Genomic DNA, 56,141 nt, shown 5'->3' on the forward strand with positions numbered 1-56,141 from the left:
AACTCCCTACTCCCCCTGCCACACCACCGGACAGGCGGATCCGCATCCGGCGGTTCGGTTGGTTGAGGTTATCTCTCCCGACGTCCGTTTTCGTTCGCCGCCCTCGGCGCTTCGCCGCTTCGCTGGTCCTTCGGGGCTTCAGGATCGAGTGTCGCCGAGGGGCGGCCCTGCCGAGAGAGCATCGAACATGGTCGGTCATATGATCTGACCGGAACACTCAACTGACTTCCGTAATGACAGCGCTCAGGAACCGGTGGGCTCGGTCTGCCCGCCCTCGCCCGCCGCGACGGGCTGGGCCTCGGCGCTCGGAGACTGAGACAGCAGCGCACGGGCGGCGATCTCCGTGAGCGTGTAGAGGATGAAGGCGTCCTGGTCGTCGATGGGGCGCTCGTCCTGCAGGGCGTGGATCTTCTTCCGCCGCTCGTTGAGGGCCGAGAAGATGTTGTCCTCGAAACGGCCGATGAGCCGGTACTGGCGGCAGGCGCCCACCAGCTCGCCCAGTGTCGCGCGGTCCACGTCCTTGTTGCCCACGCTCGTCACCGGTGGCTCATGGGCAGCCAGCAGCCCCCGCAGCAACCGCTCGCAGCAGCGCGCGCACGCCACCACCACCTTCTGCGCCTGCCGTTCCTCGAGTGCCAGACGCGCCAGGGCCAGTTCCTGCAACAACTCCAGATCATTCGTCTGCCAGGTGAAGAGCGACACGGGCAGGGCGAGCGTATCGGTCCCCAACGAGGTGAGGGTGAGCTGTGGGCCGTGCTGCTCGTCCACCACGTCCAGGTAGCCGAGCGCCACCAGCTTGCGCAGCCGCAGGTTGAGATCCCTCGTCCCGATTGCCATGTCGTTGATCATCACCGCGGCCACATCGCTGCCACTCTGGGCCACCAGCTGCAGCACCCGGTAGTCGAGCGTGTCGAGCGGCGTGCGGGTGGACGGCAACGGCCGGGCCTCGCCGAGCGCGCTCCGCGCCGAGAGCACCTTCTGGGGGTCGAACCCCGCCAACCAGCTCTGGTGGTGCAGTACCGCTGGCAGCAGGCCCACGCTCGCCACCGAGAGCAGCAGATCGGCCCAGAAGCTCGGCAGGGAGAAGCGCTCGGGCCAGACGACGAGCAGGAAGCCGTCGAGCGCCACCAGGACCTGGAAGAAGTTGCAGAAGACGGGGTAGAGCCGCAGCAGTGCGCGGTGCTGGTACACGGACACGTCGGTGATGCCCAACCGCACCAGCACCAGCACGGCCGGGTAGGCGCCCGCGAGTACGAACAGCCCGCCCAGCCTCACCAGCAGCCGCACCTGCACCAGCGCCGAGGCCCCCACCCAGCCCGGGAAGGTGAGCCGCGCCACCAGCGGTGTCGCCACGCCCAGCGCCACCACCGCCAGGATGATCGCGGCCCGCTTGTCACGCAGGGCCCCCAGCTCCAAATGCTTGCGTCCGGCGTTCGCCATGGCCGTACAGCATAGCCCGCATCAGAACGGCGCACGGCACTCCAGCTCGACACGTGCACCCGTGTGCGGATGAACGAAGGTCACGGCCTCGGCGTGGAGCAGCAGGCGCGTGTCATCAACACCGTACAGCCGGTCGCCGGTGATGGGTGCGCCAAGACCGAGCGGATGCGCGGCATGAACGCGGAGCTGGTGCGGGAGCCAGGTGTGGGGCCAGAGCGACACCCGGGTGCGAGTGCCACTCCGTTGCGTCACAAACCATCCGGTGGTGGCGCGCTTGCCGTGGCGTGGATCGACGAGGTGGCGGCGACGGTCCTCCCGGTCGGGCCGGATGGGCAGCTCGATGATGCCCTGGTCGCCAGAGACCTGACCGTCGAGCCATGCGACGAAGCGCCTGTCGGCCTCGCGCCGCGCGAACTGCCGCTGGAGCGCCGCGTGGGTCGCGGTGTCCCTGGCCACGAGCAACAACCCGGAGGCCTCGGGTTCGAGGGCATGCACCACGAGCCATCCGGATGCGTCCGGGTCTCGACGCCGGAGACGGACGAGTACCGAATCGCGTGACGGCTCGTGACGGCCGGGAATCGACAGGAGGCCCCGCGGCTTGTCCACGACCAGCAACCACGCGTCCTCGTACAGGATCCGAAGCTCCTCCACCGGACCCGGTGCCACACCGGAGAGTGGACCCAATTCGACATGCAACCCCTCGAGCATGTACGGCAGCACGCCGCCGCACTTGCTCCGGCACGCCGGGTAGTACGCGCCCGCGTGCCGGCCGCCCGTGAGCGGCGATGCCCCCCACCAGAACTCGGCGAGCGCCAGCGGCCGCAAGCCATGACGGTAGGCCTGAGCGAGCAGCTTCGGTGCGGCGCAGTCCCCCGCCCCTCCCGGCGGCGGCTCGGGCGCGAAGAGCGCTCCCACGGTCCGGCTCTCGCCGCGCGCATTCGGGATGACGTAGCTCTCGGAGATCCGCCGCCAGAGTTGCCTCGAGCGCTCGGCGCGCACGTGCTCGAGCCCGGCACGTTCCGTATCGAGCGCTCGGAGGGCCGACACCAGGGCCGCACGCTCCTGGCCGTGCTCCACCTCCAACCGCTGGCGTTCCGCGGCATCGGCCCGGCTCTCCTGCCCGAGCGCGTGAAGCGCCACCTGCCGCTCCTCCTCGCTGACATCCCCGCTGGCCAGACGCTGGCGTGCGTCGTGCCGCAGGCCCCGGTTCGCGTCGTGGCGCTCGCGCAGGCCCTCCCTGGCGGCATCGTGGCGCGCGGTCAGCTCGGCGAGGCTCGCACGGAGAGCGGTGGGTTGCGCACCCTCGAGCAGCTCGGCGTGGCGCTCACCGAGCACGCGCAACTCCGCCTCACCCGCGGGCAGGAACGCGTCGCGCGCGATGGGGTCGAAGAGTGGCGGCGCGAACCCATCGACCTGCCAGCGGCCATCGAGCATGCCCGAGAACCCGCGAAGGTAACCGATGCGGCCATCCGGAGCCGCGACGACCAGCACCCCGAACATCTTGCCCTGGCCAGGTGCATTGAGGGCACCGAGGCCGGGTCCTCCGTGGCGCAGGAACCCCATCAGCTCCTCGGCGGCCCGGCGAGCCAGGGGATGCGGAGGGCCCTCGGCGAACGGATCCGTGAGCCGCACCGGCACCTCGGCCGGAGCCGACTGCGGCTCGAAGTACATCACGACATCTCGCGAAGGCACCCCTGTCATTACCTCGCCCGCACGCGGTTGTATTCCTGGAGGGCCGGAGGGTACTCGTCCCAGAAATCGAGCGAGCCTTTGTTCCCTCATTTGAAAGGCCCCCCGTGTGGAACCCGGGTTCCACACAGGGCGGTAGAGCCACAAAATTGGGGCGGGCGCCCCCGCAGCACATCATCCGCCGGACGGGTACCCCGATTCCACCTCATCCCTGGTTGTTGCAACTGAGGCCAAGCGCGAGAACAGAAATAGCCGCTGTTACTTGCCTCGCAGGAATAGCAGCCCCCATGTTGCCAGTGTAATGAGAGGGACCCCCCAAAGAGTGGCATTGCCCCAGAAGATCGTGCTTGCAAGCCCCATATCGCGGTTGGCCGAATCTCCAAGCAGGGGCATGGGCAAGCCAGTCTTATCCCTCACGACTCGCTCCACCTCCGCGCGCACAATCTGTAGCTTTGTGAGCACTCTCTTCGCCGCCAGAATGCTGGGCCCCATTACGAACGTGATTGCCAACCCCAACAGCATGAGCACACCTCGCAGGTGTGCTGCTGAATCGGGTGCCGCCACATAAGCATAAGCCCCAAAGAGGAATGCCTGCGATGTCATGAACGCCCCGAACCGCTGACCGATCAAATTGATCTCATGGGCAATTTTCGTTTCGTTGAGTTCACCCACGAGGATGAGTTGCTCCAACGAGAGGGCTTCATGAAGTTTTGAAGGAGCCTTGGGACGCCCCTCATCGTTCAGTGGTTCGGAAGAGACAGGCTGTAGTGAGGGACGCCCCTCATCGTTCAGTGGTTCGGAAGACACAGGCTGTAGTGAGGGACGCCCCTCATCGTTCAGTGGTTCGGAAGACACAGGCTGGAGTGGGGGTGAGCCCTGGGACATGGCGCCTCCGTGACAAACAGCGGAACCAAGGCTCATTTAACTTCCAGTGCGAGTCCATGCTCAACTTCCAGTCAAAGGAGCATCGCCCTTTCGATAAGCCTCAAGTGGCTGTGGTCCCGATGTGTGGAACGCGCCCCTGTGTAGGATGAACTGGTGCGAATCGTCGCTCCGGGCGCGCGCCGAGGAGGATAGAGCCTGCTCCGGTTTTGAGGCTCTCCCGTACTTCCTGTGGTTCCGGGGCGGCGAGTGGGCGAGCCTCGTTCGAAAGACCATCCGTGTGGAACCCGGGCTCCACACTGGGCGGTAGAGCCACAAAACCGGGGCAGGCTCACTGCTGGATTGATTGGGGCTGCCGTGGGGGGAGCATGGCAGTCGTGTAACACTTGCCCTGGTGCTCGTAGAGTTCCTCCGGGCACGGCGCCTTCAGTTCGTGAGGCACCCAGCAAGCGCCCATAATCTCCACCTCGATACGAGGAGTGCAGGGAGGCCGCTTCTGCCCTTTATAGGGTTTGCGCGGGAAGGGTGGGAGATGGCCGACGGCCCTCCGTCCACGCTGTCCATGAGCGAATGGCCCGTGAGGGGTATCTCGATGTCCGTCGGAACCTCCTGGCTCATGGGCGCTGGCGCGACTCCCGCCAGGGGAGCCGGACCTCCTGGCGCTTGGGACAAAGGCGCCTGACGGAACAGAGCGAAAACCAGGGCGAGCATGGCGACAACGCCAGCCAGTGCCAGCCCAAGACGCCATCGGAGGCGAGGTTCATCGTAGACGGGGAAGGCGCGGGCCATGCGCTTTACGCCCTCGTGCACATCCTCGAACCCGCACATCAACTCCTCCACGGAGTGCCTGTCGGGAGCAGCGGACCCTGGAGCAGGCTCCATCTCCAGCGCGAGGTAGCTGGGAGAGGCCGAGGAGATGCACCGCACCCGCCAGTCCGTCAGCGGCGCCGAGCCGTCCTCGGCGGGCCTGAGCACCAGGGCCGACGCCCCACTCGTCTCGTGCGTGGCCCGGTAGAGTTCGCCCCGGCTGTGCTCGTCCTGCGGCACCTGCTCGTGGAGCTGGTACGGCCCCACCTGCTCCACGCCCTCGCTGCACACCTCGGACTTCTTCTCCTCGTCCACGCGTGCTCCTTCCTAGCCTCACACCCCTGCGCGAGACCCATGACGCTTGTTTGCACCGGGCCCAACGCCCGCTCCAGGACGTGCATGGTGACTCCGAAAAGCCCTACTCCTCAGTACTTCAAAGATTGCGTTTCCGTCCATGACCCATCGAGTAGGCTCATCTCGCGAGGATTTCGTCATTTGGATGACCGGTGCATCCCGCCAAGCTTCTCCTGGCGTACCCCGAGGGGTATGGAGCGTTCCCACCCTCATGCGCCCCCTGCACATCACCACGCCCCTGCTCCCGCACGACGCACTCTCGGCCGCGCTCGGCAAGGACGTGCTCCTCAAGGTGGAGAGCCTCCAGCCCTCCGGCTCCTTCAAGCTGCGCGGCATCGAAAGGATGTGCCAGCGCGCGGTGGAAGCCGGTGCACGGCAGCTCATCTGCCCCTCCGGTGGCAATGCCGGCTTCGCCGCGGCGGTGGCCGGGCGGGCCCTGGGCGTGCCCACCACCATCCTGGTCCCCCATTCGACACCGGAGTCGGTGCGGCGGCAGATCGCCGCACTCGGCGCGACGGTGGTGGTGCACGGCACCGTCTGGGACGAGGCCAACGAGGAGGCCCTGCGCCGCTGCGGCTCCGGCGAAGCGGCGTACGTGCCGCCGTTCGACCACCCGGACATCTGGGACGGCAACGCCACGCTCATCGACGAGGCGGTGGCCCAGGCCGAGCAGGGCTTCTACGCGGTCGTCTGCGCGGTGGGAGGCGGCGGGCTCCTGTGCGGAGTACTGGAGGGGCTGTACCGCAACAAGCTGGAGCACGTGCCGGTCATCGCCGTGGAGACCGAGGGCGCCGCGTCGCTGCACGCCGCGGTGAAGGCCGGCAAGCTCGTCACCCTGCCGGCCATCACCACCATCGCCACCACGCTCGGGGCCAAGCGCGTGGCGCAGGCGGCCTTCGAGTGGACGCGCCGCCACCCGGTCCACAGCGTGACGGTGAGCGATACGCAGGCGCTCGATGCGTGCCTGCAGTTCGCCGATGACCTGCGCATCCTCGTCGAGCCGGCGTGCGGCGCCGCGCTCGCGGTGGCGTACCAGGGGCTCGAGGTGCTGGCGCCCTACCGCCGGCCCCTCCTCGTGGTGTGCGGCGGAATCGCCGTGGACCTGGAGAAGCTCGGGGTGTGGCGGCAGGAGCAGGCCTCCCGCCGCGCACTCGCCAGGGACGTGCCCTCGGGCCCCTGAGTGGAGGCGCTCACCGCGCTTCGATCAACATCGGCAGGCCGTTGGCCGAGCCGAGGGTGCCGAACATGTCGAACTTCGGCACGTGGCCGGGCTTCATCCGCAGCTTGAAGCGGCGTGCGAGCATCGCCGTCATCACGTGCGTCTCCAGCAGGGAGAAGTTGTTGCCCAGGCAGATGCGCGGCCCGATGGCGAACGGGTGGTAGGCGTGCGCATGACGTGCCGCCTCGTGCTCGGGCAACCAGCGGTCGGGATCGAAGCGCTCCGGCTCGTCCCAGAACTCGGGGTGCCGGTGGGTGGCGTAGGAGAAGACGATCGTCCTCGTGCCGGCCGGGATGCGGATCCCATCGAGCTCGTCATCAGCGACGGCGTCACGGGCGTACATCGGCGCAGCCGGATAGAGCCGGAGGACCTCCTTCACGACCTGGAGGGTGTACGGAAGCTTCCTCAAGTCGTTGAGTGTCGGAGGAGCCTCGCCCAGCACCGAGTCCAGCTCGGCATGCAGCCGCCGCTCCACCTCGGGGTTCTGGGACAGCGCGTACCACAAGAACGAGAGCGTCCGTGCCGTGGTCTCATGCCCGGCGGCGAACAGGGTCAGGCCGTTGTCGACGAGGAGCTGCTCCGCCATGAACGTTCCCGACTCCTCGTCCCGGGTCGTCATCATCTTCGTCAGCAGGTCGTCCGGCCACTGCTCGGTGGGGATGGCCCGGCGCCGCGCGATGAGCTCCTGGATGTAGGCCGTCACGAGCTTCTTGGCCCGATTGAACCGCAGGTTCCCGGGGGTGGGTACCCACATGGGCACCTGGATGGGGCGCATCTGCGAGTTCGAGATGTGGGAGACCAGCGTCTCGATCGAGTTCTTGACGCGCAGCAGGGTCTCGCCCGAGTCGGTGCTGAAGACCGAGTGGAGGATGACGGCGGCGGTGACCTGCATCATCTCGTCGAGCATCTCGACAGGGCGGCCAGAGCCCTGGTGGTGGGACTGCCAGTGCTCGATGAGCTTCTGCGTGTCGGAGAGGAAGATGGGGAAGAACTTCTCCACGCCGCGAGGAGTGAAGAACGGCGCCATGAGCCTGCGCTGCCGGCGCCAGTCCTCCCCGGTGGCGGTGACGATGCCATGGCCGAGCAGCAGCTCGCGGAGGGAGTCGTAGCTCTCCCCCTTGTCGTAGCGCTCGCGGCCCGTGACGTTGACGTGGCGCACGTGGTCCGGGTGGGTCACCATCAGGAGCGACTTCGAGCCCATCCGGATGCGGATCAGATCCCCGTGCTTGCGCCAGGTGCTCATCAGCCAGCCGAGGAACCCCTCTCGCCGGGTCGCCGTGAGCAGCTCGAGGGTGGAGGGGGCGTACTCGGTGAGGGTCCGGGGCCTATCGAGGGAAGGTGCCGTATTCATGGTCGTGGAGTCCTGGGTCAGGCCGGCGTCAGCGGGGGAATCCGGAGCTGCTGGCGCACGGCCTCGACCGTCGCCTCCCAGGAGCGCTCGTAGCGCATGCGGACGAGCCGCTCGGTCCGCTGGCCCCGCCGGTATGCCGCGCGCAGCTTCCGCGCGTACTTCCAGATGGGAGGGAGGCCATGCGGCCGGAGCAGCGCGGCGAACAGGAGGATGAGGACGCTCGTGCGGAGTCCCATGTTGCCGGCCACGAAGGCCTGGAGCTCCATCTCGCCGAGCGGGTCCGTCCCGTAGCCGGTCACCACGTGGTGGAGGTCGTGCGTCTCCCGGTACCACTTGACGAGGTAGTCCACGTCGTTGCGGACCTCGTAGGGGCTCTCGAACGGGCTGATGCCGTTGTCCTTGAAGTAGCGGGCGAACGCGTTCCCGAGCGTCCCTTCCGGGAGCCGGCCGAGCGCCGCGAGGTCGATGTTGCTGCCCTGGAGGCTGGGGCGCGCGGTGAGCAGCTCCCGGCCGTCCTCGCTCTTCGCCAGCTCCGTGCAGAGCCGCTGGAAGACGTCGCCGTCGAGGCTCGCGTTGAACAACGGCGCGGCGATGCCGTCATCGGGCTTCTTCTCGAGGACCTTCAGGGCGCGGACCGCCACACGCAGACGTGTGAACAGGGATGCGCCTTCGGGCAGGAAGAGGCCGTCTTCGATGCGTGCGGTGGGTGAGCTGAAGCTCATCTCGGTTCTCCGTGGGGGGTGGGCAGCTGGAGTGTGGCAGTTCATGCCACGGAACTGGCAGAAACCGCCACCTGCGCCCGGGTGTGACAGTTCCTGCCATGGCTTGTTAGGCTCCGCGCCATGCCCCAGCGAGTGCGCCTCCCCTCCCAGGAACGGCCGGCCACGGGTGCGGACCGCGAGGCTCCGCACCTCACCCTTGCCCCACGCGAGGGGCGAGACCAGGCGATGCTCGAGGCCTCGCATGCCGTCATCAGCCTGTTCCTGCGGGAGCGCACGAGCGACTTCTCCGTCAAGGAGCTCGCGGCCCACGCGGGCCTCTCGGAGCGGACCTTCTACCGGTACTTCCCCCGGAAGGAGGACGCCATCCGCCCGGCCGTCGACGCGTCGCTCGCGCGCATCGTCTCCGAGCTGCGCGCCGCCCCCCGTGGCAAGAGCCTGCGCGAGGCGCTGGTGGAGGCGCTCCGCCGGAGCCTCGCGCAGGAGAGCGCCATGAACTGGGAGAACCTCCTCTCCGTGCTGAACGAGACGGAGAGCCTGCGCGCGGTGTGGCTGCAGATCCTCACGGACGCGGAGGTCGCGCTCGCGCACGCCGCCGCCGAGTGGCTGGGGCTCTCCCCGGACTCGCAGCGGGCGCGCCTGGCCGGTGCCGTCCTGGCCACCGCGGGACGCCTCGCGCTGGAGCAGCCATTCACCGCGGGGAGGAAACGCGACGCGAGCAAGGTGCTCGCCGAGTGCCTCGAGTTGCTCGGCCCGGCCCTGTTCGAGGAGCCCGCGGGTGAGCGCGGGCCCGTGAGACGCTCACCGCCCCGGCGCTCCCGGAAGGGACGCGGGTAGGCGCGCAACAGCACCACACGCGGGATGAGAAGTCCTCCTACTCACCACGGAAATGGTGCCTTCGGATGCGCTGACACTCGGGGCACACGCATGCTTCTCCGTGGAGTAGGAACACCACCAATGGGTTCGTCGCCTTGGTTCCGCGGCCTCGTTTTCCTTCTTCAAGCCTGCCTCCTGCTTTCCTGCGGAAGCAGTATCCGTTCCGTTCATCCGCCCGCGCCCGAGGAACTCCCCAAAATGGCTCTGGTCATCCAGGAAGGAGCCGATGACCAGGTCGTGCATTCCTGGCGGCCGGCAGCGGAGTTCCAGAAGGAGTTACAGAGCCTGCCGTCCTCCATCATCAGCAGCACTACCTCGGGGGACATTGTCCTCGTCGGTGGCCGTCGTCGCGACTGTGATCAGGAGCAGATTGACTGTCACCGCAACTGCATGCGGCGCAAGCTGCCTGCGCCTCTCAACTACATTCCGCGAGGCCACCCCAGGCATGACAAAATCTGCCGTGAGAATTGCTTGAGCGCCTACAATGACTGCCTGGCTGCCGAGAAGGCCAGAGCCTTGAGGTTCTCCGCCGTAGACCATGCAACCGAGTGGCTGAAGGAGCATCGGACGCAACTCCTCCTAGGCACCGTGGTCGTCATCGCAGGTGTGAGCTTTGTCGTTGTCTTCTCAGGAGGGGGGCTGTTCGCTCTCGCTCCTCTCGTCCTGATGGCTTCGGCGGACAGTGCGGACGCACCGCTGTGTAGCGGAGGTGCGCAATGAATCGCGATGAAATGGACAGGATGGTGGGAGCCCTCCGGAGGGCGCAGGAGCTTCTCAACGGCTCGCCCGGAGCCTCCGATGCCCTGCGGCCTGCCCTGAATGTCTCGTACTTCATCATGGAGTCAGGACACGCACACAACTTCGAGGACTACCTCGCGACCTTTCGCGGTGCGCCTGTTCCAGTTGTCGGTGCGTTCTCCAGCCGGGAAGAGTTGGACACCTGGTTGAGAGCGCACCCGGTGCCTCCTCCGAGAGGTGCGGTCGAGCTCGGGGGAGAGCGCTACACCCTCGGCTACTCCCGGAAGAGCGGGCAGCATTTGCTGTTGCGGCTCCCATCGGCCGCGGACGTGAGAAGACCGGGGAGTGTCCAGGAACAGGAGCGGCTCTGGCTCGCGCTCGATCAAGCCCAAGCAGTACTCCATTCCTCACCGGAGGACCTGAAAGGACTGCAGTGCGCCGCACTGGCGCTTCACTTCGTACAGGAGTCAGGCTGTGCGCAGGAGTTCGAGCACTTCGTGGCGCATTTCGACGAACCCAGTCCCCCGCTCTGCTCCTTCACCACATGGGAAGAAGCAGACGCGTGGTTGAAGGAGCACCCAAGTCCTCCGCATGGCGCCACCGTGCGGGTAGGGGAGGACGAGTTCTCTGTCGGGTACTGGCCCCAAAGTGACCACCGGGTTCTATTGCGCGCTCCCACATACGAACCACTCGATGACGTGGAAGAGGAGGACGAAGACCCCGCTTCATGAGCGAGGTCCCCTGCCTCGTCCCGCGTCCTAGGAGAGCTTGACCGGCAGCTGCCTCGGCCCGCGCATGAGGATGCCCGTGCGCCACTTCAGCGACTCGGCCGGCCTGGCCAGGCGCAGGTTCGGGAACCGGTTCACCAGCGTCTGGATGGCGATCTGCCCCTCCAGCCGCGCGAGCGGCGCCCCCAGGCAATAGTGGATGCCCATGCCGAAGGACACGTGCTTGTTCGGCTCCCGGCCCAGGTCCAGCGTGTTGGGGTCCTTGAAGTAGCGCTCGTCCCGGTTCGCCGAGGCCAGCACCGCGAAGACCAGGTCCCCACGCGGAATCGCCACCCCGCTCACGGTGATGTCCTCTCGCGCGACGCGCTCCGTGGAGACCTCCACCGGGCTCGCGTAGCGCAGCAGCTCCTCGACCGCCGGCTCGATGAGGGCCGGGTCCTTCCTCAGCCGCTCCAACTGCTCCGGGTGCTGGAGCAGGGCGAGCGTGCCGCCGGAGATCAGGTTCACCGTGGTCTCGTGTCCGGCCACGAGCAGCAGGAACGCCATGCTGACCAGCTCGTCCGGGGTCAGCTTGTCGCCCGCCTCCTCCGCCTGGATGAGCGCCGAGAGCAGATCGTCCCCCAGGGACGTGCGCCGCTGCGCGATGAGCTTGCGCAGGTAGCGCGTGAACATCACCACGCTCGGGACGGAGAGCAGCACGTCCGACATGTCCGTGTTCGAGACGAGCCGGTTGGACCAGCGCTGGAACTTCCGGTAGTCGCCCGGAGGCACGCCCAGCATCTCGGCGATGATGGTCACGGGCAGCAGGAACGCGAACTCCTCCACGAGGTCCATGGAGCCCTTGCGCGCGGCCGCGTCCAGCAGGCTGTCCGACAGCGTCTGGACACGTGAGCGCAACCGCTCGATGTACTTCGGCGTGAAGGCCTTGTGCACGAGCGCGCGCAGCCGGGTGTGGTCCGGCGGATCCCGGCTCAGCATGTTCTGCACGAGCGGCGTGAAGAACTTGAAGAACCAGGGCAGCTTCGCCCGCTGCGCCTCGGTCATGCTGCCGATGCGATCCTTGCTGATGCCACCGTGTTTCAACACCTGGTTGACGTCTTCGTAGCGCGTCACCAGCCAGCCCGCCTCGGCGCCGGGGACCTTGATGCGGAAGACGGGTGCCTCCTCGCGCAAGCGCGCGTAGAGGGGGTATGGGTTGGCCTTGAAGCGCTGAGACTTGAAATCGGGCTGCGTCAGGGTCTGCATGACGATCCTCCCAGGGGAGGATCTAACACGGCCCGGACAGCGGCGCGGCGGCGCATCCGGACTCCGTCCCCGCGAAAGCGCCTCCGTACAGCTGGCGCCGCACGCGCTCGGCCTCGGTCCGCAGTCCCGCCTCGTCGAGGTGCCACGCCGCCCAGGCCCTCGCCGAGTCCATGCGGGTCACCAGGGTGTAGGGCACCGGCGGCGGCCGGAAGTGGAAGATGACACTCATCGTCAGCACCACCGTGGGCGAGGTGACGACGTACGCGAGCCCCAGCAGCGTCTGGCGCATCAACGCCGCGTTCTTCTCGAGCCACAACGCGTGCCGCTGCCGCTGCTCGCTCGACAGCAGCCACAGGGCGCTCAAGTCGAAGATGCAGACGTGGGGCCCTCCCCGCTGCAAATATCGAGTGGAGCTGTCGAGGAAGGCCTCGAACTCCTGGCGCGAGGGCTCGCCCGTGAGACGCACGCCCAACAGGGGCCAGAGGGAGTCGTCGAAGGTGAAGGGGGCCGCGCGATTCATTATGGGTTTCCGGGACTACTGGCTCAGCTTGGCCTGCAACGAAGCCTGGGACGCGTAGTCCGGCGCCGAGGCGGCCAGCTTCGTCCAGAGCGCCTTCGCGCCCTTCATGTCGCCCTTGGCCTTCAGGGTCTCGCCCAGCTGGTCCACCGCCGCCGGATCCGAGCCCACCGCCACGCCCCACACCCGGTCCGCCGTGGGCTTGCCCAGCCCCACCAGCGTCCACGCCAGGCCCGCCTTCACCCGCCCATCCGGCCGCAGCGGCATCACCTGCCGGTACGCCGCCAGCGCCTCGTCGTAGCGACCCTTCGCCAGCAGGTCCTCGCCCTGCTCCACCGTCTGCGTCAGCTGGGCCTCGAGCTCCGGCGTGCGCTCCACGTTCTGCATCGCCTGCACCGTCTCTTGCGAGATGTTCGGCGCCGCCGTGTTGTCACCGCCACCCGCCATCGGTCCGGCCGCGCCGCCGCCTCGCAGGCCACCGCCCGCCATCGGGCCCTGCGCCATCATCGGCCCGCCACGCGACAGGTCCAGCTTCGAGGCCCGGATGCGCCGGTCCTCGGCGCGCGAGACCTGCCACTTCGCCATGCCGCCGGCCTTCACCGCCTCGTCCGTCATGCGGCCCAGCTTGCGCGCCAGCGCCGCCCGCGGCGAGTCCGGGTGCGCCGCCAGGAAGGCCTCGAAGCCCTCGTGCGCGGACTGCAGGGACTTCAGGTCCTCGCCCTTCGTCTCGTACAGCAGCGCCGAGCGCCCGAAGAGCGCGTCCGCCGACGTGGGCTCCACCTCCAGCACCCGCTCGTACGTCTTCAGCGCTCCCGCCACGTCGCCGGAGAGGAAGTGCGCGTTGGCGCGCATCGACTCCACCTCCAGCACCGGCTCCAGCGCCGCGCGCGCGCAGGCCGCCGCGCCCGCCGTGTCCCCCTTCTTCGCGCGCTCGGCCGCCACCGACGCCATCTCCTCCACCGGCGTCGCCGGAGAGAAGCCGCACTTCGCCTCCGTGGGGTTCTGCACCGCCGCCTTGCCCAGCTTCTCGCGCTGCGCCAGGAAGAGCTCGCGCGCCGCCTTCCCCTTCTCCTCGGCCTGCAGGAAGTAGGGGATGGCGTCCGCCGCCCGGCCATTCGTGTAGTAGAGCTTGCCCAGCGACGAGGCGATCTCGAACGTCTTCTCCCGCTCGCGCAGGCCCTGCATGCCGTCCAGCTGCTGGAGCAGCTCCGCCGCCGTGGGCGGGGCCCGGCCCGTCATCGGCGGGTGGCCCTCCGGCATGGCACCCGGGTCCGCGGCGCCCGAGGGGCTCGAGCCGAAGGTGGGATGGCCCTCGGGCAGGCCCTGGGAGGCGGCGGCCGGACGCTGGGCCTCCGAGCCGAGGGGCGGGTGTCCGGCGGGCAGGTTGGGGGGCTCGGCCGCGAGCAGGGCCGCGGCGGTCAAGGCGAGGGAGAGGGTCATCACTCGGTTACCGGGAGAAGGGTTTCGGGCCACTGGGTGGCCTCGCACCGGCGCACGTCCTGGGGAGCCAGCTGGGAGAGCAGCTCCGCCACCGTCATGCCGAGCACCGGGTGCTCCGCTTCGGGAGCGAGCTCGAAGAGCGGCTCCAGGGCGAAGCGGCGTTTGTGAAGTTCCAGGTGCGGCACCTGGAGGTTGGGGTCCGCCACCACCTCACCCTCCCACAGGAGGATGTCCAGGTCGATGGGCCGGGGCCCCCAGCGCGGTCCGCCGGGTTGGCGGCCCAGGTCGCGCTCGATCTGCTTGAGGATGCACAGCAACCGCTGCGGTGGCAGGCCGCACTCCAGGGCCACCACGGCGTTGAGGTAGTGCGGCTGGGGCGGGCCCACGGGCGCACTCTCGAAGAGAGACGAGCAGTGGAGGACCGCCACGGCATCGATCCGGGACATCGCCTCCAGGGCGGAGACGAGTTGGGCTTCGCGGTCTCCCTCGTTGGAGCCCAGCCCTACATAGACGGTGGCGCTCAAGGCCCCATCTCAACAGGGTTGGCCAGGGTCCCGATTCCCTCCAGCTCCACTTCCACCACGTCCCCGGCCACCAGCCGGCCCACGCCCGAGGGCGTCCCCGTGCTCACCAGGTCGCCCGGCAGGAGGGTCATGATGTGGGAGATGAAGGACACCAGCCTGGCGGGGCTGAAGACCATGTCGGACGTGCGGCTGTCCTGTCGCACCTGTCCATTCACCCGGCAGAGAATCTGGAGGTCCGCCGGGGACAGGCCGGCGACGCTCCAGGGCCCCACGCACGCGAAGGTGTCGTAGCTCTTGGCGCGGGTGTGCTGGATTTCGCGGCGCTGGATGTCGCGGGCCGTCACGTCGTTGATGCAGGTGAGGCCCCAGATGGCGCGCGCGGCGGTGGCCTCGTCGGCGTTCTTCAGCCGCTCGCCGATGACGAGCCCCAGCTCCGCCTCGTGGTGCACCTCCTGGCTCGCCTTGGGAATCTGGATGGGCGAGCGGTGCGCGTTGAGCGCGGTGGAGGGCTTGATGAAGAGGAGCGGCTCGGCCGGGACGGGCTTGCCCATCTCCTCGGCGTGCTTGCGGTAGTTCTGCCCGATGCACACCACCTTGGAGGCCTCGGAGGGCACCAGGAGTTGCACGGCGCTGAGGGCCACGCGCCGGCCGGTGTCCGCTCCGCCGGCCCACGGCGCGCCGGAGAGCACCACCACCTGGTCACCCTCGATGCGGCCGTGGTGCGCACCGCCCTCGTGTTGGAAACGGCAATAACGCGTCGTCATGACGTCCTCTGGAAGCCGAGCACGTCGGCCATGTCGTAGAGCCCCGGCGAGCGCCCCGTCACCCACCGCGCCGCCCGCAGCGCCCCGAGGCCGAACTGGTCCCGGTTCGTGGCCCGGTGGGTGAGCTCGATGCGCTCGCCCTCGCCAAAGTAATACACGGTGTGCTCCCCCACGACGTCTCCGCCGCGCAGCGTCTGCACGCCGATCTCCTGCTTCGGACGCGCGCCGATCTGCCCATGCCGGGCGAAGGTCAGGTCCTCCTGGCTCCGGCCCAGCGCCGAGGCGAGCACCTCGGCCAGCTTGAGCGCCGTGCCCGAGGGCGCGTCCTTCTTCATGCGGTGGTGCGCCTCGAGCACCTCCACGTCGTAGCCCTCGCCCAGCACGCGGGCCAACTCGGCGGCCATGCGGATGACCACGTTCACGCCCACCGAGGTGTTGGGCGCCAGCACCACGGGGATGGACTTCGCGCTCGCGGCGACCTCGGCACGGGACTCGGAGGTGAAGCCCGTGGAGCCGATGACCATGGCCACCCCACGCTCGGCGCACTGGCGCGCGTGGGCCACGCTCGCCTCCGCGCTGGTGAAGTCGATGACCACCTGGGCCTTCGCCGTGTCGAGCACCCGGCCGAGAGCATCGCCTCCGGGCACACCGAGTGAGTCGAGGCGCGCGGTCTGGCGCGTCGTGGCTCCGGCGAGCTCCAGGTCCTTGGACTCACGGACGAGCCGCAGCAGGGTGCCGCCCATGCGGCCAGTGACTCCAGTGATGACGGTGCGGATCATGGTGTCCTCGATACCCTCACCCCGTCCCTCTCCCGGAGGGAGAGGGGATGTGTTGGCCCTCTGTCCACAGTGCGTGGTTCACAGTGCGTGGTTCACAGTGCGCGGTCCACAGTGCGTTGCTCCCTCGCGCCATTCCCCTCTCCCCTCGGGAGAGGGACGGGGTGAGGGTGCCACGCATCCCAGGTTCAGCCCTGGACGAGGCCCAGCTTGCGCAGCTCGGCCTCCAGCTTCTTCGCGTTGGGCTCGGACATGGGGACCAGCGGCAGGCGCAGCTCCGGTCCGAACAGTCCCAGCTTGTGCAGGGCCCACTTCACGGGAATCGGATTGGACTCGATGAACAGCAGCCGGTGCAGCTCGTTCATCCGCACCTGGATGTCCCGCGCCTTCGCCAGCTCACCGGCGCGGGCGGCGGCCACCAGGTCCGCCATCATCCGCGGGGCCACGTTGGAGGACACCGAGATGACGCCTTTGCCGCCGCAGGCGATGAAGGGCAGCACCGTGAAGTCATCCCCGGACAGGAGCGTCAACCGCTCGCCGCACTTCTCCACCAGGTCCACCGCGCGGGCCATGTTGCCCGTGGCCTCCTTGATGGCCACGACCTCGGGGAAGTCGCACAGGCGCAGCGCCGTCTCGGGCAGCAGGTCCACGCCCGTCCGGCCCGGCACGTTGTAGGCGATGATGGGGAAGCCCGGGTGCGCCTTCGCCACCGCGCGGAAGTGCTCCACCAGGCCCGCCTGCATGGGCTTGTTGTAGTAGGGCGTGACGATGAGCGTGCCATCCGCGCCGGCCTCGCGGGCGCGCTTCACGTTCTCCACCGTCTCCGCGGTGCTGTTGGAGCCCGCGCCGGCCACCACCGGCACCCGGCCCGCGGCCTCCTCCACCGCCACGCGGATGGCGCGGAAGCGCTCCTCGGCGGACATCGTCACCGCCTCGCCCGTGGTGCCCATGGGGATGAGCACGTTCGTCCCTCCGGCGATCTGCTGCCGGACGAGCGCACGGAAGGAAGCCTCATCGAACGCTCCCTCCCGGAACGGGGTGGCGAGCGCGGTCATCGAGCCTTCGAAGGTCCTCATGCTGCGGCTTATATGTTCAGGGCCGCTCGCCGCGCCAGAGGTCCTCGACGCTCTCCCGTTCCCGGACCACCCGCCAGGCATCCCCGTCCACCAGCACCTCGGCCGGCCGGGGCCGCGAGTTGTAGGTGGACGCCATGCTCATGCCGTAGGCCCCGGCCGTCATCAGCGCGTACAGCTCGCCCTGGTTGGGCAGCACCACCTTGCGTTGACGGGCCAACACGTCGGTGGACTCGCACACCGGCCCAACCACGTCCACCTCCACCTCCTTGCCGCGCCGCTGCACCAGCGGCTGCAGCCCGTGGTGGGCGTCGTAGAGGGCGGGGCGCATCAAGTCGTTCATGCCCGCGTCCACCACCACGAACTGACGGGCCGGCGTCTTCTTGCGGAAGAGCACCCGGGTGACGAGCACGCCGGCGTTGCCCACCAGCAGGCGGCCCGGCTCGAAGATGAGGGTGGCGCCCGTATTGCCCGCAGCGGCGATCGCGGTGCGCGCGTACTCGGCGGGCGTGGGGGGCGTCTCCTCGGTGTAGGTGATGCCCAGGCCACCCCCAATATCCAGGTACTGCAGCGCGTGCCCCTGGGCCTTCAGCTCCTGGTAGAGCCCGGCCATCTTCGTGAGCGCGGCCTTGAAGGGCGCGGTGCGCGTAATCTGCGAGCCGATGTGGCAGTCCACCCCCACCGCCTGAAGGCCCTTCATCTTCTTGGCCCTGGCGTAGAGCGCCACCGTGTCCTCGAAGGGGACGCCGAACTTGGACGTCTTCAGGCCGGTGGAGATGTGACGGTGGGTGCGTGCGTCCACGTTGGGATTCACGCGCAGGGCGAAGGGCGCGCGCTTGCCCTGGGCGCGGCCCACGGCGTCGAGCAACTCCAGCTCCTCGGCGCTCTCCACGTTGAAGAAGAGGATGCCGGCGGAGAGGGCCTGGGCCATCTCGTCCGCCGTCTTGCCCACGCCGGCGAACACCGTCTTGCCCGGCTGGCCGCCCGCGGCCTTCACGCGGGCCAGCTCACCGCCGGAGACGATGTCGAAACCACTGCCCTCCTCGGCCAGCAGCCGCAGCACCGCGAGCGTGGAGTTGGCCTTCATCGCGTAGCACACCAGGTGCGGGTGCGAGCCGAAGGCCTCCGTCACCACCCGGAAGTGCCGGCGCAGCGTGGCGGTGGAGTAGACGTACACGGGGGTGCCCACGGCGTCGGCGATGGCCGGCAAGGGCACGTCCTCGGCGTGCAGGACACGCTTGCGGTAGCTGAAGTGATTCACGGCGTCCCAGCGTCAGGGGAGAGAGTCGCGGCGGGAGGCGGCGGCTGCGCCTCCGGAGCGCGGGCGGGCGGGCGAGGCGGCCCCTTGATACCGCAGGCCGCCCCGGCCAGCACCACGAACAACAGGATGAAACGGCGCGGCCCGGGCATTCCGCGCGCCTAGAAGCGGATGCCCAGCGTGCCGCGAATGGCGTGGGCCGTGGCCAGCTCCACCCGCGTGGCCGCGGTCGACTCGTTCAGGCCGCCGAGCGGGAACAGCACGGACCAGTCCACGCGCGCCACGAAGCCGTCCTCCGTCTCGTAGCGGGCGCCCAGGTTCGTCTCGATGCCCAGCATCCGCTCCGTGCTGGAGGGCGTGGACTCGGCGTAGATGGCCTGCGAGTAGATGGCGCTGCCGAAGAGATCGAACCCCTGCGTCAGCGTGTAGCGGATGGTGGGCTTCACGTAGACGGCGTCGGTGACACTGCCCACCAGCTCGCGCCACAGGATGCTGTCCACGCGGTAGGCGCGGTTGAAGCGGAAGTTGCGGATGGCGCTGTCGCGGCAGCCGCCGGTGCCGCAGGCGAACTGCGGACCCTCCACGTTGCCCGGCTCGGTGGCCCCGTTGGTCCCCGTGCCCAGCGGCTCGCCCGGGTAGGCGCCGAAGCCCGGCGCCCGGTCACCCGAGGCGAAGCCCACCTCCAGCTGGAGGTTGAGCTGCCCGTTGAGCAGCCGGTACTCGCCCACCGCCGCGCCGCCGAAGGACAGCACGTCCAGCGTCTGGTTGAAGCCCGCCGTGCCCACCTGCCCCGCCGTCTGCGCCAGGCCGGTGATCTGCCCCAGGTACGCCGCCAGCTCGAACTCCAAGCGGAAGTTGCGCTCCTCGTAGCGCAGCCACACGTCCGGGATGTAGAGGTTGGCGCCCCGCGGCACGAACCCGCCCTCGGGATCCAGCTCCCCCTCACTGGTGCGCGCCACGCTGTAGCGCTGGGTGCGCCAGCTGAAGTGCAGGCCGTAGTTGAGGATGCCCTGGTTGTTGTCCAGCTTGGCCTTCACCTGCTGCGGGGTGTCCCGGCGCGCCACGGCCAGCACCCAGCTGTGGCTGTCGTCCGCGTTGGAGATGTCCACCGGCTGGCCCTGCTCGCCGTTGGGGTAGGTGGTGAGGCCCTCGCTGTTGAACTCGAACATGGGCGTCACGTAGAAGCCGTCGAAGGGCTCCGTGACGAACATGACGCGATCCACCACGTCACCGAAGTCGCACTCCAGGCAGTTGCCGTCGTTGCGCAGCAGGCCCAGGCCCCAGTGCGCCGTCATGCGGCCGAAGCGCAGCAGACCCACCGGCGTGGACACCTCGCCGTAGGCCTCGCGCAGCATCAACGAGTCCTTGAAGCTGTTGATGGCCGAGCGGGGAGACACCTGCCCGTCATTGAAGACGTCGAAGAGGTAGAAGTACCGGTCCACGTCGCTCACCGGATTGGAGCCCAGGATGACGTTGTCCAGGGCGTCCAGCTGGAGCTTCACCCGCACCTCCTCGGAGATGTTGAAGGTGGGCTCCAGGCGCAGGCGCATGTCGGCGAAGGACTGCGTCTTCTCCGTGGGCCGGGGCGACGGGAAGAGACGGCCCGGCCCCGCGGGCTTGCCCAGGCTGAACTGGTAGTAGAGGTTGGGGCGCATCCGGTAGTAGCCGTCGAGGGTGAAGACCTCGAGCTTGCGCTTCTCCTCGACCCACTCCTCCTGCCAGTCGGTGGCGAGCGACTGGGTGGCGAGCTGCGCGCGAATCTCCTCGCGCATCTCCTGCTTGGCGGCCTCCACGCGCTTCTCCACCTCCTGGCGGATGCGCTCCTCGGCGGAGTCGGCACCCTCGGGGGTGGCGGGAGCGGCGTTCTCCTGGGCGGGAGCCGGCGACCCGGACGGGGGCGCGGGAGTCTGGGCGGAGGCCGTGGCGGAGGCGACGAGCAGTGCCGCCAGCAGGGCGTTGGACGACATAGGGGATTCTTCTCCGAGGCCGCGCGAGTGCGGCGGGTGCAAAGGGCGGGCGAGTCAAGCGGACCCGGCCAGGGGTGTCAACGACGGCGAGCGCTTGTCTTCCTTCGTCCGTCCGGGGGTTTACGGCCAGGGTGTTTCGGTTGGCACTGCGGACAGCAATGGGTGGTGCGGCCTCCCTGGGGGAAGGATTGCACGGTCGTCCCGCACCGGGCACACGCCGTCCCGGCGCGCCCGTAGACCAGGAAACGGTTCTCCGCGCCGTCCTCCAGGTACGCGGGCTCCTCGCCCTGCTGCTCCTCGAGGCCGAAGGTGATGGAGGCGTGGATGGCCTCCGCCAACCGCAGCCACTCCTCGGGCGTGAGCGAGCCGGGCTTGCGCGAGGGGTGCAGGCCGGCCCGGTAGAGGGCCTCGGCGGCATGGATGTTGCCCAGCCCCGTCACCCGGCCCTGGTCCATCAGCGCCACCTTGAGCTCCTGCTTCGAGGGGCCCACGGCCTCCTGGAGCTGCGCGGCGGTGAGGCCATCGGCGAGCGGGTCCCGCCCCAGCTCCTTTACCGCGTCCAGCGCGTACAGGCGCGAGGCGGCGCACGGCTCCATGCGGCCGAAGAGGCGCGAGTCGGCGAAGTGGATGACGTCGCCGGAGTCCAGGTGGAAGCGGGCGCGGCTGTACGGGACGGAGGCACCCTCGGGGCGGCGGACGAAACGGCCCGTCATGCCCAGGTGGGCCATGAGGCCCCGGCCTCCCTCGAAGGTGAAGAGGAGGTATTTGCCGCGCCGCTCCAGGGACACGAGGCGGCCCTTCAGGGACGCGAAGTCCTCGCGGCGGGCCCCGCGGAAGACGCGGGAGTCATCCGCCTCGGCCCGCACCACGCGGCGGCCGTCCAGCCAATGGACGAGGTTGCGCCGGGCGATTTCGACTTCCGGAAGCTCGGGCATGCGGGTGTGCGGCATAACACCCCGCGCACGTCCCACGCAGTGCTTAGTTGTTGCCGCGCTCACATCTGCGCGAAAGAACCCCCCGCGCCCCGGCGCGCCCCGAGTACAAGGGACGCCCTCTTCGCAACGCTCCTTCTCCCCATCCGGAGGCCCTCACATGGCCGACATCCAGAAGAAGTACACGCCCATGCAGTTCACCCACCTCAAGGGACTCAAGGGCATCAGCGACGCGGTGCTCGAGTCGCACTTCAAGCTGTACGAGGGCTACGTCAACCGCACCAACAAGCTCACCGAGCTGCTCTCGGGCCTGCAGGCCAAGGGCGAGGCCCTCGGCTCCAACCCGGCCTACGCCGAGATGACCCGCCGCATGGGCTTCGAGTACAACGGCATGGTCCTGCACGAGTACTACTTCGGCAACATGAAGCCGGGCGGCTCCAGCACGCCGGGCGGCAAGCTGAAGCAGGCCATGGAGCAGAGCTTCGGCTCCTATGAGAACTGGCTGACGGACTTCAAGGCCGTGGGCACCTCGCCTGGCATCGGCTGGGCCGTCACCTTCCAGGATCCGCGCACCGGCTGGCTCTCCAACCACTGGATCACCCTGCACGAGAACGGCAACATCGCCGGCTACACGCCCATCATCGTCATGGACGCGTGGGAGCACGCCTTCGTGCCGGACTACAAGCCGTTCGAGCGCGCCAGGTACGTGGACGCCTACTTCCAGAACATCGACTTCGACGCGTGCGAGGCGCGTCTGAAGAAGTAGTCCCTCACGGGTCAGGACTTCTTCTTCCCACCCCGGGGCCGCGGCGTCCGTTCGCGGCTCTCCCGCGCGGCCTGTGGACGCACCCGGAGCGAGCCCCGGGTGGCGGGCTCGCGCACCTCGCGGCGTCCGGCCGCCCTGCCCTCCCGGGCGACGCGCGGCACCTGCACCTCCTCCACCCGCGCCTCCGGGGCCGGAGCCTCGGGAGGCACCTCGCGGACGCCGTGCTTCTGGGCCCGCCGCTCGAGGAAGCCGAGCAGCCGCTCGCGGTGCGTGTCCTGGTAGCGCTGGGGCTCGAAGTCCACGGCGCGGGCCTCGACGGCGCGCAGCACGGCCTCCACCTCCGTCTCCACGGGACGGGGCGTGGGCAGGGACAGCTCGGGGAAGCTGTCCTGGGAGATGACCTCGTCCGCGTAGTGCAGCGTGGAGAGCACGAGGCCCCGTCCATGCGGCCACACCACGCACAGGTGCCCCTTGAGGTGCATCACCAGCCGCCCGATGCCGGCCCGGCCCGAGGCCCGCAGCGCCATGGCCAGCGTGGCGTAGGGCCGCAGCGCCTTCTCCCCCGGCATCACGTGGTAGGTGGTGTCGAAGAGGATGGGATCGATCTCCGACAGCTCGATGAAGTCCTCCAGGTCCACGGTGCGGCTGGCCAGCGGGTCGAAGGCCTCGAGCTCACCCCGCGTCACCTCCACGTAGCGGCCGGGGCGGATTTCATAACCCTTCACCACGTGCTCGAAGGGCACCTCCTCCCCATCGGCGGAGCACACGCGCTTCTGCTGGATGCGGGCACCCTCCGCGTCGTGCAGGAGATGGAACTGCACCTGCCGGGGCGACACGGCGCCGTAGAGCCGCACCGGGACGTGCATGTGCCCGAAGCCGATGGCGCCAGTCCAGACGGGACGAGACATGTGGGGCCTCCCTGGCACCCGCAGGGGCGCCGTCTCCTAAAATCCGCAGTGCCCGGAAGAGCGGCAAGGCACTCCGCGCTCACGGCCAGGGGCCCGCAGGGACGGCTGCCTCGGCACATTGCATCTCCGTTCACAGGCGGCCGTCTGGCGATGAAGACACCCGGCAACGGACGCTTGCCCAGTCCCGGGACGCTGAGTACGACCCCCGGGTCATTCCGGCAGCACCCAGAACAAGGAAGGCAACGCATGAAGCGGATTCTCTCGGTGGTCATGACCCTCTCGCTGGCCATGGGGTTCACGACCGGTTGCGCGGCGGGCAAGAAGGTCAACGTGGGGCGCACGGCGGCGGCCCTGCTCATCTCCGACCAGCAGGAGGCGCAGCTGGGCATGCAGGTGAAGCAGGAGCTCGAGACGAAGGAGAAGATCAAGTACGTCGAGGACCCGGCGGTGGTGGAGTACGTGAACAACCTGGCGAAGCCCATCCTCCAGGCGGCGAACCGGGACCGGGCGAACGTGAAGTGGAAGGTGAGCGTCATCGATGACCCGAAGACGGTGAACGCGTTCGCCACGCCGGGCGGCTACCTGTACGTGTACACGGGCCTGCTGCTGGCGGCGGACAACGAGGCGGAGCTGGCCGGAGTGCTCGGGCACGAGGCCGCGCACGTGACGGGCCGGCACTCGGCGCAGGCGCTGATCCTCCAGTACGGCCAGCAGGCCATCATCGAGGCGGCGCTCGGGAAGAACCCGGGCACGGCGGCGCAGATCGCCTCGAGCCTGGCGGGCACGGGCACGGGGCTGGCCTTCAGCCGGAGCAACGAGACGGAGGCGGACGAGCTGGGCGCGAAGTACACCTCGGCGGCGGGCTATGACCCGCACGGGCTGGTGACGTTCTTCCAGAAGCTGGCGTCGGCCGAGGGCAAGACGCCGGGCTTCATGAAGTGGCTGAGCACGCACCCGCCCAGCGCGGACCGCGTGCAGCACCTCAACAGCTACATCGCGAAGAACCACCTGACGGGCTCGAACCAGGGAACGGGCGGTCTGGCCGCCATCAAGGCGCGCCTGAAGCAGTAGGCCGCCGGGCCCACGCCGGGGCCCTCAATGCAGGGGGGGGTGCTGTCCCGGCTCCTCCCGCGGCGGCGAGCCCTCGCCGGAGTCCTCCTGGACCTCGGCGGGGGGAAGGACCTCGGGGGAGGCGCGCTCGGCCATGCGCCGGCGCCAGCGCCAGAAGGCGAGCCGCTCCCGGCCCGAGCGCGGCCCCCGGGGAGCGCCCTGGAGGTGGGGCGCCTCGATGGGCGGAGGCTTGCCTTCCGCCTGGGCGGCCTCGGCCTCGGCGTGCTCGAGGACGGCATTCACCTCGCCGCCGAGGATGAAGATGAGGCCGGTGAGGTAGAGCCACAGCAGCAGCACGACGACACCGCCGATGGAGCCATAGGTGACGTTGTAGCGGCCGAAGTGCTCGACGTACTGCGTGAAGCCCCAGGTGGTGAGCAGCCACAGCAGGGTGGCGAGCACCGCGCCGGGCGAGAGGAACTGGTAGCGGTGCCGGACGGCGGGCAGGCGCCAGTAGCACAGGGCCAGCGCCAGCATGACGAGGCATGCGGTGAAGGGCCAGCGCAGCCAGTACCAGACGGCGTGGTAGACGTTGAGGAAGTGGAGACGCCCGGCGATCCACTCGCCCACCCGGCCGCCCAGCAGGAAGAGCGCGAAGGCGAGCGGGAGGAGCAGCGAGCCCGCCACGGTCATGAGGATGGCGAGCCCCTGGGTCTTCCAGTAGGGCCGGTACTCGGGGACGTCGTAGGCGAGGTTGAGCGCGCGGCGGAACGCATCCACGCCCCGCGAGGCGGTCCAGAGCGCCACGAGGAAGCCGAGCGTGATGAGGCGCGGCTGGCTGTCCTGGACGAGCGACTGGAGGTGGGCCTGGACGACCTGCAGGGCCTCGGCGGGCATGAGGGGGCCGAGCCGCTCCATCATGGCGTCCACGGCGCCCGGGGCGAACGGCAGATAGGCCGCGAGCGTCACGAGGAAGAAGAGGAAGGGGAAGAGGGCGAAGAGGAAGTAGAAGGCGAGCTGGGCGGCGCACTCGGTGACGGCGTCCTCCTCGAGCTCGACCCAGAGACGCCGGGCGAACTCCCGCCAGGTCAGGTGTCCGGGCTTTCGGAACGGCATGGCCTCCCCGCACTGTCGCGGATTGAAGCCTCGAAGGTGGGGACGGGTGGGCCTTCGTGCAGCAAGGAACCGGGCAGGGGCTCGGCGTCTACTCCCCTGCCCTGGACCTGCTAGCCTTCGCCTCCACCATGCTTCCGTTCCCTCTCGTCGTCTTCCTGACGCTCGCCGCTGGATCCGATCGCACCGTGCCCGTGGGGTGCCGTGAGGATTTCGAGACCTGCCGCGAGGACTGCACCATCGACTACGGTGGCAGCACGACGAAGTACCGCCAGCTCCGCCAGTGCCTCCAGGGCTGTGAGAAGGAGCAGTCGGAGTGCACCACCCGGCACTACTCGCTGCGGGACACGGGCTACGACGAGCCCGAGCGGGACAACCAGGAGCCGGCGGCGCGTCCGGAGACGCCTCGGGACGGGGTGCGCCGGGGGGTCTACCGGGCCGGGGACTCGGACCCGGCGCCCGAGGCGGAGCCGGCCATGACGAAGGAGCCGGAGCCCGAGCCGAAAGCGGAGGCGGAGCCGGAGCCCGAGCCAAAGGCGGAGTGGAAGCCGGAACCCGAGCCCGAGGAGCGGCCGGCGCCGAAGCAGAAGAACGCGGTGAAGAAGGCATCGGGGAAGAGCGGGGACATGCGCATCTTCGGTGATGAGGAGCCCGAGGCCGAAGCCGCGGCCGAGCCCGAACCGGAGCCCGCGCCGAAGCCGGCACCGAAGCGGATGGAGCCGCCACCGCGACCGGCGCCGCCGCCGGAGCCGAAGAAGAAGGACATCTCGGACTGGGATCCGAACGAGCGCTGATCTCCCCGCCCCTACGCCTCCCCCGCCACCTCCACCTCGCGCCGAGCAGCGGGCACGAGCGGAGCACTCTGCGTCAGCCGTACACCCGCAATCACCAACCCGCCCCCGAGCGCCAGCCCCCAATGAAGCGCCTCGCCGAGCAACAACCAGGCGGCGAGAGCGGTGGTGGCGGGCTGGAGGTTGGAGAAGACGGCGACGCGAGAGGCGGGGACCTTGGAGAGGGCGTAGTACCAGATGAGGTAGGCGACGACGGACGTGAGGACGGCGAGGTACGCGATGCTGCCGAGCGCGGGGAGGCTGGCGGAGAAGGTCCGGGCGGGAGCCAGCGCGAAGGGAGTGACGGGCAACAGCAGCACGGCGGCGGCGATCATGCTCCAAGCGGTGGAGCGAATGGGCCCGTGAGCGGCGGCGAAGGGCTTGCCCTCGGTGGTGTAGACGACCCAGGCGCTCACGGCGGCGAGGATGAGCAGATCACCCACGAGCGAGCCGCGAGCCGAGGCCAGTCCACGGCCGAGCAGCAGCACCACCACACCGGCGAGCGCGGTGAGAATCCCGAGCGTGGCGCGAAGGGACGGAGGCTCGTGCCCGCGAGCGAGGCTCACCAGGTACACGCCGAGCGGCGTGAGCGCATAGAGCAGGGCGGCATGGGCCGCGGTGGACTGGGAGAGCCCGTAGAAGAACAGCATCTGGTTGATGGGGCCGGCGAGCAGGCCGAGCATCAACACGCGGCGCCACTCGGAGCGCGGAGGCAGCTTGGGGCCGGGCGTGAAGAGGAGCAGCAGGCAGAAGACGGAGGCGCAGAGGAGGAAGCGCCAGAGCACGACGGTGACGGGAGGCAGCTCCTCCATGGCGCGTTTGCCGGCGAGGTAGGTGCCCGTGTTGATCAACACCTGGACGAGCAGCGCGGCGTAGATGGGGCCGAGCGACGCCTGGCGAGGAGAGACGGCTTCGAGGGAGGATGCGCGCATCGCTTCGCGCCACGTAGCAGATTGCCCGGCGGCCCGGAACATCGCCGGGCACTTCGAGCAGGTGACGCGCCGCATCTTGTCGGCTGGAAGGAGGCCCGGCGCACCCCGAGTCCGCGCGAGGCGAGCCCCGAGGTACGGGGGCGGCCAGGGCGAAGCCGCTCCGGCCACCGGCGTGCGGAACGAGGCAGCTACGCGTCCAGGTGACGGAGCGCCCACTGCGCGGCGTGACGCACCTGCTCGCTGGAGTCCTGGCTCAGCGTCTCCAGCAGGGAGCGGGCCTCGGCCTGCTTCATCGCGCCCAGGGCGTACACGGCATTGCGGCGCAGGCCGTCGTACCTGGCCCGCGCGAGCGGCGTCCCGGGAATCAGCCGCTCGTACTGCTCCGGGGTGAGCGCGGCCAGCTCCATCACGCCGAGCTCCGCCACCGCCCGGGGCGAGAACCGCTCGTTGGGCGTGAACACGGGGCTGCGGTTGAGGGGACAGACGTCCTGGCAGATGTCGCAGCCGAAGACGATGTTGTCCATCTCCACGCGGAAGGACTCGGGCACCTCGGCGTGGCGGTTCTCGATGGTCTGGTAGGAGAGGCAGGCCCGGGCGTCCACGCGGCCCTGGCCCAGCAGCGCGCCGGTGGGGCAGGACATGATGCACTTGCGGCAGTGGCCGCAGCGGTCGCTGGCGGGGCCTCCGGCGTACGCATCCACCTCCGCGTCCAGCACGAGCGCGGACAGCAGCACCCACGAGCCGAAGGGCTCGGTGATGAAGCACCCGTTCCTGCCCACGTAGCCCAGGCCCGCGCGCGCGGCCCACACCTTCTCCATCAGCGGGCCCGAGTCCACGCTGCCGTAGTGGTGCACGTCGGGGTACGCCTCCGAGAACAGCTTGCGGAAGGCCTTCAGCTTGTCGCGCAGGGTGGAGTGGTAGTCGCGGCTGCGCGCGTAGCGGGCGATGGGCGAGTCCGCGGCCCGGGGCTCATCGCGGTAGTAGTTGGTGGCGAACGCGATGACGGTGCGCGCACCGGGGAGCAGCTGGGAGACATCCAGCCGCTCGGCGGCCCGCGTGCCCATCCAATCCATGTCCGCGGCACAACCGGACTCCAGCCAGCCGAAGAGGAACTCGGGAGGAATGGGCTCCGCGCGCGCGAAGCCCACCAGGTCGAAGCCGACCTGCTCGGAGAGCTGACGGAGATGGGCGGTGGGCAGCGGAGTCACGGTCCCCTACATAACGGCTACTTCGACGGCTTCTCCGGTATCCACTTCACGTCCTCGACGCCAGCCCGGTGGTTGGCGATGCGAGCCATGACGAACAGCAGGTCCGAGAGCCGGTTGAGGTAGACGACGGCCTCCTGCTGGGCCTCGCCCTCGCGCAGGGCGGCGACGACGCGGCGCTCGGCCCGGCGGCACACCGTGCGGGAGAGGTGCAGCGCGGCGGCCGCCTGGCTGCCTCCCGGCAGGATGAAGTGCGTCATGGGCGACAGCTCCGTCTCGAAGGTGTCGATGGCCTTCTCCATGTCCGTCACCCACTCGGCCTTGAGCTTGGGGATGTGCTCGGAGGCCTTGGTCCCCACCGGTGTGGCCAGCACCGCGCCCACGGTGAAGAGCTGGTCCTGCAACCGCAGCAGCAGCGCGTCCAGGTCCGACGGCATGGACAGGGAGCGCGCCAGGCCCAGCGAGGCGTTCAGCTCGTCCACCTCGCCGTAGGCGTCCACGCGCACGCTGTCCTTGCGCACCCGGCCTCCGCCGAACAAGCCCGTCTCTCCCGCGTCCCCGGTCTTCGTGTAGATCTTCATGGCGGCGCCCTTCTAATGGCTTCCCGTACGTCACCGCCACCGGAAGGCGTCTCCATCGTGTACGGCGGGCTCGTACCGGGTGCCTCCGTTGTGGATCCAGCATCCCCCGTGCGCCGGAATGTCGCGCGTTCCACAGCACCTGGGATAGAAGCCCGTCCCCCCTTTGCGCCTGGCGACGGGCGGGTGATCGATCCGACCATGAAACAGTACCTCGCCCTGCTCGAGCACGTCCTCCACCACGGAAACAAGAAGAGCGACCGGACCGGGACCGGGACGCTGAGCATCTTCGGCCATCAGATGCGGTTCGACCTCACGCAGGGGTTCCCGCTGGTGACGACGAAGAAGCTCCACCTCAAGTCCATCATCCACGAGCTGCTGTGGATGCTCGCGGGTGGCACCAACGTGAAGGACCTGCAGAAGCACGGCGTCACCATCTGGGACGAGTGGGCGGACGCGGAGGGCAACCTCGGCCCCATCTACGGGCACCAGTGGCGCTCGTGGCCCAGGCCCGGCGGCGGCTCCATCGATCAAATGAGCCAGCTCGTCGAGCAGCTGAAGAAGAATCCGGACTCGCGCCGGCACATCATCAGCGCGTGGAACGTGGCGGACCTGGACGCGATGAAGCTGCCGCCCTGCCACATCCTGTTCCAGTTCTACGTGGCGGACGGGAAGCTCTCCTGCCAGCTCTACCAGCGCAGCGCGGACATCTTCCTCGGGCTGCCCTTCAACATCGCCTCCTACGCGCTGCTGACGATGATGGTGGCGCAGGTGACGGGGCTCCAGGCCCACGAGTTCATCCACACCACGGGCGACGCGCACCTGTACCTCAACCACGTGGAGCAGGCCCGCGAGCAGCTGAAGCGCGAGCCTCGTCCGCTGCCGAAGATGACGCTCAACCCCGACGTCCGCTCGCTCTTCGGCTTCAAGTACGAGGACTTCACGCTGAGCGGCTACGAGCCGCATCCCGCCATCAAGGCGCCCGTGGCCATATGAGGACCGTCTCCGCCATCGTGGCCATGGCCACCAACCGGTGCATCGGCCGGGACAACACCCTGCCCTGGCGGCTGCCGGCGGATCTCAAGCGCTTCAAGCAGCTCACCCTGGGGCACACGCTCGTCATGGGCCGCAAGACGTACGAGTCCATCGGCCGGCCACTGCCGGGCAGGACCACGGTGGTGGTGACGCGCCAGCGCGACTACGCGCCCGAGGGCGTGCAGGTGGCGCACTCGCTGGAGAAGGCCCTGGAGCTGGCGCGCGGCGACGAGGTCTTCATCGCGGGTGGCGCGGACCTCTACCGGCAGGCCATGGCGCACGTGCGGCGGCTGTACCTCACGCGCATCGGCCGCGACTACGAGGGCGACACCTTCTTCCCCGAGGTGGACCTGTCCGCCTGGAGGCTCGTCTCCGAGGAGCACCACCCGGCCACCGCCACCGAGCCGCCCTTCTCCTTCCTCACCTACGAGCGCTCGTAGGGACTCGAACCGGCTGGCCGGGGAGAGCCGTCTCCGCTCGCGCGCGAAACCAGCGCTCCGCTGCTTCGTCCACCGGGAACAACGACTCGATCGTGAGCTCCTGCGAGGTCACGTCGAGCGGCGTGCCGATCGTCGTGAGCAGGGTGAAGAGCCGCAGCTCGTCCGGGCCTCGGCGAAGATGGAGCACCGCCACCGGAGCGGCCCCCGGCGGCGTCCCCCCGGAGAGCGCCGAGACCCCTGGATAGGTTCGAATCTCCTCGAGCAGCTCGCGGCGCTCATCGTCCTCGGGATGCGACAGGTGCGCGCGCTCGACACGCTCGAGCACGACCGCGGCGACCTCGGTCCAGTTGACGATGTGCGGCCGAAGACCTTCGGGGTGCAGCGCCGCGCGCACCAGGTTGGTCGCGATGCGGGCTGGAGCTCCCCCAGGCTCGAGGAAGGCCGCGAGCAGACGCTGGGCACCTTCATTGACGCGCAGCACGTTCCAGCAGCGGTCGATGAGCACCGCGCCGTAGGGCTCCTGCTGGGTGAGCACGAGCCCGATCGCCCGGTTCACCGGCGCCATGGCGAGTCCATCCAGGGGGGTCGCCGGATAGACGGCGGCGAATCCGGCGCTCACGAGGAGCGCGTTGCGCTCCCGCAGCTCGAGCGCGAGCACGCCGGCGAGCAAGAGCACCATCTCGCGGCTCGGCCGCGCCTTCCCCGTTTCGAGGCAGCTCAGGTGACGGGGCGAGACCCCGGCTTCCAGACCGAGCTGCTCCTGACTCCACCGGCGGTGGGTCCGGTGTTGTCGGAGGAGACGCGGGAAGCCCTCGGGCATCGCTTCACTGTAGCCGCGCGCGCCTCGTGGCCGCCATGACCTTCGAGGTCATGGATTTCACCCTGGGGACGCCGCATGGATAGGCGCGTGATGACAACCAACGAGGAGCCCCAATGACACACACCCTCCACAAGCGCTGGCTCAAGCTCACCGCCATCGTCATCGGTTCATTCGGACCGGTGTTCTTCCTCGGCACGATGGCGGCCACGCTGGAACCCGCGCGCTTGACGCTGGACCTCTTGAGCTGGCCCGTCGACGGTGCGACGACCTATGCGCATCCCGACACGCGCTTCCTCTCGGCGCTGACCGGCGGCTTCCTCTTCGGCTGGGGCGTGACGGTGTGGTGCCTGTCCACCTGGGTCTACGATCTCGCTCCCGAAGCCGTGCGCCGCGCCGTGCTCGCCGGGCTCTGCGCCTGGTTCTGCCTGGACAGCTCGGGCTCCCTGGCCTCGGGCAATGCCTCGAACGTGCTCTTCAACGTGCTCGTGCTCGCCCTCGCCGCGGGGCCACTCTGGGTGCCCGCGCGGGGTGGAGCCGGCGGCGAACGCCTCCAGACGGCCGGGGCCCACGAGGAGACCCGCTCATGAGCGCGTTCCGCTTCCTTCTGCTGCTCATTTTCGTGGCCGTCGGCGGCTACACCAGCGTCGTCGCCTCGAACCACGGCATGGGCCTGCTTCCCATCTTCTTCGGCGACATGGCGAAACTGGGGTGGCCGGGCCAGTTCAACCTCGACTTCATGTGCATGCTCGCGCTGTCGGGGCTGTGGGTCTCCTCCCGGCATCGGTTCAGCGCGCCTGGCATCGTGCTGGGCGTGGGGGCGTTCCTCGGCGGTGCGCTGTTCCTGAGCGTCTACCTCTTCGTGGAGTCATTCCGGGCCAGCGGCGACACCGCCTCGCTCCTCCTCGGAAAGAGCCGGGTGCCCGCCTCCTTCCCGAAATAGGCCGGAGACACCGGGGACCGGTCGTGTCCCGGCGCGCTCACCGCGTCCGGCGCAGGTTGCCGTCGTACTCCACCAGGGCCTCTCGTTGTTCCGGTGTGGCCATGTCGCGAGCGGCCGCGAGGATGGGCTCCCACTGGTATCCCGCGAAATCGTTGAGCGCATCGATCACCACCTCGGCCCAGTCGTAGGGGTCTGTGACGGGTGAGAGGCTACGGAACCAGGCCGGAAGCACTGCTGCCCAGTCCACGCCGACCTGCCATGAGCCGGCCTCGTCAGCGAAGAAGACGATGTCGGCCTCGCAGCGGTCGATCTGGCGCATCAGATCGATGAGAAGACCCAGCCCCTCGCGGGCCACGCCGAGGTCTCCCGCGCGCTCCGCCCTCATGCAGGCGTCGAGCAGCCGCGAGTGCTCCGCGATGAAGGTCTCCGTGCCGCGTGACTTCTCCATGAAGTTGCGCGAGCTCACCGTGAAATCCTGGTAGTAGCGCCCGGCGAGGCTCTCGCGATGGAAGCGACGGATGGTGTGCAGCAGCTCGGGCTCCGCCCGGCCGTCCGCAACGACATCCTCCAGGCGGACGTAGTCGGCGACGAGCTCGGGGAGCACCTCGTTCGGGAGGAGGTCGATGGCTCGGTCCAGCCAGACCCGGAGCCCCACGCCATCGAGCCCGCGAGCATGGGCGCGCACCTTCTCACGGTCGAATCGGGCAGTCTTCTCGCGTCGGCTCATCGGTCGAATGCCTCCTTGGCACGGCCCGGGTCGAGGCCGCCCGCCACCAACCAGGGTCTGGCGTGCATCCTGAACAGACTGACGGGAAAAGTCACGTGGTGGGTGGATGACCTGGGAGATGATGCGCCTCAGGGGGCTGGAGTGCCCGCCCGGGACCAGTGGCTATTGCGGCCCGGTCCCTGCGGGAAGGCCGCGCACGGGGGCCAGGACCTTCTTGCCCTGGAGCCGGGCAATCCACCGCGTCGCCGCCTCGCCCCGGTGGGTCGTTTCGAGGCGGAAGGTGCCGTCACGGCGAACAATGACGTCGGTCTTCATACAGCGCCCGCGGACGTAGTCGGCGCTGAAGTGGAGCTCTCCGCTCTCGAAGCGGAAATGGCGCAGCATGTCACCGGAGGTCCAGTGGTCGGTGGCATCGAAGTCCATCTCCGACACGCCGCGCGGACGGGCATCAGCGAACGAGAGCAGGCCGAGCGAGTACAACAGCCCCATGCCGGCGAACTCGACATCGTCGTCCTCTGCCTCGCCCAGGCGCCCCTCGATGACCAGGTGCCAGTCGTCGGCGGACGTGGGCTGCTTCTCGGTCTTGACGACCTTGATGTCCACACATGCGATGCTGCGGATCAACTCGTGCTCGATGGGTTCGGTCATGCGGCGCGATACTACCGCAGAAGTAGTAGTGGAGAACGGATATCCGGTCGAGAGCAGCCCGGCATGGTGAGAGCGCTCCGCCCCTGCCTTCGAGGCGCCCCCCCCGTCCTCCGAGCCCCCACGAACCCCACTGTTGGAAACGATGAGCTCGGCCCCTTCCATCGAATTGATTTTGATTATCAAAATTGAAATACGAGCGAAGGACTGGTAGACCGTGGAATGTGAAGCGCACCGGCCTCCTGCTCCTGTCCCTGTTGCTCACGGCGCCCCTGGCGTCCGCGGAAGAGGGTGCGTCCGAGGGGCGCACCTGGCACCGTCTGGTGGGCATCCTCCAGTACCTGCAAGCCGACTACCCGGCGGCGGTGGAGTCGAAGTCCGACTTCGAGCTGGCCGAGCAGCGCAGCTTCATCGCCGAGGCGACCGAAGCGGCCGGTGAGCTGGGCTCCCGGGGCCAGGCGTTCCTGCCGCGCCTGAAGGAGATTCAAGCGCGCGTGGACAAGGCCGAGGATCCCGAGGGCGTCAGCCGGGACTGCGGCGAGCTGGTGGAGGACCTGGTGCTCGCCGGGGGCCTGGCGCGCAGCCCGCGGACGCCGCCGGACCTCGAGCTGGGTGCCCGGGTGTACCAGCAGAGCTGCGTGGCCTGCCACGGCACGGACGGACGCGCGCAGGTGCCCATCGCCGAGACGATGGAGCCCAGGCCCGCCAACTTCCATGACGCGGACATCATGGCCGGGCTCACCCCGTACAAGGCCTTCAACACCGTGGGCTTCGGCGTGCCCGGGACGCCCATGCCCGGCTTCCCCACCCTCACCGAGGAGGAGCGCTGGGCCGTCGCCTTCTACGTCCACACGCTGCGCCAGCCCGCGTGCGAGGGCAACCCGCCGCGCGTGTCGCTGGAGAAGCTCGCCAACGCCACGGACCCCGAGCTCGTCCAGGCCCACGGGCAGGAGCACCTCGCGTGCCTGCGCCGCAAGATGCCCGACGTGGACGAGGAGCGCGGCCTGCTGGCGGCCCGGAGCCACGTGGAGCAGGCGCTGAAGCTGGGTGCCGCCGGGGACTCCGTCGGGGCACGCAACGCGCTGCTGGACGCCTACCTCAACGGGCTCGAGCCGGTGGAGTCCACGCTGCGGGCCCGCAGTCCGGACCTGGTGCTGAAGCTGGAGAAGGCCTTCCTGGACACGCGGCTCGCCGCCGAGAAGAAGAGCCCGCACCTCCAGGACGAGGGCCGCATCCTCCTGTCCCTGCTGGACGAGGCGCGGCGCGGCAGTGGCACCACCGCGGGCTTCGTCTCGGTGCTGTGGCTCACCGTGCTCATCCTCCTGCGCGAGGGCTTCGAGGCCACCGTCATCGTCGCCGCGCTGCTCGCCATGCTGCGCAAGATGCAGGCCACGGCGTACGCCCGCGTGGTGCACGCCGGGTGGATCTCCGCGCTGGTGGTGGGCGCCCTGCTCTTCATCTTCGGCCGGCACCTGCTGGGCGGCGCCAACCGCGAGATGCTCGAGGGCGTGGCCGCGCTCGCCGCCGTGGTGATGCTGCTGTACGCGGCCCTGTGGCTCAACGCGCGCGCCAACATGAGCCAGTTCATGGGCGAGCTGCGCGAGAAGATGAAGGGCGCGCTCGGCAAGGGCAGCGCCGCCGGCCTGTTCGCCATCGCCTTCTCCGCCGCGCTGCGCGAGAGCGTGGAGACGGCCATCTTCCTGCAGGGCCTGGCCTTCGACTCGGCGTCCGGCGTGGCCTGGGGTTGTGCCGCGGGCGCCGTGGCGCTCACCGTGCTGGTGCTCTTCATCAACCGCGTGGGCTACAAGCTGCCCATGAAGACGCTCTTCAAGGCGTCCACGGTGCTGCTGGTCGTCACCGCCGTCATCCTGCTCGGCAAGGGCCTGCGCGCCCTGCAGGAGGTGGGCATGGTGCCGCTCAGCCCCATCCCCCTCTTCACCTTCGAGCCGCTCGGCATCTTCCCGGATGCCCTGACGTTCTTCCCCCAGGTGGTGCTGGCGGCCATCCCGCTCGTCATGCTCGTCATCAAGCGGCGCGGCGGCAGCACGAGGCTGGCGGACGCCTCGTAGTCGAGGACGACCCTCACCCCCCGCCCTCTCCCAGAGGGAGAGGGCGCGCACCTCACGACACGGCGGCCAGCAGCGACTGCACCAGCCCGCGCAGCTCCTGGGTGGAGAAGGGCTTCTCCACGCGGTGGTTGGGTACCTGGTTCAGGAAGTCGCGGGCATTGGCCGTGAAGGCTCCACCGGTGAGGAACACCATGCTCCCGGCCAGCCCGGGCGAGTGGTTCGCCACCGCCTGGTGCAGATCCATCCCGCTCATCTCCGGCATCATCAGGTCGCACAGGATGAGGTCGAAGCGCTCTCCGCTGATGAGCCGCGCCTGGGCCTCCCGCGCGCTCGTCAGCGCGATGACCTCGTGCTCCCGCTGCAGCGTCCGGCGGATGGCCATGCCAATCATGGGCTCGTCGTCCACCACCAGGATGCGGCCGCGCCGGGAGGCCGCGGGTGCCACGGCCTCCTTCACCGGCTCGCTCGGGCGCACCACGTTGGCCGCGCGGAGGATGACGCGGAAGGTGCTCCCCTTGCCCACCTGGCTCTCCACCTCCATCCGTCCACCGAAGCTGGTGATGATGTCCTGACAGATGGGCAGGCCGAGCCCCGTTCCCACGCCCACGGGCTTCGTCGTGAAGAACGGCTCGAACAACCGCTCCAGGTTCTCCGGGGGAATCCCCGAGCCCGTATCCCTCACCTCGATGGCCAGGCCCTCGGCATGCGTCCGCGTGAGCACGCGGATCTCATGGAGCTCCACGTTCCCCTCGGGGATGGCCTGGGCCGCGTTGACGAGCAGGTTCACCATCACCTGCCCGAGCCGGCCCTCGTGCGCCTCGGCCACGAGCGGGTCCGTGAAGTCCCGCACCAGCCGGGCGCGGTGTTTGATCTCATTGGAGGCCATGCTGATGGCGCTCTCGAGCACGCGCGTCACCTCCACGGGCTCGGGCCGGGCCTGCTCGTCCGCGCGCGAGAACATCTTCAACTGCCGCACGATGTCGCGCACCCGCGTGGCGCCGAGCTGCGCGTCGGAGACCAGCTTGCGCACATCCTCCTGCTCGCCCGTGGGCAGCTTCAGCCGGGGGAGCACGTCCGACTCCAGGTGGCTGAGGTTGGCCACCGTGAAGGCGAGCGGATTGTTGATTTCGTGCGCGATGCCCGCGGCGAGCGTCCCGAGCGAGGCCATGCGGTCGGCGCGCACCAGGCGGGCCTCCATCTGCCGACGCTCCGTCATATCCCTCACGAGCCAGACGATGCACGGATGGCCGTCGAACACGCTGGGCGCATGGGCGAGCTCCACGAAGACCGGAGTCCCGTTCTTGCGCACCATGCGGATCTCCATGGGAGGAGGCGCCTTCGACTCCTTCTCCGCCTGGTCGTCCCGGGGGAGCAACGCCCGCGACTCGGCGTGGATGAACAGCGCCTCCAGCTCGGCCCGCGAGCCCCCCAGCAGCTCGTCCGCGGACGACAGGCCAATCAGCGACACGAGCGCGGGGTTCGCATAGACGAGCCGCTCGTCCTGCGTCACGCCGATGCCGTCCGGCAGCCGCTCGATGAGGGCGCGGAAGCTCGCCTGCGAGCGGCGCAGCGCCTCCAGCGTGCGCGCGTTCTGGAGCGCGTAGCGGATGGAGCGCGCCAGCAGCGTGGGCGTCAGCTGCGACTTGTCGAGGAAGTCGGCCGCTCCGGCCTTCAGCGCCTGCTCGTCGAGCGCATCGTCACTCATCCCCGTCAGCAGGATGACCGGGCCGAGCCACCCCTGCTGCCGCATCCGCGCGAGCAGCTCGAGTCCCGTGCTGGCATCCAGCCGGTAGTCGAGCAGGCACACGTCATGGCGCCCGGTCTTGAGCTCCGCCAACGCCTGCTCGCCGTTGTCCACCCACTCGAGCACCATGCGTCCGTTGCTGATGGTGCGAAGGGCGTCCCGCGTCAGGACGAAGTCATCCTCGTCATCCTCGACCAGCAGGATGCGGATGAAGGGCTGTTCTGCATCAGGTTTCATGGGGACCAGCGGGGCGTGGCAGTTCGACGATCTGGAACCAGTGCTTGTCGAGAACCTTCACCACCTCGACCAGCCCATCGAACGTCACGGGTTTGGAGATGAAACAATTGGCCCCGAGGTCATAGCTGCGCAGGATGTCCTCCTCGGCCTTGGATGTAGTGAGGACGACCACCGGAATCTGCCGCAGCGTGGGGTCGGATTTGATCTCCCGCAGCGCCTCGCGGCCGTCCTTGCGGGGCATGTTGAGGTCCAGGAGGATCAACCCCGGCCGGGGCGCGCTCTTGGGGTCCGAGTAGGCGCCGCGGCGGTAGAGGTAGTCGAGCAGCTCCTCCCCATCTTCGACGAACCGGAGCTCGTTCATGAGCCGGCTCTCCTGCATGGCCGTGCGGGCGAACTCCCGGTCGTCCATGTCGTCATCCGCCATCAGGATCGTGACGGGCTTTCGGTGTGGCATGGGTCTCCTCTCTACCTGGGTTGGGGCGGCTTGAGGGGCAGGGTGACGAGGAAGGTCGCCCCCTGGCCGGGAGTGCTCCGCGCGCCGATGCACCCACCGTGTCTCTCGACGATCTTCCGGCAGATCGCCAGACCAATTCCCGTGCCCTCGTATTTGCCGCGCCCGTGCAGCCGTTGGAAGACGTTGAAGATGCGGTCGAGGTACTTCTCGTCGAAGCCGATGCCGTTGTCCGCCACCCGGAGCTCGTACTGGCCCGCGTTCGCATCCACGGTGGCCGAGATGGAGACGGCCGGCACCACGCCCTCCCGGCGGAACTTGAGGGCATTGCTCAAGAGGTTCTGGAGCAGCTGGCGCATCTGCATCGGCTCGGCCTGGAGCGTGGGCAGCTCGCTCACCGAGACGGACGCGCCCGCCTGCTCGATGGCCGTCTCCAGGTCCATCAGCACCTCGCGGGCGACCCGGCCGAGGTCCACGCGGGCGAAGGTGGGCGCCTTGGAGGAGATGCGCGAGAAGGAGAGCAGGTCGTCGATCAACCTGCGCATGCGGCCCGCGGCGTTGTTCATCCGCTCGAGGTAGTCGCGGCCCTCGGGGCTCAGGGCCGAAGCGCACGTCGTCTTCAGGCGCTCGCCGAAGGTCTGGATCTTCCGCAGCGGCTCCTGCAGGTCGTGCGAGGCCACGGACGCGAAGCTCTCCAGCTCCCGGTTGGACTGCTCCAGGCGGAACTGGGTCCGCTTGAGGTCGGAGATGTCCATCAGGCTCATGGTGAAGCCGGCGACCCGGTCCCCCGAGCGGATCGGCGCCAGGTGCACGCCGAACCATTCGGGACCGTAGCCGATGTTGGGCCGGTGCTCGTAGAAGACGGGCTCGCCCGTGGTGAGGACATGCCGGACGTGGCCCCGTACCATCTCCAGGTCTTCCGATGGGGTGAACTCGTAGTACCGCCTGCCCACCACGTCGGAGAGCTTCAGACCCGGGAAGGTGTAGTTCATGAACTGGATCCGCTCGTCGGCGTCGCACGCCATCATCGCGACCGGCGACTGCGCGACCAACACCTCCGCGCCGAACATCCCGTCCGGATGGACGCGACGCGACTCGAGCTCACCGGCCAGCGTGTTGAGCGCCGTGGCCACCGGCGTCAGGGGCCCCTCTCCCACCCGGCACCGGACATGGGGCTCGTTCGCCACCATCCTGGCGATCACCTCGAGCAGCTCCTCGACCGTCGTTTCCCGAGGCGGAGCAGTGGAGGCATCGGAGGGGAGAGCGTCCCCCTGGGCACTACGGCGCGTTTCCAAGCAGGTGCCCCCTGATGGCACTTCGTGTCGACTGGACGAGGCCCCCACCGGGCCCCGCGCCTTTATTTTGATGGCAAGAAAGCGGCTGAATCAAACCAGCCCCTGGGGTGTAACTCAGGTACGGAAGTAACGGCCAGCGGCCTCCCGTACCCTACCTTCGCCCACGAGCTTGAGCAGCACCGCGAGTGCACTCCGTTCCGCCACCGGGTGGAGAAAGGGAGGTGTGTCCGAGTACGCCCGCTCGACCACCTGCTCGAGCGAGACGCCGTCCGCGGGCACGGCCTCCACGATGCGGGCCTCGCGCGCCGCGCGGTGGTCCAGGTACTCCTGGAGCTTGGCCGGCCCGTCGGGAATCGCCGTGCCGTGCGAGGGGTGCAGCGTCGTCACCGGCCAGTCCCTCAGGCGGGCGAGCTGCTTCAGGTACTCGGCCATGTCGCCCTCGGGCGGGTCGATGACGATGGAGCCCACGCTGGCCACCATGTCGCCCACCACCGCCGCGTGCGTCCGCTCGTCCACCAGGCACAGGTGGCCCCGGGCGTGCCCCGGCGTGTACAGCACGCGCCAGCGCTGGGGCGGGCTGCCCGCGAGCTCCAGCACCTCGCCGTCCTCCAGCAGGCGGGCCGCCGGCACGTCCACCCGGTCCGCCGTCCGCGCGTGGCACCACAGCGGCACCTTCAACCGCTCCGTCACCGCGCGCACGCCGCCCACGTGGTCCCCATGGTGGTGCGTGAGGACCACCGCCTGGACGCGGTGCCCCTCCTGCAGCAGCCCGTCCACCATCTTCAGCAGCCGCTCCACCTCGGCCTCGTCGTCCGCGCCCGGGTCCACGATGAGCAGCTCGCCGTTGCCCAGCACGTACGCGTTGGTGTGCGTGGCGGGAGGCAGCGTGGCCGTGCGCAGCGGGAACACCCGCACGCCCTGGTGGAACTCGATGCGCTGGGCGATGAAGTCCGGGCAGTCCGGCTGATCTCTCAGGCGCGCCAGGGCCCGCTCCGGCGTGTCGAAGTCCGCCATCACCCGCAGCACGTGCAGGGCGGGCGGGTGCAGCAGCGCGGTGCCCTGCTCCCAGCGGGCCAGCGCGTCGGCCGGCTTCACCCACGCGGCCTCCGACAGCTCCCCGGGCCAGCACTCGGCCTGGGCGTACTCGGGCGTCTCCACCAGGTAGAAGAAGGTGTCGAAGCGCACGGGGGCGAACTCCGGCGTCACCCACCGCCCCGCGTCCGGGAAGTCCTCCGCCCGGAGCACCAGGCCATGCCGCTGGAGCAACTCCGACCACGTGCTCCGCTTCTCCAGCAGCGCGCGGCGGGCTTCCCGCACGTCCTCCGGGCTCAGCCGCCGGGCGCCCTCGGCCACCAGCACCCCGGCCTCCTCGAGCAGCTCGCGCGCCGCCGCCACCCGCAGCGCCGCGTCCTGCCCCGAGGCCCCGCGCACCGGCACCAGCGCGTCCGTCTTGTCCACCTTGCCGCCAGGGAAGGCATAGAAGCCCCCGGCGAAGGCGAGCGCCTTCTCGCGCCGCACCCAGAAGACCTCCACGCCCTCCGGCGTCCTGCGGTAGGGCACCACCACCGACGCGGGCCTCGTCGCCGCCACGGGGGGCGGCGGGGGCATCCCGGGAAACGCCTCGCTCATGATTGAACCGCCTGTCCCAACAGCCGCGCCATCATGTTGCGCGCGTCCTCGATTTGATCCGGCCGGACGTACAGCCGCGACAGCCTCACCGCGCCGCTGTAGCGCTGGTAGAGCGGCGTGTAGCGGGCCACCTCCGTCAGCCGGCCGGTGGACATGTCGGCGATGAAGAGGCTCGGGCCCGAGCCCTCCGAGAAGTACTTGGAGAGCACCCCCTTGGACTCCACCGTGAAGTGCTCGAAGCCGCCCGTCACCAGCGCGCTGCGCAGCACCTCGAGGTCATAGCCCACGTCCCGCTCGGTGAACTGCGCCAGCAGCTTGAAGCCCCGGCGCGTGGAGATGCGCTCGGCCCACTGGTTCCTCGAGCGCCGCAGCGTGTACCAGAGCGCCACGTCGTCGCAGGTGAGGAAGGCCTCCGGGTCCGAGGGAATCTCGAACTCGCCGGGCGCCTCCTCGTAGTAGCGCCGCAGCATGTAGTCGAAGTTCACCGAGGTGTGGTGGTAGTAGACGGAGACGAACATGTGGTAGCGGCTGAGGAGGAAGTCCTCGAAGGCGAACGCCGCCGCCCGGCTCAGCGCCAGGTAGACGCGCCCATCCTTCACCGCCGGATTCAGGTTCGAAATGAGCCAGTCCATGTCGTACCGGCCGTAGTTGACTCCCGTATAGAAGGAGTCGCGCACCAGGTAGTCCATGCGGTCCGCGTCCAGCTCGCCGGAGACGATGGCGCGCAGGAGCGGCGTCCAGTCCACCCCCCCGTGCGAGAAGCCAGGGTCCTGCGGCGCCCGGGCCCCGGTGATGAGGCCCACCACCGCCGCGGGGGTGATGCCCATCGGCCCATAGCGCTGCTCGATGATGGGGGTGAGCGAGCTGTCCAGCAGGAGCTTGGCGGTGAAGTCCTCGTGGGTGGCCTGCTCTCCCTCCGCCACGGCATCCAACCAGGGGGGCAGCCGCAGGGAGGCTCGCGACGGGGCGATGCGCTCCGAGGCGTGGGAGAGCGGCATGTGGCCCAGGTCATGACACAGCACGGCCAGACGCACCGCGGCACTGAAGCGGCCGCGAATGTCCACGGGGAGACTGGAGCGGCCGGTGACGGCCTGGAAGACTCGGGAGGCGACGTGCATCGCGCCCAGGGAGTGGGCGTGCCGGGTGTGGGTAGCGCCGGGGAAGGCCAGGTCGCCGAAGCCCAACTGCCGGACGTGGCGCAGCCGCTGGTAGTAGCGGCTGTCGATGACGGCCTTCTCCTCGTCACTCACGTCGATGGTGCCGTGAATGGGGTCGCGAATCCGCATGGTTCTCCTCTCATACTTCCGGGACCAGCTCGGCGGCCAGCCAAACGGGCCATCTGTGAACTGTCATCCCCCGGGGGGACGTGCTAACCCTCGCCGCCGCACACGCACCGCGCATGCATATCGCCATCCTGTACAACCGAGACCATGAGCTGTTGGAGGACGACCCGGGTCGGGAGGCGCGAGAAGACGTGACGCGCGTGGCTTCCGCCCTGTCGGACGCCCTCTCCCACGGGGACACCCACGCCGAGCCGCTCGCCGTCGAGGGCTCCGGCCTGGAGTTCGTGGACACGCTCGCCCGGATGCAGCCCGACCTGGTCATCAACCTCTGCGAGTCCGTGGCCGCGGATGCCCGGGGCGAGATGGTCATCCCCTGCCTGCTGGACATGCTCGGGCTGCCCTATACCGGCTCGCCGGCGCTCTCGCTGGGGCTGGCGCTGCACAAGGACAAGGCCAAGGAGCTGCTCAAGGCGCGCGGCGTGTCCACGCCGGGGTTCGCCCGGTTGGACCGCGTCGAGGACGTGGCCACGCTGGAGCTGCCCTTCCCGCTCATCGTCAAGCCCGCGCGCGAGGACGCCAGCGTGGGCATTACGAGCGACTCGGTGGTGCACGACCGGGCCTCCCTGGGCCGCGCCGTGGAGGCCGTGCTGCGCACCTTCCACCAGCCCGCCCTCGTGGAGCAGTTCATCCCCGGGCGCGAAATCTACGTGCCGCTGCTGGGCAACCACCCGCGCCGGGCGCTGCCCCTGACGGAGATCCGCTTCGGCAAGCTCTTCGAGGACCGGCCCAACATCGTCACCTACGCGGCGAAGTGGGAGTCCGAGTCGCCCGACTACCAGAACACCCCCACCGCGCCCTGCCTGCTGGAGGACGCCGCGCTGGAGGCCCGCCTGGTGCGCACGGCGATGGATGCCTTCGCCGCCCTCGAGTGCCAGGACTACGGCCGCGTGGACCTCCGGGTGACTCCGGAGGGCGTGCCCTACGTCATCGACATCAACCCCAACTGCGACCTCCACCCGGAGGCGGGATTCGCCAAGGCCGCTCGCGTGGCCGGCATCGACTACCCCGCACTGGCCAACCGGCTGGTCGAGATCGCACTAGAGAGAGCCCATGCCCATGGACATCCGACCGCTCGAAGGAAAGGACCGGGAGCCACTCGCCTCCCTGATCCGTCGAATCGAAACGTTCTCGCAGGAAGAAATGGGAGTCGCGATCGAGCTCGTCGATCTCGCGCTTCAGCCGAATAACCCCGACTACAAGATTCTCGTCGCGGACCGGGACGGCTCGCTGGTGGGGTACGTGTGCTACGGCCCCACGCCGATGACGGAGGGGACGTACGACCTGTACTGGATCGCGTCCGACCCGACGGTGCGTGGGCAGGGCATCGGCGCCTCGCTGATCTCCGGCATGGAGGCGGACCTGCGCCGCATCCAGGCCCGCATCATCCGCGTGGAGACGAGCGCCACCGAGGCCTACGGTCCCACCCGCGGCTTCTACGCCTCCATGAAGTACACCGAGGAGGCGCGCATCCGCGACTTCTACAAGGTTGGCGACGACCTCATCATCCTCACCAAGCGGGTCTGACGAGCCACCCGCCCCCGCGCCGGAGCGCAGCCAGCGATGCGACTTCCCAGCAGAGTCCTCCTTCCCGTGGGCGCCGCGCTGCTGAGCCTGGCGCTCGTGCAGTGCAAGCAGCAGGAGCCCGCGCCCCGGGCGGCCCCCGTCCAGGCCCGGACGACGCAGCAGCCCCAGGAGCAGCAGGCGCAACAGGCGCAGGCTCCGGCCACCGTGTCCGACGTGCTCAAGGCCCCCCGTCCCCAGGGCGGCGAGTACCTGGGCCTCTACCTGGTGGACAAGAAGGTGGGCTACGTCTTCAACGACCTGGCCCTCGTCCCGGGCCGCGCGGACCGGGTGCGCAGCATCAACGAGCTGCACTTCAAGGCGCAGGTGGGTGCCCGGCTCTCCGAGCGCGTCCACCGGGAAGAGCGCATCTACGAGTCGCGGCCCGGCGGCAAGCTGGTGGCCTTCACCATCGAGCAGCGGGGTGACGGCGGCAACCAGACGCTGGTGGGTACGGTGATGGCCGGCGGGATGAGCGTGGTGCGCAAGCGTCCGGGCCTGCCGGACGAGACGGTGAACCTGCCAGCCACGACGGAGTTGGTGGAGGACGCCGACCAGGTGCGCGTGGCGCTGCTGCGCCAGACGAGCGTGAGCGGCAGCGCGCTGGATGGGACGGACCTCGGCACCTACAAGATGAGCACCACGGTGCAACCGGCCGAGGAGCGGCTCATCAGCGGCGTCAAGGTGAAGGTGGGCAAGGCCGTCAGCCTGTCGGAGAAGGAGAAGGTGCCCGTCACGGCGTGGGTGGCCGAGGACGGACGCCTGCTGGAGCTGGAGTACGGCCAGACGATGAAGGCCCGCGCCGAGCCCGAGGACGTGGCGAAGCGGCTGGACATGGTGGAGGTGTTCGGCCTCACGCGCGTCGTGCTGCCCAGGGCCCTCCCCCCCGAGGCGCAGGCCATCCCCGGACAGGTGAAGCTGGTGGTGGAGAACCTGCCGGAGAAGTTCCAGCGCGACACCTACCGGCAGACGTACCAGGCGCAGCCGGACGGGCGCGTGCTGGTGACGCTGTCGGCGCGGCCCCCCGAGCCGAAGAAGCTCGCGCCCAGGCCCCTCAAGGACCCCGAGGGCGGCGAGAACCTCAAGAGCTCCATCATCGTCGAGAGCGACAGCACGCAGATCCGCGAGCTGGCCGCGCAGCTGGTGGGCACCGAGAAGGACGCCTACACGGCGGCGAAGAAGATCGTCGGCTGGGTGGCCACGAACCTGAAGAAGGACTACGGGGCGAGCGCGGACCGGGCCACTGACGTGCTGCGTCAACGCAAGGGGGACTGCACGGAGCACTCGCTGCTGACGGTGTCCCTGCTGCGCGCCTCGGGCATCCCCGCACGGAGGGTGGATGGCGTCATCTACATGGTGAACCAGGACGGGGTGCCCGCCCTCTACTGGCACGAGTGGGTGGAGGCCTTCGTGGGCGAGTGGACCCAGATGGACCCCACCTTCAACCAGGAAGTCGCGGATGCCACCCACTTCGGGGTGGGCCAGGAGGCAAACGCGGAAATCACCCCGCTGATCGGCTCCCTCAAGGTCGTCGAGGTGAAATAGGGGGGGCCAGGAACCCCCCCTCTTGGCAACACGTTGGGGAGTCGACTATGGAGCCCCTGCCTTTGTGGCAATCATTACGGGGGTTACATGAACAAGTTGACTCAGAAGTTCCTGGCGGTCTCGCTGCTCGCCCTCGCGGGCTGTGAGGGCGAGGCCAACAGTGGCCGGCTCGTGGGCTTCATCGTGGACGGCCAGACCGGTCAGCGGTTGAACTTCTTCAAGGAGACGGGCGAGAAGGGCAACCTGGGCGACGACGCCGACGCCACGAGCCAGGTGTACGCGATCATCGACGGTGAGTTCCGCCGGGCGAAGCCGTGCGGCCGCGGCGATCTGAACGACAAGAACGCCATCGAGGCGGACGGTTGCTTCCAGATCGACAACATCCCCGAGGGGATGACCATCCCCGTCTTCGCGCAGGCCCCGGGCTACGAGCGCTTCGTCGGTGAGTACACCTACGCGCTGCTCGACTACGATCAGGAGCACGCGCAGAAGGTGGCCAACATCCGGCTGTTCCCCAAGGGCTTCTCGGTGGACTACCGGCTCAACGTGAGCTTCAACAACAACCCGGTGCCCAACGCGCAGGTCATCTGCCAGTACACGCCGACGACCGCCAACACGCTGCAGGTGTCGGGCATCTTCATGGATCCGGTCACCACCGGGACCACCACCGTCACCGCCACGACCAATGCGGATGGCGTGGCGGCCATCCCGGGCTCGGCGCTCGTCAATGGCGCGAGCTACCGCTGCGAGGCGGTGATGGCGCAGTCCATGGACGGGCTGACGCTGTCGGGACAGGGCAACTTCACGGCCGGCGTGAGCCAGGCCGAGCAGCGCATGACGATGACCACCAGCGGCTCGACCGACACCCTGCTCTACGCGGTGCGCTCCAACGCGGACGACACCAGCAAGCTGATGGGCGCGGACGGCAAGCTGATCATCACCTTCAACCGCGCCGTGGAGATCGTCCCGGGCACGGCGGACTGCCAGTACGCCACGGCCTCCATCGGCTTCCCGGACGCCGACGGTGTCACGGGCGCCATCTACCCGACGCCCGCGGGCTCCACCACCAACGGCGTGTCGGAGTCCGTCACCGCGGACATCTCCACCGACGGCCTCACGCTGACGCTGGGCTTCAAGGCGGAGCGGCCGTTCGATCCGGATGATCGCGGCACCTACGTCAACTTCAGCGGCATCATCGTGCGTCCGCGCGGCACCACGTCCTCCTCCGAGATCCGCGCCATCGGTGGCGTGGGCGCGTGCCCGGCCGTCGCCGGCTACAGCGTGGGCGACGTATCCAACCTGCGCACGGGCGGCTCCGATCAGCTCAACTACATCCAGCTCTTCTGAGCCTCGGATGGTGAGCCCGGAGCGAGCGGAAGCCATCGCTCGCTTCGGGTAGGAGCGGACGCTCATGGCCACACAGGGCCATGGGCTCCGCTCATGAAGTGAGCTTTCTCGCGAGCTCGCCCGGATCCTTCATGGGCGGCTCGCAGGCGAAGTGGCGGCACAGGTACGCGGCGCCCTGGCCTCCTACCGGCTCGCGGCCCTCGAAGGTCTCCCGCATCGACGGCGGCACCGGCGCTCCCGGCTCCTTCCACGCGAAGGCGAAGGTCGGAGCGTAGGCCGCCCGCGTCACCGACAGCAGCGGCTCCACCGCTTCCCGGCTCCCCGAGAAGGTGACGCTCGGTGCGCCCTCCACCAGCGCGTCCGCGGCCAGTCCCAGGTGCCCGTAGCCCATCGGGTTCTGCCGCAGCTGCTCGCGCATGCGCGAGACGTAGCGCTCGGCCAGGTCCAGGTACTGCTTGTTGCCCGTCAGCGCCGCCAGCGCCACCTGCGCCTCCGTCAGCGTCGAGGCCCCCGAGGGAAACGCGTTGTCGAACGTCGCGTAGGTGGCCACCACCAGGTCCTGCTGCTCCCTGGGCGCCGTCAGGTACGCCTGCTTCTCCCCATCCCAGAAGCGCGCCTCCGCCGCCTTCACCAGCGCCTGCGCCGCCTCCAGGTACTTCGGCTCGAAGGTGGCCTGGTACAGCGCCGTCAGCCCCGAGGCCAGGTCCCCGTAGTCCTCGAGGAACCCCGGGATGCGCGCCTGCCCCTCCTGGTACGAGCGCAGCAGCCGCTGCCCGTCCCACAGCTCCTTCAACAGGAAGTCCGCCGCCCGCCGCGCCACGTCCACCCAGTCCGCCCGCTCGAAGACGCGTCCCGCGAAGGCCAGGCCCCGCATCATCAGCCCGTTCCACCCCGCGAGGATCTTCTCGTCCCGCCCCGGCTTCACCCGCTTCTCCCGCGCCTCGAAGAGCTTGCGCCGGGCCTCCCCCAGCCGCGCCGCCACCTCCTCCACCGGGAGCTGGAAGTCCTTCGCCAGCGTCTCCACCGGCACCACCGCCTCGAGCACCGTCGCGCCGTGCTCGAAGTTGCCTCCCGGGGAGAGCCGGAAGTGGCGCAGCGCCAGCTCGGCCAGCTCCGGCGTCAGCACCTCCCTCACCTGCTCGGGCTTCCAGACGAAGAACTTCCCTTCCTCGCCCTCGCTGTCCGCGTCCTGCGTGGCGTAGAAGCCGCCGCGCGCGTCCGTCATCTCGCGCCGCACGTACTCCGCCGTCTCCTCCACCACCTTGCGCCACAGCGGCCTCGGCGCCACCTGGTACGCCTCCGTGTACAGGTGCAGCAGCTGTGCGTTGTCGTACAGCATCTTCTCGAAGTGCGGCACCGTCCACCGCTCGTCCACCGAGTAGCGGTGGAACCCTCCCCCCAACTGGTCGTAGATGCCGCCGAGCGCCATCCGCTCCAGCGTCAGCAACACCGCTTGCTTCAGCGCCTCGTTGCCACTGTTGCGCCGCCAGGCCCGGAGCATCAGCGCCACGTTCATCGGGTTGGGGAACTTGGGCGCGCCACCGAAGCCCCCGTTCACCCCGTCCACCCGGCGCAGCATGGACTCGCCCATGGCCACGATGTCCTCGCCCTTCAGCGTCCCCGCCACCGCGTCCAGGCCGTAGCCGGCCAGCTCGCCCAGTCCCTCGCGGAACTCCTCCGACTGCCGCAGCACCTCCTCGCGCTTCGCCGTCCACGCGTTGTGCAGCGCCTCCAGCACCTTCGGGAAGCCCGGCCTCCCGTACTTGTCTCCCGGCGGGAAGTACGTGCCCCCGTAGAAGGGCAGCAGGTCCGGCGTCAAAAACACCGTCAGCGGCCACCCACCGCCCTGCCCCATCAGCTGCACCACGCCCTGGTAGATTTGATCCACGTCCGGCCGCTCCTCGCGGTCCACCTTCACGTTGATGAACCACTCGTTCATCAACCCGGCGATGGTGGGGTCCTCGAAGGACTCGTGCGCCATGACGTGGCACCAGTGGCAGGCCGAGTAGCCCACCGACAGCAGGATGGGCTTGTTCTCCGCCCGGGCCCGCGCGAAGGCCTCGTCCCCCCAGGGGTACCAGTCCACCGGGTTCGACGCATGCTGGCGCAGGTAGGGCGACGGCTCTCGCGCGAGGCGGTTCTTCGCACCGGAAGACGGAAGCTGGGCCACGGGATGCTCCTGACGAAGGGGGCGGGCTCACTGTGATAAGGGGCGCACACGGCGCGAGCAAGCGCCTCCGAGCGTGCGTGTCCCCCGGTACCCTTCCGAGTGTTCAAGGCCGGGTGGAAAAGGGGCTGGGCAAATGCCCCGGGTTGCGCTTTGTCCTGGGTCGTGGCCGAGCCCCTCCCCACCCGTGCCCCCTCCCCCGTGACGCTCAGCCTCGTGCTGCTGGCGGTGAGCGCCGGGGTGCGGCTCGCGCTCGCCTTCGGCACGGACATCTACTTCGACGAGGCCTACTACTGGCAGTGGGCCCAGCACCTCGACTGGGGCTACTACGATCACCCGCCCCTGGTGGCCTGGCTCATCGCCGCGCTCGGCATCCGGCTCACGGCGCTGCTGTGCGGCGCGGGCACCGTGGCCGCGGTGTGGGGACTCGCCCGGGACGTGTACGGAGACAGGGAAGCGGCCTGGCGCGCGGCGGCGCTGTGGAGCGTGGTGCCCGCGGGCGTCCTCGCCGGAGTCTGGGCCACGCCCGACACGCCCCTGCTGCTCTGCTGGGTGCTCGCGCTGTGGGCGCTGTACCGCGAGCGGTGGGTGCTGGCGGGGCTCGCCTGCGGGCTGGCGCTGCTGTCCAAGTACCCGGGCGTCCTGCTCGCCGCGGCCTTCGTCGCCGCCTGCGTGCGCGCGCGCCGCCTGCCCGCGGGAGCGTGGCTCACCGCGCTGCTCGGGGTGCTGCTCTTCCTGCCCGTCGTGCTGTGGAACGCGCGGCATGACTGGGTGGGCTTCGCCTTCCAGCTCAAGCACGGCCTCGGGGGCACCGGGGGCTGGCGCAGCTTCGGGGAGTTCCTCGCCGGCCAGCTCGCGCTCGGCGGCCCCGTGCTGCTGGCGTTGACCGTTGTGTACGTCCTCCGCGGCCCAAGGGAGCAGTTCCTCCTGCGCGCGGCGGCGGCCGCTCCCCTGCTCCTCTTCGGCTACGCGTCCATCCGCACCCGGGGCGAGGCCAACTGGCCGGCCGCCGCGTACCTCTCCGCGTGCGTGGGACTCGCGGGCATGCGCCCCGGGTGGTTCCGCGCCGCGGCGCTCGTCAACCTGGCCGGAGTGCTCGCGGTGGGCTCGCACCTGCTCTTCCCCGTGCTGCGCTTCGAGCGCGACGTGCCCCTGGCCCGCACCCACGGCTGGTCCGTGCTGGCCCGGCTCGCCGAGCCCTCGCGGCTCTTCCCCGGACTCGAGCGCGAGGACGTGGCCGGCGTGTTCTCCCCCAGCTACCAGCTCGCCTCCGAGGTGGCCCGGTACGCCCGGCTGCCCACGAGCACCGCGGGCGGCGCCCGCTACAGCCAGTATGACCTCTGGCCCAGACCGGCGGTGGCGCCCGGCCAGGACGCGTTGTGGCTCACCGAGGACAAGCCGCCTCCCGAGGAGCTGACGGCGCGCTTCGCCTCGGTGGAGGGGCCGGTGGAGCTGCCCGCCGACTTCCGGGGGCGCCGCGTGCACACCTTCTTCGTCTGGCGGCTGCGCGACGCGAGGCCCTGAGGCCCGGCCCGGACGGCCGCTCCGCCACATCCGCTATGCTGCGCCGCTCCTTCCCTTCCGTGGAGCACGCGATGCAGCGCAGCCGACTCGCCGTCCTGCTGTTTCTCCCGTTGGTCTTCGCCACCGGATGTCCCGACCCCCAGTGCAAGGACGACTCCTGTGACGGCGGCGATGCCGGACTGGACGCCGGAGTGGATGGCGGCGCCGTCGACACGGGGGACTTCGAGGCCAACGGTCCCCTCGCCAACTGCCACTTCATCCAGGGCACCACGGGCACGCAGTGTGGGGAGCTCCCCAGCTTCGACCTGTCCGCGTGCCCGCGCTCCACGCTCGGCGGCGCCAGCCAGGAAGGCGTCTTCACCACGCACCTGCGCGGCGAGCAGAACGATGGCGGCGCGCGCTACTACATGCAGAGCCATTCGCTGCGCAATGACGGCGGCGTCGAGACCTTCAACAGCTGGTCCACACTCAGCCCCACCATGAACCTCACCAAGCAGTTCGCGAATGACACCTGGTTCGTGGCGCGGCACACCACGAGCCGGCTCGCGGACGGCGGCACGAGCAACGTCACGTGGGGCTATGCCGGCTGCGAGGCCCAGGACACCAACCACGTCACCGGGTGCTACGCCGTGTGCCGCAACGGGCAGACCACGGAGGTGGGCACCTTCAAGACGGCCCGCATCGTGCCCGCGCGCAACGAGAGCGAAGCCAACGGGCTCACGCTCGTCTCCGAGTCGCCCATCAACGACATGTACGCCCCGAGCTACACCTTCGGCCTCCCGGTGGACGTCTACGTCACGAAGAGTCACGCGTATGTCGTGTCGCTCGAGGGCTCGTACCAGGGCTGGGGCGGCCTGTCGGTCTTCGACGTGAGCAACCCCGCGCACCCGCGGCTCGTCAATCAGATCTCCGCCGAGAACGGCTACTGGAACGGCGTCTGGGCCAAGGGAGACGCCCTGTACATCGCCAGCGGCAAGCACGGCGTCATCACCTACGACATCTCCAACCCCGCCAACCCCGTCCTCTCCCACGTGCAGGTCCAGGAGAACGTGGACGCCCACACCGTCTTCGTCGAGGGCAACCACCTCTACGCCATGGGGGCTCCGACGCGCATCTATGACATCTCCACGCCGACCGCGCCCGTGCTGCTCGGCCGCTACGTGCCGCCCGGCGCCGAGTCCTATCCGTACGCCTACGTGCACGATGCCTTCGTCTACAAGGGCCGGATGTACAGCTATTACTGGTCCTACGGCATGCAGATCAGCGACGTCTCCCAGCTGAGCAACGAGCAGGGGCCCGTGGCGCTCGGTAGCTACCGCTACGGCATCCACCGCGATGGCAGCCCGATGCTCAGCTACGCCCGCAGCCACGCGGGCGCCGTGGGCACCTACGTGGACCGGCTCATCGCCTTCGAGGGCGGCGAGACCTGGGGCGCCCACCTGCGCGTGCTCGACGTCACCGACCCCACGCAGGTGAAGCTCATCTCCCGCTACCGCCTGCGCGAGGAGGCCTCCATCCACAACATGATCCTCGATGAGGCCCGCAAGCGGCTCTACATCGCCTACTACCATGAGGGTGTCCGCGTCCTCGACGTCGCCAACCCCGCCCAGCCGCGGGAGATCGGCTACTTCAACACCTTCCGCTCCGAGGACCCGATGCGCGGCCTGGGCTTCTACGAGGGCGCCATCGGCATCCGCGTCCCCAAGGCGCCGGACGTCACCCCCCTCAACGCGGGCCTGATCTACGTCGTCGATACCTCCCGCGGTCTGATGATCCTGCGCGAGACGAAGTGAGAAACCGGGAATCGGGGTGAGCGGCCGAGCAGACCCTCACCCCGGCCCTCTCCCAGAGGGAGAGGGAGCACGTTGAATGATTCCGTCCCCGCGGGCTTCCTCCTAGAGTGAACCCGCTCCCATGAACCTGCTCCTCGTCGCCATCGGGTTGTCCAAGGTGATCTTCGGTGGGCTGGTGGCCGCGCTCGGCATCTGGCTCGCGTTCCGCGGTCTCAACCGGCTGCTCGGCACGGACCCGACCGTCGACCTGCGCCAGGGCAATGCCGCCGCCGGAATCGTCCACGCCGCCAGCCTGCTCGCCCTCGGCGTGCTGGTGAACAACGCCGTCGGCGCCACCTTCGACGCCGTGGACCTCACCTTCCGCGGCACCTCCGTCGCGCCCGGGGCCCTGGCCCGGCTCACCTTCTTCGCCCTCACGCACGTGGGCGTGGCCCTGCTCGTGGGCACCGGGGTGCTCGCGCTCGGCGTGCTCCTCTTCGACAAGATGACTCCCGGCGTCGACGAGCTCGCCGAGGTGCGCCGCGGCAACGTGGCGCTCGCGCTCGTGCTGGCCGCCATCCTCCTCGTGCTCGCGCAGCTCACCGCGCCGGGCCTCCAGGCCACCCTCAACGGCCTCATCCCCTTCCCCGAGCTTCCCCCCTCCACCTTCCAGTCTCCTTCCTGACCGTCCTTGGCCGACCCGCCGACCAGCCCGCGGAAGACGCTCCTCCAGCTCTTCCTCGCCCTCTTGCTCGTCTCGAGCTGCTGCTTCCTCGGGCTGCGCTGGCTCGCTACGCCCGGAGTCGGCTCGCACACCCCCGCGCCAGGCTCGGCCCTGCCTCCCGAGCTGCCCGATACCCGGGGCACCCACCTCGGCATGGTGCTCGTGCCCGACTCCACGCCGCTGAGCCAGGCCCGCACCTATGAGTGGCGCGCCGAGTCGCTCCTGCCTCCCGAGTACCGGGTGGGCTACGGCCTCGGGACGTCGCTCGCGAGCACGCTGGAGGGGCAGCACCGGGCCTATGGCCGGAAGATGCGCTTCCGCGCGCTGAGCCACGCCCGCTTCACCTACCAGGCCCCGCCCGGGTGCCAGCAGGACATGCGCTGCATCTACGCCGAGCTCATGCGCAGCAACGCCGAGCCCGTGCACGCGCTGGGCACCCGCTTCGTCGAGCACATCCGCGCGCGGCACCTGGACTCCCTGGAGGCCGCCGAGCTCATCATCAGCTTCGTCCAGCGCATCCACTACGTGGAGCCCGAGGGAGAGCCCTTCGGCGTCATCCCGCCCGCGCTCGTCGCCGCGCGGGACGAGGGCGATTGCGACTCCAAGGCCGTGCTCGCGGTGATGCTGCTGCGCCAGGCGGGCATCGACGCGGCCATCCTCTACTCGGACCCGCTCGCCCACGCCGCCGTGGGCGTGGCCCTGCCCGTGCACGTGCGCGGCCCGCCCTTCCGCCTCGGCGGCCGCGTGTACCGCTACGCGGAGCTCACCACCGAGGGATGGCCCCTCGGGATGATTCCGCCCCAGCACGACAAGCCCCACTTGTGGAAGGTTCTGCCCCTGCCGGAACTGCCCGGGGAGACGGGCTCGCCTGTTGATGGGGTGGACACTCCCGTGCCCGGAGACGTGGAGTAGTCGAAGCGGCATCTGGCCCGAAGGGTGGGTTCCCCGAGCACGCCCGGGGACGAAGCTTCACCTCCCAACCCCGAGGCGCCCCCCCGCCGAGCCCTTCTTCATCCACCGTACTTCTTCACTCGCATTGGCTCGCTCCGTTGCGTCCCGTTCGACACTCGGGTCGCACCGGAGTGCGTGGTGGGCACCCCTTACCGGAGGTCGCCGTGCCGTCCATCTCCCGCTGGCTCATCCTGTCGTTGCTCGGCCTGTGGACCCTACCCGCCTGCCTCGCGCTGCCTCCCGAGCAGGAGGACGAAGCCGCCCTCGAGGCACCCGCTCCCGAGCCACAACACGTGGCCCAGGCCCTCACGGGGAGTGACGGGCTCGCCACCCCGGGCTGCCTCGCCGGGCCCCTGCTGTCCGCCCTCGGAAAGAGCCGCGTGCTCGTCGGCGGGAAGATGAGCGATGCCATCGCCTCGCAGGCGCCGTTCGACGTCCGCTACCTGTACCTCGCGGGTGGGTTGTTCGACTCGGCCGAGCCCTGTGGCTCGTGTCTGAGCTGCACCGCCCAGGCGCACTCCTGCTCCAACGCGAGCGGTGGCTGCGCGTGGTGGGGCTGCTGGCAGTGGGACCAGCAGGCCCCGGGGCAGTACCTGCGCGACTTCCTCCAGGCCGCCGCCGCCCGCCGGCAGATTCCGATGATCACCTACTATGAGATCCTCCACGCCAGCGGCGCCGTCGATGGGACCGCCGAGGTGCTGCGGGTGGTGGATGTCTCGCTCATGCGGCGCTACTTCAACGACTGGCGCTTCGTGCTGAAGCAGATTGGAAGCTCCACCGCGCTGCTCCACCTCGAGCCGGACTTCTGGGCCTACGCGCAGTTCCTCGCCGTGGATCCCCGCCTGCTGCCCGCGGCCGTCGCCTCGGCCAATCCCACTGACTGCGGGCATCTGCCGAACTCGGTGGCTGGGATGGGGCGCTGCCTCATCTCCATGGCTCGCAAGTACGCACCCAACGCCAAGGTGGGCCTGCATGCCTCGGCGTGGGCCACGAAGATCGACGCCCACCTCAACACCAACCCGCTGTTCGACGTAACGGTCGAGGCCCGCAAGGTGGCCGACTTCCTGAGCCTGTGCGGCGCCGCCGAGGGAGACTTCGTCGTCGTCGAGGCCAGTGACCGCGATGCCCAGTGGTACGAGGTCACCACGGGCACCCGGCGCTGGTGGGACCCGAGCAACTTCAACTACCCCAGCTTCCGCCAGGCCTTCACGTGGTCCAAGGCCCTCTCCGAGCGGCTCGGAAAGCCCCACCTGTGGTGGCAGCTCCCCGTGGGCAACATGTCCCTGCCCGGCACCTGGGAGCAGTGGCGCGACAACCGGCTGGACTACTTCTTCGACCACCCCGACCAGGTCGCCGCCGCTCATGGGTTCGGCATGGTGTTTGGCGCCGGCATGGAAGGACAGACCAATCCCTCCACCGATGGCGGGAACTTCGTGCGGCGCTCGAAGGCCTATTTCTCCAGTGGCGGGCAGCCCGTGTGTCCCTCGGGACTGAGTGAGACGCGGTAGGGGGCACGGGTTCAAGTCCCGTACTCCTCGCCAATAGAAGGGCCCGGAATCAAGAGGGAAACCTCAACGATTCCGGGCCCTTCGCCTTTTCTCATCCACCTGTCTTTCCCGGCGTCGCGGAGCCCGTCTCCAGCATGTCTCCAGAAAGCTGGGGGTCCGCTGTGTCGAGCAGGCTGATGGCCGCGTCCTTCGCCGCCGGGGTGAGGTGCATGTACCGCTGCGTGGTGGTGAGGCTCTCGTGGCCCGCCAGCTCCTGGATGGCCTTGGCGGGAGCCCCACGCATCGCCAGCCGCGAGCAGAAGGTATGCCGGAGGATGTGGAGCGCCCCGGTGACCGGCAGCCCGGCCCGTGTCTGTGCCTTCTTCATCCAGCGGGAGACGGTGGCCCTGGCCACGGGCTCGCCGTCGTCGCGGTAGAGCACCCGGGCCCCTCGCAGGTGACGGTTGGCCGCCAACAACGCCGCCAGCCGCTTCGTCATCGGCACCCGGCGATCCCGTCCGCCCTTGGGCACGGTGACGTGGCCGCGCCACTCGGCCTGCCGGATGTGGAGCTGGCCCCGGCGGAAGTCGATGTCCGGCCACTCCAGCGCGATGATCTCCCCGCTGCGCAGCCCCGCATCACCCCCGAGGAGCACCATGAGCTGAATGCGCCAGTCCAACTTGCCCGCCGCCTCCACCAGCCGCTCGTACTCCGCGAAGTCGTAGAAGGCCATGGTGGGCTTGGGCGCCTTCAACAGCTTGATGCTCGCGGGCAGCTTGTCGAGCACGCCCCACTCCACGGCCACCTTCAACAGCCGGTTGAACACCGTGAGGACGTTGTTCACCGTCTTGGTGGACAGGTCGCGCAGTGAGCCTGCCCCGGTTTTGTGGACACACCTCATAAGTCGGCTACACGGGAGGTAGTGTTCATGGAGCGAAGGAAGAGGCGGAGTTTCACCCCGGAGTACAGGGCCGATGCGGTCCGACTGGTGCGCGAGGGCAGCAAGAG

The 56,141-nt window shown here is 69.3% G+C and carries 52 protein-coding genes; 21 read left to right on the forward strand and 31 right to left on the reverse strand.

The features are described from left to right. Positions 1–243: 243 nt before the first annotated feature. From VFZ09_RS07390 to VFZ09_RS07405, 4 genes are all read right to left on the reverse strand, one after another. A complete protein-coding gene (locus VFZ09_RS07390; RefSeq protein WP_329726779.1) occupies positions 244–1,440 on the reverse strand; it encodes a hypothetical protein in 1,197 nt (398 codons plus the stop codon). A 21-nt stretch (positions 1,441–1,461) separates the two neighbouring features. Beyond that, positions 1,462–3,141, reverse strand: a complete 1,680-nt coding sequence (locus VFZ09_RS07395) for an RluA family pseudouridine synthase (protein ID WP_414640679.1) — start codon at positions 3,139–3,141, stop codon at positions 1,462–1,464. Between the two features lie 246 nt (positions 3,142–3,387). Continuing rightward, positions 3,388–3,819, reverse strand: coding sequence for a hypothetical protein (locus VFZ09_RS07400; RefSeq protein ID WP_329726780.1), 432 nt, complete (start codon positions 3,817–3,819; stop codon positions 3,388–3,390). A 618-nt stretch (positions 3,820–4,437) separates the two neighbouring features. Further along, a complete protein-coding gene (locus VFZ09_RS07405; protein ID WP_329726781.1) occupies positions 4,438–5,133 on the reverse strand; it encodes a hypothetical protein in 696 nt (231 codons plus the stop codon). Positions 5,134–5,383: 250 nt separating this feature from the next. Between VFZ09_RS07405 and VFZ09_RS07410 the strand changes: the two genes are divergently transcribed. Beyond that, on the forward strand, positions 5,384–6,352 hold the full coding sequence (locus VFZ09_RS07410) for a pyridoxal-phosphate dependent enzyme (RefSeq protein ID WP_329726782.1): 969 nt from the start codon (positions 5,384–5,386) through the stop codon (positions 6,350–6,352). Between the two features lie 10 nt (positions 6,353–6,362). Here VFZ09_RS07410 and VFZ09_RS07415 read toward each other — a convergent pair whose 3' ends face one another. After that, positions 6,363–7,742, reverse strand: coding sequence for a cytochrome P450 (locus VFZ09_RS07415; protein ID WP_329726783.1), 1,380 nt, complete (start codon positions 7,740–7,742; stop codon positions 6,363–6,365). A 17-nt stretch (positions 7,743–7,759) separates the two neighbouring features. Next, on the reverse strand, positions 7,760–8,464 hold the full coding sequence (locus VFZ09_RS07420; protein WP_329726784.1) for a Coq4 family protein: 705 nt from the start codon (positions 8,462–8,464) through the stop codon (positions 7,760–7,762). A 120-nt stretch (positions 8,465–8,584) separates the two neighbouring features. Here VFZ09_RS07420 and VFZ09_RS07425 point away from each other — a divergent pair, with 120 nt between their 5' ends. The 3 genes from VFZ09_RS07425 (at position 8,585) to VFZ09_RS07435 (ending at position 10,806) form a co-directional block, all read left to right on the forward strand. After that, a complete protein-coding gene (locus VFZ09_RS07425) occupies positions 8,585–9,298 on the forward strand; it encodes a TetR/AcrR family transcriptional regulator (RefSeq protein WP_329726785.1) in 714 nt (237 codons plus the stop codon). 237 nt (positions 9,299–9,535) lie between these two features. Next, positions 9,536–10,057, forward strand: a complete 522-nt coding sequence (locus VFZ09_RS07430) for a hypothetical protein (protein WP_329726786.1) — start codon at positions 9,536–9,538, stop codon at positions 10,055–10,057. Next, the gene (locus VFZ09_RS07435; RefSeq protein ID WP_329726787.1) at positions 10,054–10,806 is read left to right on the forward strand and encodes a hypothetical protein; all 753 of its coding nucleotides are present in this window, start codon (positions 10,054–10,056) and stop codon (positions 10,804–10,806) included. Before VFZ09_RS07430 ends, VFZ09_RS07435 begins: the two co-directional genes overlap by 4 nt. A gap of 27 nt (positions 10,807–10,833) precedes the next feature. On the opposite strand, the gene VFZ09_RS07440 is transcribed toward VFZ09_RS07435, so the two are convergent. From VFZ09_RS07440 to mutM, 10 genes are all read right to left on the reverse strand, one after another. Beyond that, positions 10,834–12,048 carry a cytochrome P450 gene (locus VFZ09_RS07440; protein WP_329726788.1) on the reverse strand — a complete coding sequence of 405 codons (1,215 nt, stop codon included), beginning with the start codon at positions 12,046–12,048 and terminating at the stop codon, positions 10,834–10,836. 22 nt (positions 12,049–12,070) lie between these two features. Further along, the gene (locus VFZ09_RS07445) at positions 12,071–12,568 is read right to left on the reverse strand and encodes a hypothetical protein (RefSeq protein WP_329726789.1); all 498 of its coding nucleotides are present in this window, start codon (positions 12,566–12,568) and stop codon (positions 12,071–12,073) included. Between the two features lie 15 nt (positions 12,569–12,583). Next, a complete protein-coding gene (locus VFZ09_RS07450) occupies positions 12,584–14,005 on the reverse strand; it encodes a tetratricopeptide repeat protein (protein WP_329726790.1) in 1,422 nt (473 codons plus the stop codon). Continuing rightward, positions 14,005–14,529: a 2-amino-4-hydroxy-6-hydroxymethyldihydropteridine diphosphokinase gene (gene folK, locus VFZ09_RS07455; RefSeq protein WP_329726791.1), complete on the reverse strand. Its 525-nt coding sequence runs from the start codon at positions 14,527–14,529 to the stop codon at positions 14,005–14,007. The genes VFZ09_RS07450 and folK overlap by 1 nt, the downstream gene beginning before the upstream one ends. Beyond that, entirely contained in the window at positions 14,526–15,293 is a 768-nt protein-coding gene (locus VFZ09_RS07460; RefSeq protein ID WP_329726792.1) for a fumarylacetoacetate hydrolase family protein, read from the reverse strand. Before VFZ09_RS07460 ends, folK begins: the two co-directional genes overlap by 4 nt. Next, positions 15,290–16,072: a 4-hydroxy-tetrahydrodipicolinate reductase gene (gene dapB / locus VFZ09_RS07465; protein ID WP_329726793.1), complete on the reverse strand. Its 783-nt coding sequence runs from the start codon at positions 16,070–16,072 to the stop codon at positions 15,290–15,292. Before dapB ends, VFZ09_RS07460 begins: the two co-directional genes overlap by 4 nt. Positions 16,073–16,257: 185 nt before the next feature. Further along, positions 16,258–17,145, reverse strand: coding sequence for a 4-hydroxy-tetrahydrodipicolinate synthase (gene dapA, locus VFZ09_RS07470; RefSeq protein WP_329726794.1), 888 nt, complete (start codon positions 17,143–17,145; stop codon positions 16,258–16,260). Between the two features lie 16 nt (positions 17,146–17,161). Then, the gene (gene lysA / locus VFZ09_RS07475) at positions 17,162–18,403 is read right to left on the reverse strand and encodes a diaminopimelate decarboxylase (RefSeq protein WP_329726795.1); all 1,242 of its coding nucleotides are present in this window, start codon (positions 18,401–18,403) and stop codon (positions 17,162–17,164) included. A gap of 158 nt (positions 18,404–18,561) precedes the next feature. Beyond that, on the reverse strand, positions 18,562–20,367 hold the full coding sequence (locus VFZ09_RS07480) for a TIGR04551 family protein (RefSeq protein ID WP_329726796.1): 1,806 nt from the start codon (positions 20,365–20,367) through the stop codon (positions 18,562–18,564). 77 nt (positions 20,368–20,444) lie between these two features. Further along, positions 20,445–21,302, reverse strand: a complete 858-nt coding sequence (gene mutM / locus VFZ09_RS07485) for a bifunctional DNA-formamidopyrimidine glycosylase/DNA-(apurinic or apyrimidinic site) lyase (RefSeq protein WP_329726797.1) — start codon at positions 21,300–21,302, stop codon at positions 20,445–20,447. Positions 21,303–21,459: 157 nt separating this feature from the next. On the opposite strand from mutM, the gene VFZ09_RS07490 reads away from it, so the two are divergent. Next, positions 21,460–22,065 (forward strand): Fe-Mn family superoxide dismutase, encoded by a 606-nt coding sequence (locus tag VFZ09_RS07490; RefSeq protein WP_329726798.1) that lies wholly within the window; start codon positions 21,460–21,462, stop codon positions 22,063–22,065. A gap of 11 nt (positions 22,066–22,076) precedes the next feature. On the opposite strand, the gene VFZ09_RS07495 is transcribed toward VFZ09_RS07490, so the two are convergent. Continuing rightward, the gene (locus VFZ09_RS07495) at positions 22,077–22,973 is read right to left on the reverse strand and encodes a Ku protein (RefSeq protein ID WP_329726799.1); all 897 of its coding nucleotides are present in this window, start codon (positions 22,971–22,973) and stop codon (positions 22,077–22,079) included. 246 nt (positions 22,974–23,219) lie between these two features. Here VFZ09_RS07495 and VFZ09_RS07500 point away from each other — a divergent pair, with 246 nt between their 5' ends. Continuing rightward, on the forward strand, positions 23,220–24,044 hold the full coding sequence (locus VFZ09_RS07500; protein ID WP_329726800.1) for a M48 family metallopeptidase: 825 nt from the start codon (positions 23,220–23,222) through the stop codon (positions 24,042–24,044). Between the two features lie 24 nt (positions 24,045–24,068). Here VFZ09_RS07500 and VFZ09_RS07505 read toward each other — a convergent pair whose 3' ends face one another. Further along, the gene (locus VFZ09_RS07505) at positions 24,069–25,139 is read right to left on the reverse strand and encodes a YihY/virulence factor BrkB family protein (RefSeq protein ID WP_329726801.1); all 1,071 of its coding nucleotides are present in this window, start codon (positions 25,137–25,139) and stop codon (positions 24,069–24,071) included. 56 nt (positions 25,140–25,195) lie between these two features. On the opposite strand from VFZ09_RS07505, the gene VFZ09_RS07510 reads away from it, so the two are divergent. Next, a complete protein-coding gene (locus tag VFZ09_RS07510) occupies positions 25,196–25,930 on the forward strand; it encodes a hypothetical protein (protein WP_329726802.1) in 735 nt (244 codons plus the stop codon). Between the two features lie 11 nt (positions 25,931–25,941). On the opposite strand, the gene VFZ09_RS07515 is transcribed toward VFZ09_RS07510, so the two are convergent. From VFZ09_RS07515 to VFZ09_RS07525, 3 genes are all read right to left on the reverse strand, one after another. Beyond that, positions 25,942–26,898: a DMT family transporter gene (locus VFZ09_RS07515; protein ID WP_329726803.1), complete on the reverse strand. Its 957-nt coding sequence runs from the start codon at positions 26,896–26,898 to the stop codon at positions 25,942–25,944. Between the two features lie 188 nt (positions 26,899–27,086). Further along, complete coding sequence (queG, locus tag VFZ09_RS07520) at positions 27,087–28,106, reverse strand: tRNA epoxyqueuosine(34) reductase QueG (protein ID WP_329726804.1); 1,020 nt, start codon at positions 28,104–28,106, stop codon at positions 27,087–27,089. Positions 28,107–28,123: 17 nt separating this feature from the next. Continuing rightward, entirely contained in the window at positions 28,124–28,684 is a 561-nt protein-coding gene (locus VFZ09_RS07525; RefSeq protein WP_329726805.1) for a cob(I)yrinic acid a,c-diamide adenosyltransferase, read from the reverse strand. 198 nt (positions 28,685–28,882) lie between these two features. On the opposite strand from VFZ09_RS07525, the gene VFZ09_RS07530 reads away from it, so the two are divergent. Together VFZ09_RS07530 and VFZ09_RS07535 are read left to right on the forward strand one after the other, a co-directional pair. Further along, on the forward strand, positions 28,883–29,677 hold the full coding sequence (locus VFZ09_RS07530) for a thymidylate synthase (RefSeq protein ID WP_329726806.1): 795 nt from the start codon (positions 28,883–28,885) through the stop codon (positions 29,675–29,677). Continuing rightward, the gene (locus VFZ09_RS07535) at positions 29,674–30,156 is read left to right on the forward strand and encodes a dihydrofolate reductase (RefSeq protein WP_329726807.1); all 483 of its coding nucleotides are present in this window, start codon (positions 29,674–29,676) and stop codon (positions 30,154–30,156) included. The genes VFZ09_RS07530 and VFZ09_RS07535 overlap by 4 nt, the downstream gene beginning before the upstream one ends. Here the strand turns inward: VFZ09_RS07535 and VFZ09_RS07540 are convergent. Beyond that, positions 30,137–30,976, reverse strand: a complete 840-nt coding sequence (locus VFZ09_RS07540) for a helix-turn-helix transcriptional regulator (protein ID WP_329726808.1) — start codon at positions 30,974–30,976, stop codon at positions 30,137–30,139. The genes VFZ09_RS07535 and VFZ09_RS07540 overlap by 20 nt on opposite strands. A 113-nt stretch (positions 30,977–31,089) precedes the next feature. On the opposite strand from VFZ09_RS07540, the gene VFZ09_RS07545 reads away from it, so the two are divergent. Continuing rightward, positions 31,090–31,563, forward strand: a complete 474-nt coding sequence (locus tag VFZ09_RS07545; protein ID WP_329726809.1) for a hypothetical protein — start codon at positions 31,090–31,092, stop codon at positions 31,561–31,563. Next, on the forward strand, positions 31,560–31,916 hold the full coding sequence (locus VFZ09_RS07550; RefSeq protein WP_329726810.1) for a hypothetical protein: 357 nt from the start codon (positions 31,560–31,562) through the stop codon (positions 31,914–31,916). Before VFZ09_RS07545 ends, VFZ09_RS07550 begins: the two co-directional genes overlap by 4 nt. A gap of 37 nt (positions 31,917–31,953) precedes the next feature. Here VFZ09_RS07550 and VFZ09_RS07555 read toward each other — a convergent pair whose 3' ends face one another. Continuing rightward, complete coding sequence (locus VFZ09_RS07555; RefSeq protein ID WP_329726811.1) at positions 31,954–32,643, reverse strand: hypothetical protein; 690 nt, start codon at positions 32,641–32,643, stop codon at positions 31,954–31,956. A 162-nt stretch (positions 32,644–32,805) separates the two neighbouring features. Further along, positions 32,806–33,291, reverse strand: coding sequence for a hypothetical protein (locus VFZ09_RS07560; protein ID WP_329726812.1), 486 nt, complete (start codon positions 33,289–33,291; stop codon positions 32,806–32,808). A 221-nt stretch (positions 33,292–33,512) separates the two neighbouring features. On the opposite strand from VFZ09_RS07560, the gene VFZ09_RS07565 reads away from it, so the two are divergent. Further along, positions 33,513–35,357, forward strand: coding sequence for a cytochrome c/FTR1 family iron permease (locus VFZ09_RS07565; RefSeq protein WP_329726813.1), 1,845 nt, complete (start codon positions 33,513–33,515; stop codon positions 35,355–35,357). 52 nt (positions 35,358–35,409) lie between these two features. Here the strand turns inward: VFZ09_RS07565 and VFZ09_RS07570 are convergent, their stop codons facing one another. The 5 genes from VFZ09_RS07570 to VFZ09_RS07590 all read right to left on the reverse strand — a co-directional run bounded on the left by VFZ09_RS07570 (position 35,410) and on the right by VFZ09_RS07590 (position 41,999). Then, on the reverse strand, positions 35,410–37,338 hold the full coding sequence (locus VFZ09_RS07570) for a response regulator (RefSeq protein ID WP_329726814.1): 1,929 nt from the start codon (positions 37,336–37,338) through the stop codon (positions 35,410–35,412). After that, entirely contained in the window at positions 37,328–37,792 is a 465-nt protein-coding gene (locus VFZ09_RS07575; RefSeq protein WP_329726815.1) for a response regulator, read from the reverse strand. The genes VFZ09_RS07570 and VFZ09_RS07575 overlap by 11 nt, the downstream gene beginning before the upstream one ends. A gap of 11 nt (positions 37,793–37,803) precedes the next feature. Continuing rightward, the gene (locus VFZ09_RS07580) at positions 37,804–39,084 is read right to left on the reverse strand and encodes a PAS domain-containing sensor histidine kinase (protein WP_329726816.1); all 1,281 of its coding nucleotides are present in this window, start codon (positions 39,082–39,084) and stop codon (positions 37,804–37,806) included. Positions 39,085–39,198: 114 nt separating this feature from the next. After that, positions 39,199–40,713: an MBL fold metallo-hydrolase gene (locus VFZ09_RS07585; protein WP_329726817.1), complete on the reverse strand. Its 1,515-nt coding sequence runs from the start codon at positions 40,711–40,713 to the stop codon at positions 39,199–39,201. After that, positions 40,710–41,999, reverse strand: a complete 1,290-nt coding sequence (locus VFZ09_RS07590; RefSeq protein ID WP_329726818.1) for an HD domain-containing protein — start codon at positions 41,997–41,999, stop codon at positions 40,710–40,712. Before VFZ09_RS07590 ends, VFZ09_RS07585 begins: the two co-directional genes overlap by 4 nt. A 113-nt stretch (positions 42,000–42,112) precedes the next feature. On the opposite strand from VFZ09_RS07590, the gene VFZ09_RS07595 reads away from it, so the two are divergent. The 4 genes from VFZ09_RS07595 to VFZ09_RS07610 all read left to right on the forward strand — a co-directional run bounded on the left by VFZ09_RS07595 (position 42,113) and on the right by VFZ09_RS07610 (position 46,508). Next, complete coding sequence (locus VFZ09_RS07595; protein WP_329726819.1) at positions 42,113–43,243, forward strand: D-alanine--D-alanine ligase; 1,131 nt, start codon at positions 42,113–42,115, stop codon at positions 43,241–43,243. Next, positions 43,197–43,580, forward strand: coding sequence for a GNAT family N-acetyltransferase (locus VFZ09_RS07600; protein WP_329726820.1), 384 nt, complete (start codon positions 43,197–43,199; stop codon positions 43,578–43,580). Before VFZ09_RS07595 ends, VFZ09_RS07600 begins: the two co-directional genes overlap by 47 nt. 36 nt (positions 43,581–43,616) lie before the next feature. Then, entirely contained in the window at positions 43,617–45,161 is a 1,545-nt protein-coding gene (locus VFZ09_RS07605; protein WP_329726821.1) for a transglutaminase-like domain-containing protein, read from the forward strand. Positions 45,162–45,248: 87 nt separating this feature from the next. Further along, entirely contained in the window at positions 45,249–46,508 is a 1,260-nt protein-coding gene (locus VFZ09_RS07610; RefSeq protein ID WP_329726822.1) for a hypothetical protein, read from the forward strand. A 91-nt stretch (positions 46,509–46,599) separates the two neighbouring features. Here VFZ09_RS07610 and VFZ09_RS07615 read toward each other — a convergent pair whose 3' ends face one another. Continuing rightward, on the reverse strand, positions 46,600–48,678 hold the full coding sequence (locus VFZ09_RS07615; protein WP_329726823.1) for a thioredoxin domain-containing protein: 2,079 nt from the start codon (positions 48,676–48,678) through the stop codon (positions 46,600–46,602). A 198-nt stretch (positions 48,679–48,876) separates the two neighbouring features. Between VFZ09_RS07615 and VFZ09_RS07620 the strand changes: the two genes are divergently transcribed. From VFZ09_RS07620 to VFZ09_RS07640, 5 genes are all read left to right on the forward strand, one after another. Then, entirely contained in the window at positions 48,877–50,199 is a 1,323-nt protein-coding gene (locus VFZ09_RS07620; RefSeq protein ID WP_329726824.1) for a glycosyltransferase family 39 protein, read from the forward strand. A 71-nt stretch (positions 50,200–50,270) separates the two neighbouring features. Further along, complete coding sequence (locus tag VFZ09_RS07625; protein ID WP_329726825.1) at positions 50,271–51,992, forward strand: hypothetical protein; 1,722 nt, start codon at positions 50,271–50,273, stop codon at positions 51,990–51,992. A 121-nt stretch (positions 51,993–52,113) separates the two neighbouring features. Continuing rightward, positions 52,114–52,656 (forward strand): DUF350 domain-containing protein, encoded by a 543-nt coding sequence (locus VFZ09_RS07630; RefSeq protein WP_329726826.1) that lies wholly within the window; start codon positions 52,114–52,116, stop codon positions 52,654–52,656. Between the two features lie 6 nt (positions 52,657–52,662). Further along, positions 52,663–53,607 (forward strand): transglutaminase domain-containing protein, encoded by a 945-nt coding sequence (locus tag VFZ09_RS07635; protein WP_329726827.1) that lies wholly within the window; start codon positions 52,663–52,665, stop codon positions 53,605–53,607. 203 nt (positions 53,608–53,810) lie between these two features. Further along, on the forward strand, positions 53,811–55,154 hold the full coding sequence (locus tag VFZ09_RS07640) for a hypothetical protein (protein ID WP_329726828.1): 1,344 nt from the start codon (positions 53,811–53,813) through the stop codon (positions 55,152–55,154). A gap of 91 nt (positions 55,155–55,245) precedes the next feature. Here VFZ09_RS07640 and VFZ09_RS07645 read toward each other — a convergent pair whose 3' ends face one another. Then, positions 55,246–56,034, reverse strand: coding sequence for a site-specific integrase (locus VFZ09_RS07645; RefSeq protein WP_329726829.1), 789 nt, complete (start codon positions 56,032–56,034; stop codon positions 55,246–55,248). Positions 56,035–56,141 lie beyond the last annotated feature (107 nt).

Source organism: Archangium sp., from assembly GCF_036277355.1.
Taxonomy (GTDB): Bacteria; Myxococcota; Myxococcia; order Myxococcales; family Myxococcaceae; genus Archangium.

Bases quoted from the DNA above. Each gene is read 5' to 3' on its own strand.
- VFZ09_RS07570 (WP_329726814.1), bottom strand. From the start codon at position 37,338: ATGAAACCTGATGCAGAACAGCCCTTCATCCGCATCCTGCTGGTCGAG.
- VFZ09_RS07555 (WP_329726811.1), bottom strand. From the start codon at position 32,643: ATGAGCCGACGCGAGAAGACTGCCCGATTCGACCGTGAGAAGGTGCGC.
- VFZ09_RS07495 (WP_329726799.1), bottom strand. From the start codon at position 22,973: ATGTCTCGTCCCGTCTGGACTGGCGCCATCGGCTTCGGGCACATGCAC.
- VFZ09_RS07410 (WP_329726782.1), top strand. From the start codon at position 5,384: ATGCGCCCCCTGCACATCACCACGCCCCTGCTCCCGCACGACGCACTC.
- VFZ09_RS07545 (WP_329726809.1), top strand. From the start codon at position 31,090: ATGACACACACCCTCCACAAGCGCTGGCTCAAGCTCACCGCCATCGTC.
- VFZ09_RS07645 (WP_329726829.1), bottom strand. From the start codon at position 56,034: ATGAGGTGTGTCCACAAAACCGGGGCAGGCTCACTGCGCGACCTGTCC.
- VFZ09_RS07540 (WP_329726808.1), bottom strand. From the start codon at position 30,976: ATGCCCGAGGGCTTCCCGCGTCTCCTCCGACAACACCGGACCCACCGC.
- mutM (WP_329726797.1), bottom strand. From the start codon at position 21,302: ATGCCCGAGCTTCCGGAAGTCGAAATCGCCCGGCGCAACCTCGTCCAT.
- VFZ09_RS07430 (WP_329726786.1), top strand. From the start codon at position 9,536: ATGGCTCTGGTCATCCAGGAAGGAGCCGATGACCAGGTCGTGCATTCC.
- VFZ09_RS07480 (WP_329726796.1), bottom strand. From the start codon at position 20,367: ATGTCGTCCAACGCCCTGCTGGCGGCACTGCTCGTCGCCTCCGCCACG.
- VFZ09_RS07560 (WP_329726812.1), bottom strand. From the start codon at position 33,291: ATGACCGAACCCATCGAGCACGAGTTGATCCGCAGCATCGCATGTGTG.
- VFZ09_RS07525 (WP_329726805.1), bottom strand. From the start codon at position 28,684: ATGAAGATCTACACGAAGACCGGGGACGCGGGAGAGACGGGCTTGTTC.
- VFZ09_RS07535 (WP_329726807.1), top strand. From the start codon at position 29,674: ATGAGGACCGTCTCCGCCATCGTGGCCATGGCCACCAACCGGTGCATC.
- VFZ09_RS07490 (WP_329726798.1), top strand. From the start codon at position 21,460: ATGGCCGACATCCAGAAGAAGTACACGCCCATGCAGTTCACCCACCTC.
- VFZ09_RS07450 (WP_329726790.1), bottom strand. From the start codon at position 14,005: ATGACCCTCTCCCTCGCCTTGACCGCCGCGGCCCTGCTCGCGGCCGAG.
- VFZ09_RS07460 (WP_329726792.1), bottom strand. From the start codon at position 15,293: ATGACGACGCGTTATTGCCGTTTCCAACACGAGGGCGGTGCGCACCAC.
- VFZ09_RS07600 (WP_329726820.1), top strand. From the start codon at position 43,197: ATGGGAGTCGCGATCGAGCTCGTCGATCTCGCGCTTCAGCCGAATAAC.
- VFZ09_RS07605 (WP_329726821.1), top strand. From the start codon at position 43,617: ATGCGACTTCCCAGCAGAGTCCTCCTTCCCGTGGGCGCCGCGCTGCTG.
- VFZ09_RS07630 (WP_329726826.1), top strand. From the start codon at position 52,114: ATGAACCTGCTCCTCGTCGCCATCGGGTTGTCCAAGGTGATCTTCGGT.
- VFZ09_RS07500 (WP_329726800.1), top strand. From the start codon at position 23,220: ATGAAGCGGATTCTCTCGGTGGTCATGACCCTCTCGCTGGCCATGGGG.
- VFZ09_RS07420 (WP_329726784.1), bottom strand. From the start codon at position 8,464: ATGAGCTTCAGCTCACCCACCGCACGCATCGAAGACGGCCTCTTCCTG.
- VFZ09_RS07395 (WP_414640679.1), bottom strand. From the start codon at position 3,141: ATGACAGGGGTGCCTTCGCGAGATGTCGTGATGTACTTCGAGCCGCAG.
- VFZ09_RS07445 (WP_329726789.1), bottom strand. From the start codon at position 12,568: ATGAATCGCGCGGCCCCCTTCACCTTCGACGACTCCCTCTGGCCCCTG.
- VFZ09_RS07435 (WP_329726787.1), top strand. From the start codon at position 10,054: ATGAATCGCGATGAAATGGACAGGATGGTGGGAGCCCTCCGGAGGGCG.
- VFZ09_RS07505 (WP_329726801.1), bottom strand. From the start codon at position 25,139: ATGCCGTTCCGAAAGCCCGGACACCTGACCTGGCGGGAGTTCGCCCGG.
- VFZ09_RS07415 (WP_329726783.1), bottom strand. From the start codon at position 7,742: ATGAATACGGCACCTTCCCTCGATAGGCCCCGGACCCTCACCGAGTAC.
- VFZ09_RS07425 (WP_329726785.1), top strand. From the start codon at position 8,585: ATGCCCCAGCGAGTGCGCCTCCCCTCCCAGGAACGGCCGGCCACGGGT.
- VFZ09_RS07590 (WP_329726818.1), bottom strand. From the start codon at position 41,999: ATGCGGATTCGCGACCCCATTCACGGCACCATCGACGTGAGTGACGAG.
- VFZ09_RS07575 (WP_329726815.1), bottom strand. From the start codon at position 37,792: ATGCCACACCGAAAGCCCGTCACGATCCTGATGGCGGATGACGACATG.
- dapB (WP_329726793.1), bottom strand. From the start codon at position 16,072: ATGATCCGCACCGTCATCACTGGAGTCACTGGCCGCATGGGCGGCACC.
- VFZ09_RS07595 (WP_329726819.1), top strand. From the start codon at position 42,113: ATGCATATCGCCATCCTGTACAACCGAGACCATGAGCTGTTGGAGGAC.
- VFZ09_RS07550 (WP_329726810.1), top strand. From the start codon at position 31,560: ATGAGCGCGTTCCGCTTCCTTCTGCTGCTCATTTTCGTGGCCGTCGGC.
- VFZ09_RS07610 (WP_329726822.1), top strand. From the start codon at position 45,249: ATGAACAAGTTGACTCAGAAGTTCCTGGCGGTCTCGCTGCTCGCCCTC.
- VFZ09_RS07585 (WP_329726817.1), bottom strand. From the start codon at position 40,713: ATGAGCGAGGCGTTTCCCGGGATGCCCCCGCCGCCCCCCGTGGCGGCG.
- VFZ09_RS07515 (WP_329726803.1), bottom strand. From the start codon at position 26,898: ATGCGCGCATCCTCCCTCGAAGCCGTCTCTCCTCGCCAGGCGTCGCTC.
- VFZ09_RS07390 (WP_329726779.1), bottom strand. From the start codon at position 1,440: ATGGCGAACGCCGGACGCAAGCATTTGGAGCTGGGGGCCCTGCGTGAC.
- VFZ09_RS07530 (WP_329726806.1), top strand. From the start codon at position 28,883: ATGAAACAGTACCTCGCCCTGCTCGAGCACGTCCTCCACCACGGAAAC.
- VFZ09_RS07440 (WP_329726788.1), bottom strand. From the start codon at position 12,048: ATGCAGACCCTGACGCAGCCCGATTTCAAGTCTCAGCGCTTCAAGGCC.
- dapA (WP_329726794.1), bottom strand. From the start codon at position 17,145: ATGAGGACCTTCGAAGGCTCGATGACCGCGCTCGCCACCCCGTTCCGG.
- VFZ09_RS07625 (WP_329726825.1), top strand. From the start codon at position 50,271: ATGCAGCGCAGCCGACTCGCCGTCCTGCTGTTTCTCCCGTTGGTCTTC.